Raw genomic sequence first — 43,440 nt, 5'->3', positions numbered from 1 at the left:
CATCGCATCCGCCACCCGAGTTTATGAACACGATATCCATAACGTCTGGCACCAAATCCCCGTTTACTCGGGGGCCAAATTCAACAGCCTGTTAGGCGCCTAGCGATCTGACCGTCCAATTTCTTGGGGTGCAGTTCAGGTCGTCAGCTGCGATTCGAAGTCCAAGGACCTCATGAGGCGTACCATTCAGGAACTGGGTGGGTCAACGTCGACGAGCACAACGACTTGCTTCTGAACTTCAGATGGCAATGAGCGCCGGTGAGGTGAGTCTTACGCCGCTCCGAGTCGATGTCCACGGTACCGAGTTCACAGGTGTCGTGTGTTTTAGCGATGCCGAAAGCCGGGGAACATAGTTCTGGGGGGTGAAACGAATGGTTGATGATCTCGGCTCGACTATGGATTGGCTTACTGAATACCGAGGATTCGAAATCCGTGTTGGCCTTGTGAACACGTCCGAAGATATGTTCGACGCCTGGTTTCAGATTGAAGGTCCGATGAAGCCGATTGGGGTCGCTGCGATTGGCAAGCGAGTGAAAGTTCACGGAGGACCGTTTACCCGACGCTGGGCGCATCTCATCGCGGAGCTTGCAGGCAGGGCAGCGGTGGATGTGATTCTGGGTGTGGATGAGTGATTTGTCGCCCCAACTCGCTTTCGCCGGTGCGGTATCGGCATTGCATTATCGGAATGCTTGTACTCCATGGGGACGAAGATGCGTCGGGATGTCATCGTTGGATGACCATCGCGTTTCGATCCTGGCAGAGCCCAAACACGATCCACAGAGACTGGCGAATGTCGCCGGGTATTCAGTTCGGCACAAGATAACTCGCACGGACGGGCGGCCAGTCAGAGAAGGCTTCGTGACAGTGCAGCCGCCGCCCCAATAGCACGCAGGATCTCATTCCGACTTATCGAAGATGCCGGCTTCGAGATCTTTCCTGAAATGCTGAACCCAATCGGTTTCATAGCCGATGGGGTATTCCCTTGTAACTTGTGTCGATAGTCTGGTTACCGTGACGTAGCCCTGCAAGCCGAAGTTCTCGTCACCTTTTGGGTCAGTCGTATCCGTTTCCAGGAGTTCGAAATCATCTGCTGCCAGACCGTTACGCTGCAAGTTCGCAAGAAAGTCCTGTTGTTCATCCAGTTCGATCAGTCGCATCGTCGGCCCCTCACTGTTCAAAAGGGGCGAGAACCGGAACTCTCTTTCAACGATTCCAGTTTCATCTCAGCCCTCTTACGTGTGTGTAGCCATGGGTGATGCCCACGGCCCGCTCGGCTTACCTCACGCCACATTGACTTCAATGCGGCTCGGTTGCGCGTATTCGGCTTTCGGGATGCGCAGCTTGAGCACGCCGTGGTTGAACTCGGCGACCACCTTTTCGGCATCCAGTTCCTTGGATAGCGTGAACACGCGCCGGTAACGGGGCAGGGACACCTCCGCGTAACTGGCTTCCATGCCCTCCGGCAGATCCAGGACGACTTCGCCCTTGATGGTCAGGATATCGCCTTGCACCTGCACGGCCAGCTTGTCCTTGGGCACACCCGGCAGATCGGCGTACAGGGTGATGCCTGCGGCGTCCTCGTACACATTCACCGGCGGCATCAGGGCCGCTTCAGTGCTGGCAGGGTCGGCTTGCTTGGTGACAGCAGTAGTTTCGCTCATGGCCGGATCCTCCTCGCTCACTGGATGCTGATTTGGCGCGGCTGCGCGGCTTCGAGGCGCTGGATGCTGATGTGCAGCACGCCGTCGCGGTACTTGGCCTCTACCGCATTGGGATTCACGTCGTTTGGCAGGCTCACCACACGGCGGAAGCGGCCGGCGAAGCGTTCATCGATATGCACGGAGGTTTGCTCGTCCTTGTCGGGGAGATCGGACTTGCGCTCGCCGACAATGGTCAGCACGCTCTTCACCAGCTGCACGTCGATGCTGGCCGGATCGACGCCAGGGGCAAAAGCGTAGATTTCCACCGAGTGGGGTGTGCCGCCTACATTCATGGCCGGAAAACTGACCCGACCGCGAATGCTGGGAGACAGCTCGAATGGCTGCTGCAACTCGCGCTGTAGGCGTTCCAGTTCTGAGAATACGTCACGGGGAAACAACGATCGATACATCATGTTTGCCTCCATTCGCTTGCGCGCGGGCGCCATATTCTGACGCCCCCGGTTGCAATGGTAAGGCTTCGCTTGGGGATTTCAAGCTCTTGATTTGACTGATATTCGGCATCACTCTTCCGAGGACAAGGGCAGCCCTCGAGACCGGAAAAGGGGAGCACGCATGGAGTTCCAGGACTACTACAAGACGCTGGGGGTGGCACGCGATGCCACGGCGGAGGACATCAAGAAAGCGTTCCGCAAGCTCGCGCGCAAGTTCCATCCGGACGTTTCCAAGGCGTCGGATGCCGAACTGCGCATGAGGCAGCTCAACGAGGCCTACGCCGTGCTCTCCGACCCGGAAAAGCGCGCCGCGTACGATCAATTGGAGCGGGGCTATCGGCCCGGCCAGGCGTTCCGTCCGCCGCCGGACTGGGGCACCGGCTTCGAGTTCTCCAGGCGGGGCTTCTCGCCCCAGGAAGAGGCCGATTTCAGCGACTTCTTCGCCGAGCTGTTTGGCCATGTAGGGGGCAGGCACCGCGGCTTCCATCCACACGGTGGCAGCTTCCAGTCACGTGGTGTGGACCACCACGCGAAGGTGCTGCTGGACCTGGGGGACGCCTTTACCGGCGCCACCCGTCAGCTTTCGCTGCGGGTGCCAAGCATGGACGCCCAGGGCGGAGTGCAATTGAGGAGCCGGACCCTCAGCGTGAAAATTCCCAAAGGCGTGCGCGAAGGTCAGCTCATCCGTCTGGCCGGGCAGGGGGCGCCAGGGATCGGCGGTGCGCCGGCGGGGGATCTTTTTCTGGAGGTGCATTTCAAACCGCACGACCAACTGAAAGTGAAGGGGCGAAATCTACACCTCACCCTGCCGGTGGCGCCATGGGAGGCGGCGCTGGGGGCGGTGGTGTCCATCGATTTACCTGGGGGCGAACTGAAGGTGCGAATTCCACCTGGCGCCCAGTGCGGCAGCGAGCTACGTGTGCGCGGCAAGGGCATTCCCGCTAATCCACCGGGCGATGTGCTGCTGGACATCCAGGTGGTGTTGCCGCCGGCAAACACCCCCAAAGCACGGGAGCTTTATGAAACCATGGCGCGGGAATTGACCTTTAATCCGCGCCCGGAAAGGAGAGGCTGACCCATGTCTGATGATGGCGTTCTCATCGCCTGTCTGATGGAAGATGCTTGGCTACGTTGCTGGCTTGCGCGAGCCAGGACGGCCAGCGCCGCAATCAGTCCGCGTGGTTCAGCGCCAGCCGCAGGATGTCGAAGTTGCGCAGCCGCTGGCCCGCGGGGGCGCTGACCTTGCGGTTGAACAGCAGCGGCACCTTCTGTTCGGACAGCCCGCCGTGCGAGCGCAGCGGGGCATCCAGGCCGCTCAGGTCATGGCGGGCCGGCGTGGTGCCGAGCACGGTCAGGCGTTCGCTGACCACCACCAGGTCGCCGATGCGGTCGGGCGGCAGTTCGAAGCGTTCGCTGGCGGCGCGCTTGTCCAGTACCAGCTCGATGCCGGGCAGTGCGGCGATGGCGCCATGCACGGCGCGCTGGTCGGTGCCGGCGGGCAGGTACACGGTCGCGTAGGAGCCCAGTGCGCCATGGTGGGCGACATAGGGATCGGTGATCGGCAGCAGCACGCGGGTGGCGTCGGTGCCGAAGCGCTCGTCCAGCACCTGCTGCAGGAACAGGATGTTGGCCTTGCCCAGCGAATCGGTCTTGGCATTCATGCCGTGGTCGGCGGTCACGCCGATGACCGCACCCAGCGCGTCCAGGCGCTGCAGGTAGCTGTCGATCATCGCGTAGAAGGCATTGGCCTGCGGCGTGCCCGGGGCATGCTTGTGCTGGATGTAGTCCGTGGTGGACAGGTACATCAGGTCGGGGCGGACGGTTTCGAGCAGTGCCACGCCGGCGGCGAATACAAACTCGGACAGGTCGGCGCTGTAGACCGAGGGCAGCGGCATGCCGACCTTGCGCAGCACGTCGTCGATGCCGTTTTCCTCGATGGTGGCCTGGTCGGCTTTCTCCGCCGAGAAGCAGATGCCCTTGAGGCCGTGGCCCAGCAGCGCGCGCAGCTTGTCCTTGGCGGTGACCACCGCCACCGAGGCCCCGGCCTGCGCTGCCGCGGCCAGCACGGTGGGCGCGCGCAGGTAGCGGGCATCGTTCATCAGCACTTCGGCGCCGGCTTCGGTGTCGTAGAAGAAGTTGCCGCAGATGCCGTGTACCGACGGCGGCACGCCGGTCACGATCGACAGGTTGTTGGGGTTGGTGAACGACGGCACCACGCAGTCGCCGGTCAGCACCGTTCCGCGTTTGGCCAGGCTGGCGAAGAAGGGGGTGGCGCCCGCCTGCACGGCAAGGTTGATGTACTCCTGCTCGCAGCCATCGATGCAGACGATGACGGTGGGGCGGGCGGGAAGCTGGTAGTGGTGGCCGTTGACCTGGATCTGGGTGCTCATGGCGTCTCTTGCGGAAGGATTGTGGATGGGATTTGCCTGAGACCCATGCTAAGTTAGGCGATAAACTCTCACAATCGAGTTTATTTTCCAGATCCTGTCAGGAAATCTCACAATGCCGCACAAGTTGCCCCCGCTCAACGCCTTGCGGATTTTCGAGGTTGCCGCCCGTGCCGGCAGCTATTCGGCGGCCGCGCGCGAGCTGCACCTGACCCATGGCGCCGTCAGCCGGCAGATCGAGATCCTGGAGCAATGGCTGGGGCAGCCGCTGTTTATCCGCCAGGGCCAGCGCATGGTGCCGACAGTCCACGCGCAGGCGTTCGCGCGCGAGATCAGCACGGCGTTCGACCAGATCAGCGCCGCTTCCGAGCGCTATGGCCGCATTGCCACGCGCAAGGTGGTGCGCGTCAATGCCCCGGCAACCTTTGCGATGCGCTGGCTGATTCCGCGGCTGGATGACTTCCGGCGTCTGCAGCCGGAAGTCGATGTGCGAGTGTCGACCGCCTTCAGCAATGAGGCCGGATTCAACGGCACCTTTGACGTGGCGATACGGCGCACCCTCGAACGTGGCGAACAGTTCGAGTCAGTGCCGATCTTTTCGGAGTACCAGACGGTGATCGCCAGTCCGGCGATGCTGGAGCAGGTGCCGTTGCAAGGTGTAGAGGACCTCGTGGAGGGCGTCTTCCTCTATACGGAGACACGGCCGGGCAGCTGGGAATCGTGGCTGCAGCAGGCGGGACATGCCTCGCTGCTGCCGGTGCGGACGCTGCGCTTCGACCATTTCTTTGTCACGCTGCAGGCGGTGGTGGACAGCCTTGGCTTTGCCATCGGCACCTTTCCGACACTGGAAACGGACCGCGCGGGCGGGCGCATTGCGACGCCGTTTGCCGCCATCCGCGCACCGGGCAATACCTATCATGCGCTGGTGCCGCGCGATGCCGACAAGCCGCTGCATCTGCGCGCGTTCCTGGAGTGGCTGCAGCAGCAGGGGGAGGCGGCCGTGGAGACCTGAAGCGGCGCGTGCCTGGGAAGTGAGGTGAGTGTGGCGCGCGGCCCGCGCGATGCGGGCCTGCGCTGACGGGCGTTCAGGCCCCGTCGAGGAACGCGCTGCGCTGGCCCAGGCGCGAGCCGAGCGCATCGGGGGCTAGGCTCATGCTGGCGGGGTCCACGGCCGAGGCGGGGCTGCTTGCCATGGTCGGGTCGGCGGCTGCCGGCGCCATGCCCGGCTGGGCCGCTTGTACGGGAGCCTGGGCATAGCTGCCGCCCGCTGCGGGCGCCACCTGGGCCGACGGCGCTGCCGACGGCATGGCTTGCACGGGCTGGGCGGATTGCACCGGCTGAGTGGATTGCATCGGCTGCATCGGCTGCGTCATTGGCATGGGCTGGCTCGGCTGCAGGGGCTGAGCCTGCTGGGCAAACAGCGGGTAGGACGCGATCATCGCGCCAGCCACGACCAGGGATTTCGCCAGATGTTGCTTCATTCGTGTACCTCCTAGAACGCCTACAGGCAAGGGAATAGTCACTGTAGCGCCGAGGCACCTGACATTCTGTTTGATTTTGCAACGGTCATTTACCAGCCTTGCCATCGACGTCAAGGCAGGTTAAATGCGCGCGCGGCCCCGGGCCTTGCGGCGCTGTCAACGCCGGGCCAGCCGCTTGAGCGCCGCCGCATCCAGCAACTCGATCTGCCGGTACTCACGGCGGATCAGGCCCGCGTCCTCCCACGCCTGCAGGTACTTGGCCACGGTCTGGCGCGAGCGGTTGACCATGTCGCCAAGGTCCTCCGCGCTGATGCGCACGACATGGTCGGTGCGGTCGGCCAGTTCCAGCAGGCGTGCTGCCATGCGCGCGTCGATGGGCGCCTGCGCCGCGCTTTGCGCGTGGTCGAACGCTACGCGCAGGCGCGCGCAGATCTGCTGCACGATCAGCTGCATGCCTTCCGGATGCGCGGCCAGGATGCGGTGGAAGTCGCGCTGGCTCAGCACCATCAGTTCCGTATTGCCGACGGCGAAGGCATCGTGCGTGCGCGGCTTGCCGTCCAGCAGCGAGATCTCGCCGAACCAGCGGCCACGCCCGATCACCGAGTACACCGACTCGCGCCCGCCCGTGCTGACGCGGCTCATGCGCACCCGGCCCGACAGCACCATGCAGAAGTAGGTGGGCGGATCGCCCCGCGCGAAGATCATCTCGCCGTCGCCAAAACGCAGGCGGCGTGCGGCGTTCGCCACGGCATCGAGCACGCCCGGCGGCGCATTGCGCAGCCAGCCGCTGGCCAGCACGCTGCGCGGCAGCGTGCGCACCGGTTCCACGGCTCTCGATCCACTCTTCACGTCACCCTTCACATCGCTCTCCTGCTGGAGCCGAGATTGTCCAATACTTAACAGACTTTGACGCGGTGCGCCCGGACAATGCATCGATTCAATGACTCACATGCCCCCGGGAGGTACGCATATGGCGCAAATCCAGCTCGTCGATTCAATCAGGGACCGCGTCTCCGACGCCGAATGGCAGATGCGCGTGGACCTGGCGGCCGCGTACCGCCTGGTCGCCCACTTCGGCTGGGACGACCTGATCTTCACCCATATCTCGGCACGCGTGCCCGATGCGCCGGACCAGTTCCTGATCAACCCATACGGGATGATGTTCGACGAGATCACGGCATCCAGCCTGGTCAAGGTCGACCACGAAGGGCAGCCCGTGCTGGAAACGCCGTATGACGTCAACCCGGCCGGCTTCATCATCCACAGCGCCGTGCATGAGGCGCGCCCCGAAGTGGGCTGCGTGATGCACACGCATACCTCGCGCGGCGTCGCCGTGTCCGCGCAACAGGCGGGCCTGCTGCCGATCTCGCAGCAATCGATGTTTGCCTTGACCGGGCTGGCGTACCACGACTATGAAGGCGTGGCGCTGCGCGAGGACGAGAAGGCGCGGCTGGTGGCCGACCTGGGCCGCTGCAAGCAGATGATCCTGCGCAACCATGGCCTGCTCACGTGCGGGCGCACGGTATCCGATGCTTTCCTGACCATGTACACGCTCGAGTCCGCCTGCCGCATCCAGATCCTGGCGCAAAGCGGCGGCACGCCGCTGACCATGGTGCCCGAAGCCGCCAGCGCCAACATGGGCCAGCAGGCACGCCAGGCCACCAAGGGCAAGGGCTCCGGCCTGGCCTGGCCGGGCCTGCTGCGCCGCCTCGACCGCATCAACCCTGACTACCGCAACTGACCATGGCCATCCTCGTTCACCTGCCGTCGTTCATGGCGGTCCCCATTACCGCCGCGCTGCGCGAAGCCGCGCCGGATATCATCGTGTGGAACGGCCGCGAGGCCGCCATCGCGGAAGAGGTCGAAGCCATCATCGCCTGGGGCCTGAAGCCCGGCGTGCTGCCGGCCTACCCGAAGCTGCGGCTGGTCTGCGCTGCCACCGCGGGCGTCGACAAGCTGCTGGCCGCGCCGGACCTGCCGCCTGGCATGCCGGTCACGCGCATCGTCGATCCCGGCCAGCAGACTGGCATCGCCCACTACGTGCTGGCGATGGCGCTGCGCCATACCCGCGCGCTCGGCGTGTACGCCGAACAGCAGCGCCGCGGCGAATGGAAGCGCCACCCGGGGCGCGATGTGTCGCGCTGCCGCGTAGGTGTGCTGGGGTTGGGCGAGATCGGCAGCGAGGTGGCGCGCATGTTTGCCGCCATCGGCTACCCGGTCAGCGGCTGGAGCCGCAGCGCCAAGCATCTGCCCGGCGTGACCGACTTCACCGGCGACGACGGGCTGGATGCCATGCTGGCGCAGAGCGACATCCTGGTCTGCACGCTGCCGCTGACGCCGCGCACCGAGGGCATGCTGAACCGCCAGACGCTGTCGCGGCTGCCCAAGGGGGCGTTCTTTATCAACGTCGGGCGTGGCGAGCACGTGGTCGAGCCCGACCTGGTCGCACTGATCGACGAAGGCCACCTTGCCGGCGCGGCGCTTGACGTGTTCGCCAAGGAGCCGCCCTCGGCGGACGATCCGGTCTGGAACCATCCCCGCATCGAGGCCACGCCGCATATCGCGGCCGACCCCTCGTACGAACTGGTGGCGCGGCAATGCATCGAGAACCTGCGGCGCGCGCGCGACGGGCGTGAACTGTTGAACCAGGTGGACCGGCAAGCGGGGTATTGAACGCCCTGTGGGCTTGGCCGGTAACCTGCGATGAGATGCGCTTGCCTTCCATGCCCAGGGCCTGGAAACCTGAGGTTTCCACTGGTGCGATCGGCAAGTCGGCGTACATTGCCTGCCACGCGGCCTAGACTGAAAGCAAACGGTCTGGACGCGAGGGCATCATGGCGTACGAGAGCATCCTGGTCCATCTCGACGGCAACCGGCAGGCCATGCAGCGCTTGCAGATTGCGGCACGCCTTGCCACTGCCAGCCAGTGTCCGCTGATCGGCCTGCTGGCCGGGCGGGTGCCAGACCCCAGCTGGTTCTATCGCATGAACAATGCCCAGCGCTGCCTGGCCGAAGACCAGGAGCGGCGCCGGCTGCAGCGCGAGAACATGCGCTGTGCCTTCGAGGCCGCCACGCGCGAGCTGGCGGTTGCCTGCGACTGGCGCACCGTCGAGCGCGATCCGGTGACACTGTCGCTGCGCGAGGCGCGCGAGGCCGGCCTGATCGTCTCCGGCCAGTACGACGCCGACAACGCTGAAGGCCCGGTGGCGCGGCAGCTACTGGAGGCGCTGCTGCTGGAGAGCGGCCGGCCGGCGCTGGTGGTGCCCTGTGCCGGCGCTTTCGCCACCGTGGGCACACGCGTGCTGGTGGCCTGGAACGGCAGCCGCGAGGCCGCGCGTGCCTTGCACGACGCACTGCCGCTGATGGCCGGCGCGCGGGCGCGGGTGCTGAGCGCCCATGCCGCCGCCAGGGAGCCGCGTGCCGATGCCACCCCTGTCAGCCACGCCGTGCACGTGCTGGAGCGGCAGGGTGTGGCAGTTGAGGTGGAGCACGGCCCGGGCGGTGGCGACCTGGCCATCGGTGAGCTGATCCTGTCGCGAGCTTCGGACTTTGGTGCCGACCTGATCGTGATGGGTGCCTACGGCCACGGCCGGTTGCGCGAGCTGGTGCTGGGCGGCGTGACCAGGGTGGTGCTGGAGTCGATGACGGTGCCGGTGTTGTTTTCGCACTGAAGCGCAGCGCCACGCTGCGCGGCATCAGGATTCCTGCGGCAAGCCGCGCCAGAGCAGCGACCCCTGGTGGTCTTCAGTCGACCGTGATGTGGTTGGCTTTGATCACCTTGCCCCATACGCCCACGTCGCCCCGCACGGTCTGCGCGAACTGCTCGGCGCTCCTGGCAGGCGCCATGCCCATGTTCAGCTGCAGGAAGCGCTCGCGCATCGGCGCGTCAGCCAGCAGGCGGGTCACTTCCGTATTGAGCCGCTGCACGATGGCAGCGCTGGTGCCGGCCGGCGCGAACAGGCCATACCAGCTGTCGGTATCGAACGGATAGCCCTGCTCGGTCATGGTGGGGATGTCCGGCGTGACCGGGCCGCGGCGCGTGCCGCTGATCGCCAGCGCGCGCAGCTTGCCGGCGCGGATCAGCGGCAGCGACGATGAGGTATCGACAAAGGCCACCTTGATCACGCCGCCCTGCATGTCGGTCAGGATCTGCGCCACGCCCTTGTACGGCACGTGGCGCAGCTTCATGCCGGTCTGCATCTTGAGGGCTTCCATGGTCAGGTGACCGCCCGAGCCGATGCCCCATGAGCCGTAGTCGTATGCATCCGGGCGCTTGAGCACGTGGGCGACGAACTCCTTGAGCGTGCGCGCCGGGAAGTCCGGTGTCACCACCAGGAAATTGCCGCCCGCGCCGATCTGCGCCACCGGCACGAGATCGCGCAGGCCGTCATAGGGCAGCTTGGGCTGCAGGATCTGGTTGATTACCACCGTGGCGGCATAGGTGAACAGCAGCGTGTAGCCGTCGGGGCTGGCCTTGGCCACGGTATCGTTGCCGATGATGCCGGTCGCCCCCGGCTTGTTGTCGACCACGATGGTCTGGCCCAGCGCCTTGCCGAGCGATTCGGCCAGCGTACGCGCGAACAGGTCGGTGCCGCCGCCGGGCGGGGCCGGCACCACCAGGCGGATGGGCCGGGCGGGCCAGGCGTTGCTGGCGCATAGCGGGCCGGCCGCCGCGCCAAGACCGAGTGCGGCAAGCCCGCGCAGCACGTCGCGCCGGCGCGCGTTGCCAGGCAGTTCCGTCGGAACCGGATTCATTGCAAATGCTCGTGGCATGGAGTCTCCCTAATGCATGCCGAAGTTGTCCGCCGCTTCGCTTTCCAGCGCGTCGGCGGCCGCGCCGTACAGGCTGCGCGACACATAGCTGCGGATCTGCGTGGCGCGCTGGCGCAGCCAGGCGGCCTTGAGCTGGCGGGCCTCGCGCACGGTGGGCGTTTCATCCGGTGCCAGCGCCAGCACGTCGATCACGTGCAGCGCCAGTTGCGTGTCGCCGCGCGCGGCCAGGGCCTGGGCGTGGCGGATCAGCGCGCCGTGGTCGGCCACGGCCGCGGCGATCTCGGCGGCCGCCTGTTGAGGCGGTGCGGGATGCAGCGTGGTGGCATTGCGGTCCCACCAGCCGTTCTCCGAGCGGTAGATGTCGCGCGCGATGTAGCTGGGGTCGCCATAGGTGGGACGCATCCAGGGCTGGTCGAACAGCTCCGCCGGCGGCTTCAGCGCGGCCAGCACCTGGCGTTCGTTGCAGCCGGCGTTCATCAGCCGCACCACCTCCGCGCGCAGCCAGCGCAGGGCCCTGGCGGTCTGGCACAGCACGCGCTGGCACTCGTCCTCGCCTTGCAGCGTCGCGCCGAACTCTCGCACCACGGTGCGCGGCTGCAGCCCGGCCAGACGTTCCAGCGTCTCGGCCCAGCGCACGGTGTCGCGCATGGTGCGGAAGGGGGTGCCGATGTTCGGGATCGAATCAATGACCGCGGGGCCGCCATACAGCAGGCGCCGGCCCGGCAGCCAGACCGCCACGGCGTCATCGGTCTCGGACGGCGCCCACAGGATTTCCGCGCGGCGCTCGCCCAGACCCAGCGTCAGGCCATCGGCGAAGGTCTCGGTGGGTTCGATGTGGACCAGCTTTCCCGCCAGCGCGCCGGCCGGCTGGCGGAACTGGATCTCCGCCATGCGCTCCTGCATGCGCTGGGTCTCGCGGTAGCGCGCCTGCCGCGCCAGCACGTTGACGTGGGCCAGTACGCGTGGCGCGGGCTCGCCGCGCGCCGCGGCGTGGTCCAGCCATTGCTGCAGGCCGGCGTTGTAGCCCATATGGCCGTGGCTGTAGCAGATGGCCAGCACCGGCAGCCCGGTCTGCGTGCGCAGCGCCTCGATCATGCCGCGCGTGACGCGCCCGCCGGGGCCGCTGTCGACCACCAGCAGGCCGTCGCCCACGTCGGCGACAAAGCTCTGCCCTTGTCCGTGCAGCAACCACACGCCATCGCCGGCGCTGTCGATCCCCGTGCCAGTGACCAGTGCCGCCGGCCGGTCCTCAATGTCCTGCATGCTTGCCTCCTCTGCGAACCAGGTCGCGTCCAGCGCAACTGTCACGCAAGAAGGTGCACCCCGGGGATTGGGGAAAATCCCGCCGGGATGCGGCGTACCGGCCGCAAACCAAGCGCCGGTGCGGCCCGGCGGGGGTTTTGGAATTTCAGGTGTAAACCGCTGGTTAGCACCGCGCGGGTGCAGGGAGTTCCCGGCCGGCGCGCGCTGCGGTAGCAGCTGCCTTCAGTCAAGTCGGCGCAGCGGACTGTCAGGCAGGTTGGACAGATAGTGGACTTCACGCCGCAGCAGGGTGGCGAACTGCGCCGCCACCGGCGTCATCGGCGAATCGGCGCGGTAGATCAGGCTGACGGTGTGGCTGGGCAGCTTGTCCTCGATGGGCAACGGCACCAGGCCATTGGCGGCCAGCCGGCCGGCCACCATCTGGCGCGGCAGCATGCACAGCAGGTGGCGGTCCTGCATCAGGTGCTCGATCATGCCGATGGTGTCGCAGCGCACCGCCACGCGCGGCAACGGCAGATCGCGTTCACGGAAGGCATCGAGGATGGCGGCGCCCGGGCCGTGCATGCGCTGGCCGGTCAGGATCCAGTCCGAGCCGATCAGCTCGCGCAGGCTGCGGGCGTTGCGCAGCGGATGCTCGCGGTGCGCCATCACGACCGAATCGTTGTTGTAGAGCGGCTCGCAGGTGAATTCGCGCTCGATGCCCTCGTTCGGGACCGGACTCACCGCCATGTCCATCACGCCCGAGCGCAGCTCGTCCAGGTGGGTGGGGTAGCCCCAGCTGTCAATGCACACCAGCACGTCTGGATGCTGGACGCGAAAGCGCTTGACCACGGGGGGCAGCACCACATGCGCCGGGCCGCGGGTGGTGCCGACGCGGACCACGCCGTTGCGCGCGCCCAGCATCTGCGCCATCTCCTCGGTGGCCTTGCGCGCCTCGGTGGCGATCAGGCGTGCGCGCCGCAGGAAGGCCTCGCCAAAACGCGACAGCACCACGCCGCGGGTGGTGCGGGTCAGCAGCGGCACATGCAACTCCTCTTCGAGCTGGCGGATGCTCTTGGTGAGTGCCGGCGCCGACACATCGCGCGCGCGCGCGCCGGCGCGGATGCTGCCGTGCTCGGCGACGGCAATGAAGTCCTGGACCTGGCTCAGACGCATGGATTGCCCCACTTAAACAACGGACTGGGCGCACAGCATAGCGGCAATCCGGCGGGTTCGGGATAACCCCAGGGTGCTAACCGGTGGTTTGCACAGACGCGGTTTTGGCATCTGCCGTTACGCGCCGTGCTATCGCATGATCGCTCCACATCGACGCAAACCGCCGGCCGCGCCGGCATCTTCGAGGAGTGGGATCGCATGGCGAACCGGCAAGACCTGCCGCTGGCAGGCATACGCGTGGCGGAGTTCGGGCAGTTCATCGCGGCGCCGGGCGCGGCCATGATGCTGGCCGACCTGGGCGCCGACGTGGTCAAGGTGGAGGCATTGCGCGGCGACAGCGCGCGGCGCTTTGACGGCACCAGCCCGCAGAGCCCGATGTACCTGGCCTACAACCGCGGCAAGCGCGGCATCGCGCTGGACCTGCGCACGTCCGGCGGGCTGGACGCCGCACGGCGGCTGGCGCTGGCCAGCGACGTGGTGCTGCACAACACCCGCGCCGGCGTGATGGAAGCGCTGGGGCTGGACGCCGCCACGCTGCGCGCGGCGCGTCCTGACCTGATCCACGCCTCCATCAGCGGCTTCGGCACGCGCGGCCCGTCGCGCACGCGCCCCGGGCTGGACATTGCCGCGCAGGCCGAGAGCGGCATGATGTCCGTCACCGGCGAAGCCGGCGGGCAGCCGCTGAAGGCCGGCTTCGCGCTGATCGACGCGGCCACCGCGCTGGCGACCGGCAACGCCATCCTGGCGGCGCTGTTCCGGCGCGAGCGCACCGGCGCCGGCGAGACTATCGAGACCTCGCTGCTGTCAGTCGGCGTACAGATGCAGGCCCAGCTGTGGGCCGAGTACCAGTGCTCCGGCGCGCTGCCGGTGCGCAGCGGCAACAGCCAGCCCAAGGCCGCGCCGGCCGCGGATGTGATCGCGGTGGCGGACGGGCATATCGTGCTGTCGGCCTATCTCGACGAACACTGGACGCGCCTGTGCGAGGCCATCGGCCATCCGGCGCTGGCGAACGACGCGCGCTTTGCCAGCAATGCGCTGCGGGTGCAGAACCGCCCGGCGCTGCTGGCCATCCTGCACGACGCCATGCGCCACCTGAGCGGCGATGCCGCCCGTGCGCTGCTGGAGCGCCACCAGGTGGTGGTGGGCGTGGTACGTGATTACCACCAGGTCAGTGCCAGCTCAGACGTACGCGCCAGCGGCATCCTGCGGCCCGTTGACGACGGCGAGGGCGGCCAACTGGATTTGCCGGGCCTGCCCTTCACCATGGCCAGCATGTCGGCAGGGGCGATGCCCGCGGTGCCGCGCCTTGGCCAGCATACGACCGAAGTGCTGGCCGAGCTTGGCTACAGCGCCGCGGAGATCGACACCATGGCCCGCGCCGGCGCGATCGGCGTGGAACAAGCCCAGCAGGAGCCGGCATGAACGCGCCCCAATCCCCCGTACTGCTGCAGCGCCATGCCGGCTGGGCCGAGGTGGTGCTGAACCGCCCGGCCCGTCGCAACGCCGTCGATATGTCGCTGGCACGCGCGCTGGGCGACGCCATCGAGACCCTGGCCGCCGACGACAGCGTACGCGCCGTGCTGCTGCGCGGCGCCGACGGCGCCTTCTGTTCCGGCCTGGACCTGCAGGCACTGCAGGCGGAGCCTGGCGGGCTGGCCGCGTTTGCGCCGGTCTGGGAGCGCGTCCACCTGAGCCTGCTGCATAGCCGCAAGGCATGGATCGTGGCGCTGGAGCGCCATGCCATCAACGGCGGCGCGGCGTTGGCGCTGGCCGGCGACCTGCTGGTGTGCGGCACCGGGGCCTTCCTGCAGATCGGCGAAATCCGCCTGGGCATGGCCGCGCCGCGCAATGCCGACTGGCTGGCGCTGCGCCATTCCGAGGCCGTGGCCGCGCGCCTGTGCCTGCTTGGCGACCGCGTGCCCGCGCCCGAGTTGCTGCGGCTGGGCATCGCCACCGAGTTGGTCGACGACACCCAGGTGCTGGACCGCGCGCGCGTCCTGGCTGCCACCATCGGCGGCTTTCCGGCCGAAGGCGTGGCCGCGATCAAGGGCGGCATGCGCGCCGCGACGATGCGCATGGCATCTGGTGCGCGCGACAAGAATTCCTGAGGACCGATATTTCCATGACAGATTCCATCACCACCGACGACGACGCGTCGCTGCAGGATTTCCGCCGCGAGGTGCGCGAGTTCGTCGCCCGGTCGCTGCCCCATGCCGTGCGCGAGAAAGTCCGCCTCGGACTGGAAGTCAGCAAGCAAGAGCTGGTCGACTGGCAGCACCGGCTGGCCGAACGCGGCTGGCTGGCGCCGCACTGGCCGCCTGAATGGCAGGGCTGCAACTGGAGCGCCGAGCGCCGTGCCGTATTCCAGGAAGAGCTGGTGCTGGCGCACGCGCCCGAGAGCGGCGGCATCACCTTCGAGATGATCGGCCCGATCCTGATCCGCTACGGCACGCCGGCGCAGCAGCAGTACTTCCTGCCGCGCATCCTGAGCCAGGAGCACTGGTGGTGCCAGGGCTATTCCGAACCGAACTCCGGCTCGGACCTGGCTTCGCTGAAGACACGTGCGGTGCGCAAGACGCGGCCCGACGGCACCGAGGTCTATGTGGTCAGCGGCAGCAAGATCTGGACGTCCTACGCGCAGTACGCGGACTGGATCTTCTGCCTGGTGCGCACCGATACCGAGGCGCGCGCGCAGCAGGGCATCAGCTTCCTGCTGATCGATATGCGCGGCCCCGGCGTCAGCGTGCGGCCGCTGGTGGGCATCCATGGCTGGCACCTGTTCAACCAGGTGTTCTTGGACGAGGTGGAAGTACCGGTGGAGAACCTCGTCGGCGAAGAGAACGCTGGCTGGACCATCGCCAAGTCGCTGCTCGAGCATGAGCGGCTGAACCTGGCGCGCGTGGCGGAGAACCGTCGCCGCCTGGCCAAGGTGCGCGCCATCGGCGAGGCGCTGGAGGAGGGCGGCCAGCCGCTGTCGCAGCGCCCGGGGTTTGCACGCCGGTTGCGCGCGCTGGAGGTGCGGCTCGAAGCGCTGGCGGCAACCGTGCTGCGTTTTCGCAAGTGGGCGCGCGCGGGGGAAACGCTGGGGCCGGAGACCGGCATGCTCAAGCTGCTGGGCAGCCGGCTGATCCAGGACATCGAGAACCTGGCGGTCGATGCGCTGGGGCCGGACACGCTGGCCTATGACCGCGCCGCGCACTTCGAGCCCGCCGTGCCGCAACCGGGCCAGTCAGCGTACGCCGCGGCGGCATCGGCGCGCCGCTTCGTCACCCGCGGCTACACCATCGCCGGCGGCTCCAGCGAGATCCAGCACGAGCTGCTGGCCAAGCAGGTGCTGGGCCTGTAGTGCCCCCAATCGTGCCCGCAACCCAGGACAAGGAACGGAACACATGAGCGATTCAACAGACGATCGCCGCATGCTGCAGGAAAGCGTGCGGCGCTATGTCGAGCGCGGCTACGGCTTCGAGCAGCGCCGCGCGGCGCTGGCCGAGCCCGACGGCTTCTCGCGCAAGCACTGGCAGGCGTTTGCCGAAATGGGCTGGCTGGCCGTGGGACTGCCCGAAGCCTGTGGCGGCCTGGGCGACAGCGCCGACCAGGCCCTGCTGGCCGAGGAACTGGGCCGCGCCCAGCCCGCCGAGCCCTGGCTGGCCAATGCCGCGCTGTGCGCGCCGCTGCTGGCCGCCTGCGGCGATCCCGCCCACGCTGCGATCGCGGCGGCGATGGCCGAGGGTGGCGCTATGCTGGCGCTGGCCGCATGGGAAACGCAGGGACGCTATGACGCCTTCGATATCAGCACCACCGCGCAACAGCATGAGCCGGGGCAATGGACGCTGGACGGCCGCAAGACCCTGGTGCTGGGCGGCGGCAGCGCCGCCGTGCTGCTGGTGCTGGCGCGTACCGGCGGCCAGCGCCGCGACCGCAGCGGCCTGACGCTGTTCGCGGTGCCGGCCGACACGCGCGGCATCAGCGTCGATGCGCTGCCGACCTACGACGGCCGCCAGACCGCCAGCGTGACGCTGCGCCGCGCGACCGTGCCGGACAGCGCGCGCATCGGCCCGGTGGACGGCGCCTGGCCGCTGGTGGAAGCCGCCATCGACCAGGCCACCGTGATGGCCTGCGCCGAAGCCGTGGGCACCATGTCGCGCGCGTTCGACCTGACCCGCGACTACCTGGTTACGCGCGAGCAATTCGGCCGTCCGCTGACGGCCAACCAGGTGATCCGGCACCGGCTGGTGGACCTCTATGTCAGCGTCGAACAGGCGCGCGCCATCACCGAGCTGGCGGCCAACGTCCTGCATGGCGATCCGGTGGCGCGCATGCGCGCGGTATCCCATGCCAAGGCCTTTGTCTCGGACGCCGGGCGCGCGCTCGGCGAAGACGTGGTGCAGCTGCACGGTGCGGTGGGCATGACCGACGAGATGGAAATCGGCCACTGCTACAAGCGCCTGGCCGCCCACGCCAACCTGTTCGGCGATGCCGACTGGCACTACGAACGGCTGGCGGCACTCGATCACGCGGCGCAGGCGCAAGCCTGAGCCGGTTCAGCCAGGGCGCCCGAGCCGCTGCCCGGTGCGCCCACCCATGACAGGCCGGCAACGTACCGGCATGCGCGGCCAATGCGCCGCAACGGAGACAGCAATATGAGCAGCCAGCACACTGGCGCCCGCAGGGCTTGTGCCACGCGCACAGCGGCCCTGGCCGCGGCGCTGGCCCTGGCGGGCGCCGCCAGCGCGCACCCCGAGGCCCCATACCCCAGCAAGCCCATCCGCATGGTGCTGCCCTCGGGCGCAGGCACCGTCACCGACCAGACTGCACGGCTGGTGGCCGAGCGCCTGACCGCCGCGCTCAAGCAGCCGGTGGTGGTCGACAACCGCCCCGGCGCCAACGGCATCATTGCCAACGAGACCGTGGCGCGCGCCGCGCCTGACGGCTACACGCTGCTGTTCACCTACGCCGCGACCATGACGGTGAACCCGTGGACCACGCCGTCGCTGCCCTATGACCCGATCAAGGACTTCACCCCCATCGCACGCCCCAGCCAGCCCGGCGGCAACCTGCTGGCGGTCAGCGCCAATGTGCCGGTGCACAACCTGCAGGAGCTGATTGCCTACGCCAAGGCCAGCAAGACGGAACTGGCGTACTGCTCATGGGGCGTGGGCTCGGGCGGCCACCTGGCCATGGAATACCTGAAGGCCAAGACCGGCATCCACCTGCGCCATATCCCCTACAAGACCGCCACCCAGTGCAGCAACGACCTGGCCGCGGGCCACGTCACCATCGGCATCACCGACGCCATCTCGTCGGTCCCGCACCTGAAGTCCGGCCGCATCCGGGGCATTGCGGTCTCCGGTCCGGAGCGCCTGCTGACTGCACCGGACGTGCCGACCATGTCGCAGCAGGGCGTGCCCTTCCAGCAAGCCAGCTGGGTCGCGATCTTCGGTCCCAAGGGCCTGCCCGCGCCGATCGTCAACCGGCTGAACGCCGAGGTGAACCGCATCCTGCAGACACCGGGCGACCGCGAGAAATTTGCCGCCATGAACCTGCAGCCGGCCGCGCCGTCAAGCCCGGCCGACCTGGGCAAGCTGGTCAGCGCCGACCTGGCCGCGTGGGGCGAGGTGGTGAAGGTGGCGGGGCTGCAGGCGAAGTAAGGCTGGACCACAACAACAAGAACGGGAGACAGGCAGCGTGAAGGCAAGACAGTGGATGGTGATGGGCGCGGCGCTGGCCGCGGGCAATGCCGTGGCCGGCACGATGCAGCTGTTCGGCGTGGTCGATGCATCGATCGAATACGCCAGGGGCTCGGAAAGCGTGGTGCGCATGCGCGAAGGCCAGCAGGCCGCGTCGCGCTGGGGCATCCGCGGCATTGAGGACCTGGGCGGTGGGCTCAAGGCCAATTTCCTGGTCGAGTCGGGCTTCAACATCGACAACGGCACGGAGTTCTTCGGCAACAACCGGCTGTTCGGGCGGCAGGCCTATCTGGGCATGTCGGGCAACTGGGGCGAGTTCCGGCTGGGGCGGCAATATACGCCGTCGTTCTATGCGCTGCTGCGGCTGGATCCGTTCCTGCTCAATGGCGCGGTGTCGCCGTTCAACCTGCTGAGCGCGACGGCCTCGCAAGGGACCGGGCATGTGGCCTACGGCGCCCGCTTCGACAACGCGGTGCAGTACTTCTCGCCCAAGTGGGGCGGCTTCTCCTTCGGCGCCGCGGTGGCGCCCGGCGAGGTGCCGGGGTCGGCTCGCTCAGGGCTGAACTTCGGCATGAATGCGACCTACGAGGCCGGCAACGTCTACGCGTTCTACGCCTACCAGGGGATGTATTCGGGCGCCAACGTGCCGGTGGAACCGACGCTGACTTCCAACCATTTCGTCGGCGGCTCCTATCGCTTCAAGCCGGTCGAGATCGGCCTGCTGTACAGCGCCGCCAGCAGCGACCGGCCCGAGACCCGCTCAGCACGCCACTATGGCGTGACCTTCAGTTGGACCGTGACGCAACGCGACACCTTCAAGGCCGCCGCACTCAAGCGCCAGATCCTGGGCGGCGGCCAGCGGCCGCTGGCGGTGACGCTGGGATGGGACCATGACCTGAGCAAGCGCACCACGGCCTATGTGCGGGCGGTGCTGGTGCATAACAGCCCCGGCGGCAGTGTGAGCAACAACAGCATCGTGATTGATCCGGGTAGTGGGGATGATGCGAAGTCGGTGAGCGTGGGGTTGCGGCATCGGTTCTAGGCAATTGCCGGCCCTTCTCAAGGAAATCCGTTCACCATGTGCTGACTCGTGACTGGCCAGGGCGCATCGGCGCCGCTATCACCCCCGGATATGACCCGGCGGATGGCCGCGAACAGCCAGTCTTCTGCAGCGGGCAAATCAGGTTTACCCCAATCCTTCGCGCTGTTTCGCTCAGGTTGTGCAGGAATCCGCGACGCCGTTCTGGCGTCTCGCACATTTCGTTTCAACTGAATCCGGCATTCCAATTATCCGAATGCTTGCCCTCCAGGCCGCCCTGTAGAGTTGCCTTGACCAGCGACGGCAGGCGGCGGCATGCAAGAACTTCCTGCGCTGGCAACGGAAGACTTGGTCGACGACGGAGGAACGAATGAAGAGAATCCAATTGCTGCTGGCGCTGATTGCTGGTGCTGCCATGCATTGCAGCCCGGTGCATGCGGCGATATCGGGGAACGTTGTGCGTATCGGCGTCATGACCGATCTCTCTGGCGTATATCTCGATTACGCCGGCAAGGGCTCTGTCGAGGCCGCCAGGATGGCTATCGAAGACTTTGGTGACGGACTTAAGGGAAGCAAGATCGAACTAGTTACCGCGGATCATCAGAACAAGGCCGACGTGGGGGCGGCAAAGGCGCGCGAATGGATAGACCGGGACGGCGTCGACGCTATCGTAGACCTTCCGAACTCTTCCGTGGCGCTAGCCGTGGCGAGAATCGCGTCGGAAAAGAAGCGCGTGGTACTGGTGACCGGCGGTGCCAACCTGCGTCACACCAATGAAGAGTGCTCGCCTTATGTGGTGCATTACGTCTATGACACTTTTGCGCTGGCCAACGTGGCGGGCAAGGCAATGGTCAGGCAGGGCCTCAAGAGCTGGTATTTCCTTACGGCGGACTACGCCTTCGGCCAGTCGCTGGAGAGCGCCACCTCGGACGTCATTCGCGCCGCGGGTGGATCGGTCAGCGGCAGCATCAAGCATCCTCTGAATGCATCCGAATTTTCGTCCTTCGTGTTGCAGGCGCAGGCGTCTAAAGCCAGCGTGGTGGCGCTGGCCAACGGTGGTGGGGACACCATCAATGCCATCAAGGCGGCGAACGATTTCGGCCTGACGAAGAACCAGACATTGGTTGGCCTGATCATGACGATCAGCGACGTGCACAGCCTGGGGCTGAAAGCTACGCAGAGGATGAAAATGACGGATGCATGGTACTGGGACATGAATCCGGAGACGCGGGAGTTCGGCAAGCGGTTCTTTGCTCGCATGAACCGCATGCCGAACATGGTGCATGCCGGCACATACTCGGCCGTGCTGCAGTACCTGAAGGCAGTCGCGGCCACGGGCAGCGACGATTCGGACGGCGTCATGTCTTATCTCAAGAGCCACAAGATCAACGACGTGTTTGCGAAGAATGGGTTCGTCCGTGCGGATGGGCGGATGATGCACGATATGTACCTGATGGAAGTAAAGGCGCCGGGGGAATCAAAAACCCCATGGGACTACCTGAAACTGGTCGCCACGGTGCCCGCCGACGAAGCGTTCCAACCGCTTTCGGCATCGCGGTGCGCGCTAGTCAAGCGCTGAGAAGGCAATAAACGGGGGCCAGTGGCACCCGCTATCCTGAGGGCACAGCGGGGCAGGTTCGGCGACGAGCCTGCCGCTGCCACGACTTCGCTGGCCGTGGCACCGTGACGTCCAGGATTTTCCGAGGGGACGCGGTGCGGATTTCTGCAGAGCGCGGCGCGAACGGGAGGCTCGGGACCATTCGCCGCTGACGAAACGTGGTTTCGGAAAAGCCGGTTTGCCTGGAGGCGCGATCGCTGGCATTGTTGGCAGCATGCCAGGCGCGTTGACGGCCCGGGCGACAACCGAAAGCGGTTCTCTGGAGATCAGCCACCATGCACGACAACCTGCCACAGCGCCTGCGCTCCCTTCTCTTCGTCCCCGCAGACAGCGACCGCAAGCTGGCTGCGTCGCTGAAGTCGGGGGCGGACGGGCTGGTGTTCGACCTCGAAGACGCCGTGCCGGAGCATGGCAAGGATGACGCAAGGCGCAAGCTGGGGTCATTCCTCGAGCAGCGCCGCGCGTCCATGGAGCCGGCCTTGCTGGTGCGCGTCAACGGGCTGGCGTCGGGCCATATCCTGCGCGATCTGGCGGCAGTCATTCCCCATCGGCCAAACGCGATCGTGCTGCCCAAGTGCAGAAGCGTCGACGATGTGCATCGGCTCTGTGACTTTCTGGCAGCCTTCGAGTGCGCGCTATTGCCCGATAACTGGGAGGTCGCCATTATCGCCATGGCGACGGAGTCGTCCGAAGGCGTTTTCGGCCTGTCGTCCTATCGCAATGCGCCAATGCGGCTGCGGGCGCTGATGTGGGGCGTTGACGATCTTGCCGCCGATCTGGGCGCCTTCTCGTCGCATATCGGCAAGGAACTGACCGCGCCGTTTTCCGTGGCACGCACGATGTGCCTGATGGCGGCGGCGCAGGCCGGCATCGATGCCATTGACGCGGTCACCACCAGCCTGACGGATCCCGCGCAAATCGGACAGGAAGCCGCGCAGGCGAAGCGCGACGGCTTTACCGCAAAGGCTGCCGCGCATCCTTCACATATCGACGCCATCAACCAGGCCTTCATGCCGCAGGAGGAAGAGGTGCGCTGGGCCCGGCACGTCGTCGACGCCTTCTCCAAGGTGGGTGCCTCGGGCGTGGCAAGACTGGGCAACGCCATGATCGACCGGCCCCACTTGCGGCTGGCACACCGGATCCTGTGCCACGTGGACGGAGAGGACTGATTCAGCGCTCGTGCGGGGCGTGCCGCCGCAGCTAAGACGTACGATGCGCCGCACGGTATTGCTGGGGCGTACACAGGGTTGCTGCCTTGAACTGCCGCGAGAACGCGCTGTGATCCGCATAGCCGCATTCGGCGGCAATGTCGGTGATGCTGGCATCCGTCGTCTCCAGCAGGCGGCAGGCGCGGTCCAGCCGCATGCGCATCATGATCTGCTTCGGCGTCAGCCCGAACACCTCGCGGCAAAGCCGCTCCAGGGTATCCAGTGACAACTGCACTTCGCGGGCAATCTCGCTGATGCGCAGGTTCGGTTGCGCTGGCTCTTCCAGGCGCTTGAGGAACTGCAGCAGGCGCTTGTAGCTGGCGTGCTTTTCGTCCGGGCGGGGCAGGATGCGCGAGATGCCCAGCAGGCCGGCGATCTGGCCCTCCGCATCCCTGACCGGAAACTTCGAGCTCAGGCACCATTGCCGGTGCCCATCGGCCGAGAAAAACAGGCGCAGCACATCGGTGATCGGCTCGCCGCTGCGGATGACGCTCAGGTCCTGCATCATCGTGCTCGAGCCGGTGACCTCGAACAGCTCGTCTGCCGTCTTGCCGATGACGTCTTCCTTGCTGACCAGGGCGCTGCGCTCGACCAGGGTGGCATTCACCATCAGGTAGCGCGCCTCCTTGTCCTTGACGTAGAAAAGGACGTTGGGAAGCCGGTCGAATACCTGCTCCATCAGCGCCAGATCCAGTACCAGGTCGATCCCGTGCAATAGGTTCTTGGTGTCGAGCATGATTGTCGTAGGGGGCGGCTGCGGCGTGGGTAGCGCGATGTTATCACGCGGTTCCTGCCATTCGTTACCCGCTTGGGCCAGCGGCGGCCAGCCATTCCCGTTGTGCAGTAATCCGCTGCTTTGGGCAGGCCGCCATGCAAGACGCGCGGCGCCACGCACGACAAAATCCCTGGCAACGCATCCGGCGTCGCAGCGTGGCTGCTGCGCGAGATGTGCACGATTCCGATGCACGGACGGCAACGCCCGCCGCGTCGGGACTACTGGTTGAACGCGGAGAACCCCAACGTGAACGTCATCCCCTTTCAGAGCGAACCTTTCGATACTTACACCACCGAAGCATCGCTCAATGCCATGCGCAGCGCGCTCGACAAGGTCCGTGCGCAACTCGGCAAGACCTACCCGCTGATCATTGATGGCAAGAAGATCGAGACGGCGGCGAAGCTCACCTCGACCAATCCTTCGCGGCCCGGCGAAGTTGTCGGCCACACCAGCAAGGCGGGCGTCGACCACGCCGAGCAGGCGATCCAGGCTGCCTGGACTGCCTTCGAGGGGTGGAAGCGCTGGACCCAGGAAGACCGCTCGCGGCTGTGCCTGAAGGCCGCGCAGATCATGCGTGGGCGCAAACAAGAGCTGGAAGCGTGGCTGGTCCACGAGATCGGCAAGAACTACGTCGAGGCCAGCGCTGAAGTTGCCGAGATGATCGATTTCACCGAGTACTATGCCCGGCAGGCCCTGCGTTTTGTCGACGGTGTCGGCCACCTCAACGCCTATCCCGGGGAAGAAAACAAGAGCTTCTACATCCCGCTGGGCGTCGGCGTGACCATCGCGCCGTGGAACTTCCCCATGGCGCTGATGACCGGGATGCTGATGGGCGCCATCGTGGTCGGTAATACCGTGGTCTGCAAGCCGGCCGAAGACACCATCGTGTCGCTGTCCAAGGTCTTCGAGATCTTCGAGGAAGCCGGCTTCCCGCCGGGCGTCATCAACTACCTGCCCGGCATCGGCAGCGAGATCGGCGCCTACCTGGTCGACCATCCCAAGACCCGCTTCATCAACTTCACCGGCAGCCTGAAGACCGGCATCGCGATCCACGAGTCGGCGGCCAGGCTGCGCGACGGGCAGAAGTGGATCAAGCGTGTGTTCCTGGAACTCGGCGGCAAGGATGCCATCCTGGTGGACGAGACCGCGGACCTGGATGCGGCCGCCCTGGGAGTGATCCAGAGCGCGTTCGGCTACTCCGGCCAGAAGTGCTCGGCATGCTCGCGCCTGATTGTGGTCGATTCGGTTTACGACGCGCTGGTGGAGAAGGTCGTCGCCCGTGCCAAGGAGCTGCGTGTGGGCGCTGCCGACACCAACCCGGACTTGGGGCCGGTGTGCAATGCGGCACAAGCCGACAAGGTTGCCGAGTACATCGAGATCGGCAAGGGCGAAGGCAAGCTGCTGACCGGCGGCAAGCGGCTGGAGGGGGACGGTTACTTCTTCGCGCCGACGATCTTCGGCGATGTCGCGCAGGATGCCCGCATCTTCCAGGAGGAAGTCTTCGGGCCGTTCGTGGCGGTGACCCGCGTGGCGAACTTCGAAGAGGGCTTGAAGGCGGTCAACAACACCGTCTACGGCCTGACCGGCGCGCTCTATTCGCGCGACCGGAGCCGGATCGAACAGGCTCGCCGCGAGTTCCATGTCGGGAACCTGTACTTCAATCGCAAGTGCACCGGCGCGCTGGCAGGTGTGCAGCCGTTCGGCGGCTTCAATCTGAGCGGTACGGACACGAAGACGGGCGGTCCTGACTACCTGCTGCAGTTTCTGCAGATGAAGGCGGTGGCAGAGCGATTCTGATAGCCCGCGTCACGGCAGCGAAAGGTGCGCCCATGGGTGCACCCTTTTTGTTTGTGGCTGCAAGGATCGTCCGGCGTTCGAACCGATACCGCGCCATCGGCGCACAGGGGTTGTGCCGTCCGATCCACGATTGTGCGTATTAGGTGAATACCCCTAAGCGGAAACCCCTCACCTATGCAGCTCTGCTGCAGATCGTTATGCAAAAAGCCGCAAATCTTGCTCTGCCTCGATGCAAGCGGCGGCGCGCGATAGCCAGCAGAATTTCGCTCAACCAAGGTCGTTGTCGCACCACGGCCTTGGCACATCGGGACTGGCGATCTGCAGCGAAGCGGGCGCCTGGGCAGGATCCACGCAATGCGCACACCGTTGCCTGCGATGCGCAAGTGAACATACCAAGTGAGGGACGAGATGAGCAAGAAACTGCTGTCGGTTAGCGTTTGCGCGGCCGGACTGATGTTGGGGGTGAGCCATTCGGCCTGGGCCGATTTGCTGATTGGGGTTGCCGGGCCGATGACTGGCCCGTATGCGTCGGGTGGGGAGCAGATGCGCACTGGCGCCGAGCAGGCAATTGCAGATATCAATGCCAAGGGGGGTGTGCTGGGACAGAAGCTGAAGCTGGTGGTTGGCGACGACGTGTGCGACCCGAAGCAGGCGGTGTCCGTGGCCAACACGCTGGTCAACAAGGGCGTGGTGTTCGTGGACGGCCACTATTGTTCGAGCTCGACCATTCCCGCATCGGAGGTCTACCACGATGCCGGCATCCCGATGGCGACCATCTCGACCAGCCCGAAGGTCACCGAGCGCGGCCTGGCCAACATCGTGCGCGTGACCGGCCGGGATGACCAGCAGGGCAATGTTGCCGCGTCCTATCTCGCCAGGAATTTCAACGGCAGGAAGATCGCGGTGGTCGATGACAAGAGCGCCTATGGCAAGGGCCTGGCGGACGAGGTGGCGAAGTCCCTCGCCGACCAGAAGGCCAGGGTATCGCTGCGCGAGTCGATCACCGCTGGCGAGAAGGACTACAACGTGCTGGTGAGCAAGCTGAAGGCTGCCGGCATCGAAGTGCTGGCCTATGGCGGGTACTACACCGAACTTGGCCTGATCCTGCGCCAGGCGGCACAAGCCGGGCTCAAGCTCGCCGTCATGGGCGGCGACACGCTGACCAACACGGAACTGCTGTCCGCCGCGGGCCCCGCGGCGAACGGCGTGATGTTCACCTTCGGCCCGGATCCGCGCAAGAATGCCGAGGCCAAGGACGTGGTGGAGCGCTTCCGCAAGGCGAAGATCGAGCCCGATGGCTACACGCTGTATTCGTACGCGACGATCCAGGTATTCGCGCAGGCGGCCGAACGGGCGCGCAGCGTGAAGCCAGAGGCGGTGCAGAAGGCGCTGCGCAACGGCACCTACTCGACGGTGGTCGGGCCCATCAGCTTCGACAGCAAGGGTGACCTCACCAAGCCCGGCTACGTGGTCTACCGTTGGAGCGGGAACCAATACGGCTACGCAAACTGACGCAGTGGTGGCAGTGCCTCGCACGGCGTGGCACTGCCACCGTGCATGGGATTGCAGCGCGCTGAGGTGCGCTGCACGGGTTGCGATAGCGGTTGTTGGAGCCTTTCATGTATCTCGCATTACAGCAGTTCATCAATGGTGCGACCCTGGGTGCCGTCTATGGTCTCATCGCCATCGGCTATACCATGGTGTACGGCATCATCGGCATGATCAACTTTGCGCACGGCGAAGTGTTCATGATCAGCGCCTTCATCGCCATTTCAGGATTCACCCTCATGACTGCGCTTGGCGTGACTTCGGTACCGCTCACGCTGGTCGTGGTGTTGTTCCTTACCATCCTGTTCACGTCCGCCTATGGCTGGGCGGTAGAGCGGGTGGCGTACCGCCCGCTGCGTGGCGCGTCGCGCCTCGCGCCGCTGATCTCGGCGATCGGCGTTTCGATCTTCCTGCAGAACTTCGTCCAGCTAAGCCAGGGCGCACGCGTCAAGGCGCTGGCGCCGGTGATTACCGGCGGCATCGAAGTGGCGGGCACCGGCGAATCCGCGGTCTACCTGTCCTACGTGCAGATCCTGATCGTAGCGACGACGTTCCTGCTGATGGGCGGTTTCACATGGCTGATCACGCGCACCGCCTTTGGCCGGCAACAGCGGGCCTGTGAGCAGGACCGGACCATGACCGGCTTCCTCGGCATCAACGTCGCCCGCACGATCTCGCTGACTTTCATGCTGGGCGCGGGGTTGGCGGCCATCTCAGGGACCATGGTGACGCTGTACTACGGGGTTGTCGATTTCAGCATTGGCTTCCTGGTCGGTGTGAAGGCGTTTACCGCGGCGGTCCTCGGTGGCATCGGATCGCTCCCGGGGGCAATGCTGGGCGGGCTCCTGATCGGCCTGATCGAGTCGTTCTGGGGCAGCTATTTTTCGGCGGAGTACAAGGACGTTGCCACCTTTGCCATCCTGATCCTGGTGCTGGTGGTGCGGCCTTGCGGACTGCTCGGCCGGCCGGAGGTGGAGAAAGTCTGATGAGCACACTTCATGTTTTCGGATTCCGCGGCATGCGCGCGCGGCTGGGGGATGCGGTACGCGTGGCCCTGATCGGCATCGTGCTGGGTATCCCGCTGATCGGCATCACGACGGTGGACGCGGGTGGCAAGCTGCAACTCCAGACCCGCTGGGACGCGCTGGCCATTGCCGTGGGCGTCGTGTTTGCCGCACGCGTGCTGCAAATGCTGGCCATTGACCGCCTGCGCTTGCACAAGGCCATGAAGACGCCTGCATTGCCGCGCCTTCGCGAACCATTGGCGCTCACCAGGGCGGTCGGCTGGGTCGCGCTCGGGGTCGCCGTGGCGTTGCCGATCGTCTTCTCGGGCAACCGGTATCTGGTCGATATTGCGACCACAGTGCTGATCTACGTGATGCTGGGCTGGGGGCTCAATGTCGTGGTGGGCCTCGCCGGCCTGCTCGATCTTGGCTACGTGGCGTTCTACGCCATTGGCGCCTACAGCTATGCGCTGCTGTCGATCGGCTTCGGGCTCTCGTTCTGGGCGTGCCTGCCGCTGGCCGGGCTGTTCGCCGCGATCTTCGGGATCCTGCTGGGCTACCCCACGCTGCGGCTGCGCGGCGACTACCTGGCGATCGTGACGCTGGGCTTTGGCGAGATCATCCGGCTGGTGCTGCTCAACTGGACCGATCTCACCGGCGGCCCCAACGGCATGTCTTCCATTCCGAGGCCGACCTTCTTCGGCTTGCCGTTCAGCAGGTCGGCGGATACACCGACCTTCTCCAGCGTATTCGGGCTTGAGTATTCCAACGATCATCGGTTGATCTTCCTGTACTACGTGATCTTTGCGCTGGCCCTGCTGACCAACGTGCTGGTCCTTCGCCTGCGCCGTCTGCCGGTGGGCCGGGCCTGGGAGGCGATGCGGGAAGACGAAATTGCCTGCAAGGCGCTGGGCATCAACGTCACCAACGTCAAGCTGTCGGCGTTCGCGCTGGGGGCGATGCTGGGCGGGTTCGCTGGCGTATTCTTCGCCGCGCGCCAGGGCTTCATTTCGCCGGAAAGCTTCACTTTCAGCGAAAGCGCAACCGTGCTCGCCATCGTCGTCCTGGGCGGCATGGGCAGCCAGCTGGGCGTTGTGCTGGCCGCGCTGGTTCTGGTGCTCCTGCCGGAGCTTGGCCGCGACTTTGCCGAATATCGGATGCTGTTGTTTGGGGCAGCCATGGTCCTGATCATGGTCTGGCGGCCGGGCGGCCTGATGTCCGTCAGGGAGCCGACGCTGACGCTCAAGCAATACCTGCGCAAGCGGGCGGGCACGGACCGTGCCATTCCGGTAAGCGGTGCACCTGTAGTGGAGAACGGCCGATGACAAGAACACTAGTCACTGTAGACGGACTGGAGATGCGCTTTGGTGGCATCAAGGCCATCGAAGGCTTGTCGCTGACGGTCGGGGAGGGCCAGATCACCTCGGTGATCGGGCCGAATGGCGCCGGCAAGACGACACTGTTCAATTGCCTGACCGGTTTCTACAAGCCCACTGCCGGCTCAATCCGGATGATGCATCCCCGGCACGGAGACCTGCACCTGGAATCCTTGCCGAGCCACGAGGTGACGCGCAAGGCCGGCGTGGTGCGAACTTTCCAGAACATCCGCCTGTTTCCGAAGATGACGGTGATGGAGAACCTGGTGGTGGCCCAGCACAACGCACTGCAGAAGGCGTCCCGCTTCAGCCTGGCGGGGCTGTTCGGCCTGCCGGGTTACCGGCGCGCGCAGGAAGAGGCGATGGAGAAGGCCTACCGCAGCCTTCAGGCGCTGAAGCTGGAGGACTGCGCGGATACGGCCGCGGGCGGGTTGCCCTATGGCTTGCAGCGCAAGGTGGAGATTGCGCGCGCGATGTGCGTGGACCCGGTGCTGCTTTGTCTCGACGAACCGGCGGCGGGCCTGAACCCGCGCGAGTCGGCGGAACTCAATGCGCTGCTGACGCGCCTGGCGCGCGAGACTGGCCTGAGCCTCCTGCTGATCGAGCACGATATGAGCGTGGTCATGAACGTGTCCGACCATATCCACGTGCTGTCCTTTGGCAAGAAGATTGCTGAAGGCTCGCCGGAGCAGGTACAGAACGATCCCAATGTGGTGGCCGCGTATCTGGGTGAACCGGAGAGCGACGCGGAGATGCTGACCGAGACGGAGGCCGCGGCATGATTCTGCAGATTGAAGATGTACATGCCCACTACGGGCACGTCCACGCGCTGAGGGGCGTATCGCTCTCTGTCCGCGAGGGCGAGACGGTAACGCTGATTGGTGCCAACGGCGCGGGAAAATCCACGCTGATGACCAGTATCCTGGGCGCACCGCGGATTTCCCGCGGCCGCATACTGTTCCAGGGCGCTTCGCTCCAGGGCCTCGGTGTGCATGAGATTTCCCGGCGCGGCATTGCGATCTCCCCGGAAGGGAGGCGCGTCTTCCCTCGCATGACCGTGACCGAGAACCTGCTGATGGGCGCGACGTTCGCCGATCCCGCGACTCGGGGTACCGACATGCAGCGCATGTTCGACATGTTCCCGATCCTGTCAGAGCGCAGCCAGCAGCTCGCCGGTACCTTGTCGGGCGGCGAGCAACAGATGCTGGCGATCGCGCGCGCACTGATGAGCCATCCCCGGCTGCTGCTGATGGACGAGCCCTCACTGGGTCTTGCGCCGATCTATATCCGGAAGGTCTTCGAGATCATCGAGATGCTCAACCGGGACCATGGCATGACGATCCTGTTGGTCGAGCAGAACGCCAACCAGGCACTGCGCGTGGCACACCGCGCCTATGTGCTTCAGCAGGGCAGCATCGTCATGAGCGGTACCGGGCGCGAGCTGCTGCAGAGCCCGGAAGTCCGCGCGGCATACCTCGAAGGCGGAAAGCCCCGCAACGATCCCGCTGTGGCGGCCGTTGCCTGATCCACCGATTCAACTCTCTTTTCCCACCATGAACCAGCGAACTGCCACGGTCGTCATCATCGGCGGCGCCATCATCGGAAGCTTTACCGCCTTCTTCCTGCGCAAGGAGGGCTTTGCGGGACCCATCAAGGTGATCGAGCGCGATCCCACTTATCAGTATTGTTCGACCGCACTGTCGGCTTCGTCCATCCGCACGCAGTTTGGCTGTCCCTTCAACATCGGCATGAGCCTCTTCGGCGCCGGCATGTTCCGTGACATCAGGCAGTGGTTTGGCGATGATGCGGACATTGGCTTCGACGAGCGCGGCTACCTGCTGCTCGGCACCAAGGAGGGCGCCGATGCCATGCGGGCGACGGCGCAATCGCAGATCGAAGCCGGCGCAACCATCGATGTCATGACGCCCGCACAGGCAAAGGCTCGCTATCCGTGGCTCAACGTTGACGATATCGGCATCGCGACATATGGCGCCGCCAACGAAGGTTGGTTCGATGCCTGGGCGCTGCTCCAGCTCGTGCGGCGCGAAGCAAAGAAGCTTGGCGTTGAGTACGTCACGGCGGAAGCCAGCGGCATCGAATCGCGCAATGGCAGGGTCACGGGCGTCAGGCTTGCCGATGACAGTGTCATCCCTTGCGACTGGTGTGTGAATGCTGCCGGCCCTGCAGGCGGGAAGGTGGCGAGCTGGCTGGATATCGCGCTGCCGGTCGAGCCGCGCAAGCGCACCGTTTTCCATATCAAGGCACCGGTTCCAACCGAGGGGTTCCCCATGCTGTTCGACAACTCCGGCATATGGATCCGTCCTGAGGGCGATGGTCTCATTGCCGGCATTGCTCCGGAAGCGCACAGGGATCCTCGTGCAGAGGGCGACTTCGAACCGGATCACTACCTGTTCGAGGACATCGTGTGGCCGTACCTGGCGCACCGCGTTCCGGCGATGGAGAGCACGCGGTTACTGCGCGCCTGGGCAGGCCATTACGAGATGAACCTGCTGGACCACAACGGGGTGGTCGGCGCGCATGACGAGATCGGGAACTTCCTGCTGGCGACGGGTTTTTCCGGTCACGGGGTCATGCACGCGCCGGCCACGGGCAGGGCGGTGGCGGAGTGGATCGTCCACGGGCAGTATCGGACCATCGACGTGTCGCCGCTGGGATACCAACGTATTCGCAAGCAGGAGCCGCTGCTGGAGTCGGTGGTGTACTGAGTCGTGACTTGCTGATTCGGCCCTTGAGGTGAATGGCCTCAAGGGCCGTTTCTCTTTTTTTTCGTGGCCGGTGCGGTTTGCGATCGTGAAAGCCATCGGGCCCGGCAACGCTGGAGCGTTTGCCGGGCCCGATGGAGCAGGTAAGACTGGACGGGCGCTAGGCCTTGCTTGCCCGGATCTCCAGCGTCACGCCGGCGCCTTTGTCCGCCGTGTCGAAGTAGGTGAAACCACTGCGGTTTGGCAAGCGCCCACGCATCCTGATCGCCAGCCCCAGAGCCGATGCCTCGGCTTCCGCCTGGTCGCAGTCCGGTACGGTGAAGCCGAGATGGAACACGCCTTCGCCACGCGTGTCCAGGAATTCCCGCTGTGGCGTACTTCCGGCCGGCGGCGCGCACAACTGAAGCTGGACGTTGCCGAGGCTCGCGTAGCGGTAGTGCAGCCTGACGAAGGCATCGGCATCGGGCACGTCGAGCTCGCCCCGGAATGCCTCAAGCGAGGGAAATGGGTGCCAGGGGCCGACGCCAATGGACTCGTAGTAGGCGACGGACTTTTCCATATCGCGTACAACGACGCAGACATGATGCAGGGTCTGGAACAGATCGGTTTTCGTCATGACGGTATTCGAATCTCCGCTGGTCGCTCAGTTGCTCTCTTGCTGGGCGTACGCCTGCGCCGAGTCCTCGAAGCTCTGGCCGGCGCGCGGATTCCATTGCACGCCCGAGCGCGCCGCCACGCCGGGCTTCAGGCGCTGGGTTTCGTCGTAGTCGCTCCAGGGATGGAAGAACAGCGGCTCGGTGTCGTCGAGAGACTTCAGCCGGGCGGCGTAGGCTTCCAGGTAGGCGTCACGGTCTTCATCCGTGACCCGTGCCGGCATCCAGGCCGCGAAGGGCGGCAACACCGTGAAGCCGGTGTAGCCGAGGATGCCGTTGTGGATAGGCCAAAGCACGTGGTGCAGGTCGCCATCGATGCCATTCGGCTCATACAGCGTCGAGGCCGTTCCCGTGGTGAGGCAGATCATGGCGCGCTTGCCCTTGAAGTGCCCCGACTCGTACTTGCGGCCGGTGGAATATGCGAAGCCGCGGCTGAACACGCGGTCGACCCAGCCCTTCAGCATGGCCGGCATCGAGAACCACCACACCGGGAAATGAAACAGCACCAGGTCTGCCGCCTTGACCTTCTCCTGCTCGGTGTGCACGTCGGCGCTGTGGGTGCGGTGGGCAAACGCATGTTCCTGTTCGCGCGACAGGTCCAGGTAGTCCGCGTCGGCGCGCGCTTGCGGGAAGTCCGCTTCGCCAAGCGTGGGCGACCAGCCCATCTGGTACAGGTCGCTGACGGTGACCTGGTGGCCCAGCTCTGTCAGCGTCTGCACGGCGGTGTCCTTCAGCGCGGCGCTGAACGAGTTCGGTTCGGGGTGTGCGAAAACAATCAGAACGTTCATATCGGTGTCGTCCAAGGAGTGCTCGATGCTGGCGGATTCTCCGCGCAAAGGCCATCCCTGTCTTGCACGCATCAGGGCCGGAACGTGCGGATTTTGGCATAGGCATCGAGGCCTGCATGGCGACAGATAGATCAGGTATCGGAATAGTTAATCATTCAATTAAATCACTTTCGCGACGTTCTTCCTTGTTCCATGATTCGCTCAGAGCGGCCGATGGCCGACGATGAACCTGGCGGCGCGAAGGCGCTGCCACCTGGAGCGAGAAGACGATGTCGGCGAACTGGCCACGCGAGATTTACCAAGAGTTGAAGGCGGCGAACGTCCGCCAGGTCTGCTACGTCCCGGACGCCGGGCACAGCGAACTGATCCGGCTGTGCGAAGCCGATCCCGAGATCAGCACGGTGTCGCTGACCACGGAGGAAGAAGGCGTGGCCATGGTCGGCGGCGCCTGGCTGGGCGGCGAGCGCGCCGTGCTGCTGATGCAGTCCAGTGGCGTGGGCAACTGCATCAACATGCTGTCGCTGCAGCACGAATGCCGCATGCCGTTCTTCGCCATCGTGACGATGCGCGGCGAGTGGAGCGAGTTCAATCCCTGGCAGGTGGCGATGGGCAAGTCCACGCAGGAGGCGCTGGAGTCGGCCGGCACGTACGTGTACCGCGCCGACGAAGCCGAGGAGGTGGCGAAGACGGTGGGCGCCACGGCCCGCTTTGCCTACCAGACCGGCCGGCTGGCGGCGGTGCTGATCGCCCAGCGTGTGATCGGTGCCAAGAACTTCAATAAGTGAGACTGAGATGAGTGAAGCGCAAAAGGCTGTTCTGAATCGCCGCACGGCGATTGCCCGGATCCTGAAGCACCGGGGCGATGCCCTGGTGGTGACGAGCCTGGGCAACCCCACCTACGACGTGGCCTCGACCGGCGACTGCGCCGGCAACTTCTACCTGTGGGGCGCAATGGGTGGCTCGGTGATGGTGGGCCTGGGCATCGCGCGGGCGCAACCGGAGCGTCGCGTGGTGGTGGTTACCGGCGACGGCGAGATGATGATGGGGATCGGCTCGCTGGCCACGGCCGCGGTGGACAAGCCGCGGAACCTGGCGGTGATCGTGATCGACAACGAGCACTATGCGGAGACCGGGATGCAGCCGGCGCACGCCGGGCGCGGTGTCGACATCACGGGTGTGGCCAGGGCGGTGGGCTTTGACAACGCGCGCACGGTGCGCACGGAGCAGGAACTGGCGGTGCTGGCCGAGGAACTGTTCAGCACCGAAGGCCTGCTGCTGGCCACGGTGAAGGTGACCACCGAGCCGGTGCCCGCTGTGCTGCCCCCGCGCGACGGCCCCTTCCTGCGCAGCCGCTTCCGCGAAGCGCTGCTCGGCAGCGACGCCCACAAGTAAGCCCACTCGATCCCCCTTCCTGCAAGGGGAAAGCGACAGGACCGACATGCAAGCTTACAACCATTACATCGGTGGCGAGTGGGTGAAGCCCACTGGCAACGGCTACGTCGACAGCAAGAACCCGTTCGACGGCCAGCCTTGGGCGCAGATCGCGCGGGGCACAGCGGAGGATGCGGACGCGGCCGTCGACGCCGCCCACGCTGCGTTCCGCAATCCCGCATGGGCTGGCCTGACGCCGACGCAGCGAGGCAAGCTGCTGGCCCGGGTGGCCGACCTGATCGAGCGCGACGCGCAGCACCTGGCCGAACTCGAGACCCGCGACAATGGCAAGCTGTTCGCGGAGATGCACGCCCAGACCCGCTACATCCCGGAGTGGTTCCGCTACTTCGGCGGGCTGGCCGACAAGATCCAGGGCGCGGTGATCCCGCTGGACAAGAAGGGCTACTTCAACTTCACCCGGCGCGAGCCGCTGGGCGTCATTGTCGCCATCACGCCGTGGAACTCGCCGCTGCTGTTGCTGACGTGGAAGCTCGCACCGCTGCTCGCCGCCGGCAATACGGTGGTGATCAAGCCTTCAGAGCACACCTCGGTGTCGACGCTGGCGTTGGCGCGGCTGTTCGGCGAAGCGGGCTTTCCGCCGGGCGTGGTCAATGTGGTCACCGGTTTCGGGGCTGAAGTCGGCCAGCGCCTGGTGACCCATCCCAAGGTCAGCAAGATTGCGTTCACCGGATCGGACGCGAACGGCAAGCTGATCTACCAGACCGCCGCGGCCAGCCTGAAGAAGGTATCGCTGGAACTTGGCGGCAAGAGCCCGAACATCGTGTTCGAGGACGCCGACTTCGACCAGGCCATCAACGGCGTGCTGTCCGGGATCTTCGCCGCCAGCGGCCAGACCTGCATCGCCGGCTCGCGCCTGCTGGTGCAGCGCTCGATCTACAAGCGCTTCCTCGAGCGCCTGGTGGAGCGCGCGACCACCGCCCGGCTCGGCAATCCGATGCAGCCGGATACCCAGGTCGGTCCGGTAACGACGGAAGTACAACTGGCCAAGGTGCTCGACTACATCGAGATCGGCAAGGCCGAAGGCGCCGTACCGCTGTGCGGCGGCAAGCGCGCAAGCGGCAGCGGCATCGACGACGGCTGGTTTGTCGAGCCGACCATCTTTGCCGATGTCGACAACAGCATGCGGATCGCGCAGGAAGAAATCTTCGGCCCGGTGCTGTCAGCGATTCCGTTCGATACGCAGGATGACGCCATCCGCATCGCGAACGACAGCATCTACGGCCTCGGTGCCGGCGTCTGGACCCAGAACATCCAGCGTGCGTTCGCGCTGTCGGAAGCGATCGAATCCGGCATGGTCTGGGTCAATACCTATCGCGCGGTCAGCTTCATGTCGCCGTTCGGCGGCTACAAGCAGAGCGGCATCGGCCGGGAAAGCGGCATCGAGGCCATCGACGAATACCTGCAGACCAAGAGCGTATGGATTGCCGCCGGCGCGACGGTGGACAACCCGTTCATCATCCGCTGACGCGGGAAATGGCCGGGCGCGGGGCGTGGTGCTCCGCGTCCCGCCCCATCAGTAAGCTGCCGGGTGTTGCATAGCGAAAAAAATCCCTCGACACCGGTCGAGGGAACCCAAAGTCGGCAGGAGACAGCAGGCGAATGTCCTAGCTGGCAGCGTCCGGAAGGATCGCGCCGATGCGCGGCGCTGCTTCCAGTTGCCAGACTTCCCTGAAGAAGGCATGGATCTCCTCGGCGCTGGCGGAGGCGGAGAAGTCGGCCAGGCGCGCGAACTTGTCCTGGATCTCCTCCCTTGACAGCGTGTTGCCCGGATCGCCCTTGGGCTCGTCGACACGCCCGGAGAAAGACTTGCCGTCTTCCGTGGTCACGCTGACCTTGCCGATCCAGCGGCGGGGGTAGGCACTATCCACTTCCTCATCGAGTTGCATCGAGACCTTGTCGCGGAACGCGACCACCGCGGCATCCTGGAAGTGCGACTCGAAGTCACGGACGCTGGCACTGCCGCGTTCGGCAACCAGCCCGAGTACCGTGCCCATCGAGAACTTCGCCTGGTGCACGGTGACCGGGTTCACCACGGGTCCCAGCACATCGATCGCGCCCTGGTGGACGTGAGTCACCACCTCGCGGATATTGGCCGGCTGAATCTGGTTGTCTGCCATCACCCGCGCCAGCGCATCCGCCGCGGGGTGCGTGTGACGGCACGAGGCATGGTATTTGAAGGACGTCTCGGCCACGGTCCAGCGTGAGCCGAGGCCGTCGACCAGCTTCGCGGCATCGGCATCGGTGGACATGCCGGCAGCCATGCCGCGCGGCCCTTCCAGGATACGCTTTGCGCCCTGGAAGCCGTCCCTGGCAAGGAAGGCGGACATCATGCCGTCGGCGGCTGCCTTGGCCGTATGGAGTTGCTTGGAATCGGCGGCGTCGGCGAGGAATTCCCACAGGCCCGCTGCCTGCGTACCGGCCGAGCCGAAGGCGTCCAGCATCTGCGCCGGCGTCAGCCCCAGCAGGCGCCCGGCCGCCGCGGCGGCTGCAAGTGTGCCGGCAGTGCCGGTGGTATGGAACACGCGATAGTGCGAGCGCCCGAGGAACTCGCCGACGCGGATCCCGACTTCGTAGCCCACGATGGCGGCCGTGATGAAGTCCTTGCCGCTGGCGCCCGCTTCCTGTGCGACCGCAAGCACAGCAGGAAAGACCACGGCCGCCGGATGGAAGACCGAGCCGTTGTGCACGTCATCCTGCTCGGCGTAGTGGGAGCTGGCGCCATTGATGAAGGTGGCAAAGTAGGGCGTGGTGCGCTCGCGCGAGATCAGGACCTCGCAGGGGCCCGATGCCGGCGCCATCCGTCGCGCAAAGGCGGCCAGCGCTTCGACCGGCCTGCCGCCTTTGCCTGCCAGCGCGGAGCCGACCCAGTCGGCGTACAGGTTCTTGGCGCGCTCGACGACTTCAGCCGGGATGTCCTCATACTGCAGCGTCGCTGCAAAACGCGCCAGCACGGCGCTTTGTGTTTCACTCATCTGTCTTCCTCTTGCTTGTTGTGAGGCGGATTGATATGCCGCCGGCTTCAGACCAGCACCACCTCGCCGTGGACGGTCTCTGCAGCGGCCAGTCTGGTGCAGATCGCAATCGCCTCGGCCGCTGCGCCGACCTGCTCCAGGCTGGGCGATGACGGGGCAATGCGCAGCGTGCGGTCATCGGGGTCGATCCCGCCAGGAAAGGGCGCGCCGGCATCGGTAAGGATCACGCCGGCGTTGCGGCAAAGGTCGACAACCCGGCGTGCGGTGCCGGGTACCACATCCAGCGTGATGAAGTAGCCGCCGGCGGGCTCGGTCCACGACACCTGCGCGAGCCCGCCCAGGTATTGCCTGAAGGTCTCGGTCACGCGCGCGAAGCGCGGCGCGAGGATCGCGCGATGCTGGCGCATCAAGGCCTTCAGCCCTGCCTCGTCCCGGAGAAACCGCACATGGCGGAGCTGGTTGAGCTTGTCCGGCCCGACGCTGCGGAACGCTGCATGCCTGAGATACCACGCGATGTTCTGGCTCGAGCTGCCCAGCAGGGCGAGGCCGGCGCCGGCAAAGGTGATCTTGGAGGTCGAGGCAAAGACCAGCGCACGGTTGGCATGGCCATGCGTCACGCAGAGCTCCGCGAGGTTGGCAATCTCCGTTTCCTGGTCGCCCAGGTGGTGCAGCGCGTAGGCGTTGTCCCAGAAGATGCGGAAATCCGGCGCGGCCGTTGGCATCGCAGCCAGCGCCCGGACGACCTCGTCGGCGTACACGGTGCCGGTCGGGTTGCTGTACTTCGGCACACACCAGATGCCGCGGATCGACCGGTCCTGCGTCACCAGCGTACGCACGACTTCCATATCGGGACCGTCGTCGCGCAGCGGCACCGGGATCATCCGGATGCCAAAGGCCTCGCACAGCTTGAAATGCCGGTCATAGCCCGGCACGGGGCACAGGAAGGCGATGCCTCCCGCCACGTTCTGCCACGGGCCGTCACCATCGGGCACGCCATTGCGGCACGCATACGCCAGGCAGTCATGCATCAGCGCCAGGCTGGAGTTGCCTTCCACCACGGTGTTCTCCGGCGGCACGCCCAGTACGCCGGCGAACAGCCTGCGCGCTTCCGGGATGCCCTGCTGGCCCATGTAGTTGCGGCAATCCGTACCTTCCTCGGTGCGGAAGTCGCCGGGGCCGGGCAGTGCCAGCAGTGCTTCTGACAGCGCAAGCTGTTCGGCGGATGGCACGCCCCGTGCCAGGTTGAGCTTCAGCTGTCTGTCGTGCAGTGCGCGGTATTCAAGCAGGCAGGTTTCAAGGCCAGGCACACCGTTCGCCGCCTTCAACTCTTCATCAATTTTGCGTGGCCAGTTCGCTGGCATCGTCGTCTCGCTCCGGGCGGCAGCGCTCTCGCGCGGCCAGGTTCATCCTCAGCCTTCGGCCGTTCTGAACCCATCATGGGCGCTTGAATGGCTTCGCGAAAGCGATTTATTTGGATGGTTTTCCATTCCCATGTGAGATGGTTTTCGTGCGCAGGGAGGCCACCCGCCAGGGCAGGCGGCATGCGGCTTTCCGGGGCACGGGAACTAGCCTAGCGATGCAGGCGCGCGCATCCGGGAGAAGTCGCAGCACTCGCGCGCCAGCTCCGCCACCGCGAGGCCAAGGGCGGCCTGTTCGGGATAGATGGCGCAATAGCGAACGGCGGGGGCGGGCGGGTGGGTCTCTACGATCTGCAGGCGGCCCTGCGCGACTTCATTGGTGAAGAACTCGCGTGGCAGGCAACTGACGCCGATGCCGGCTTCGATCAGGCCGGCCAGCGTGATGATGCTGCGGCTGCCGCCGAGCCGGGTCGGCTCGACGCCAACCTGCTCGAACAGCCGCGCGCACAGCGCGGTGATGATCGAGGTCCGGTCCTGTTCGATGACCGGCAAGGTCGCGAGCTGCTGCAGCGGAACCACTTCTCCGCGATTGAACGTTCCGGGCGGGCTGAACCAGGCGAATTCGACCAGATCAAGATTGACCCTGGCTGCCGAGCGCGTGACAAAGGCTTCGGGCAGGATGGCCACGTCGAGCTGCCCGTCGATGATCTTGTCGCGCAGCACCGCGGAGTGGTCGATATGCGGTTGCAGGGTCAGTTGTGGATAGACCGCCCTGACCTTGCGCACCAGCGCAGGAAACCACGACATGGCGACCAGCTCCGTGACCCCGACGTGCACGACGCGCGGGATATTGCGTGTCGATGCCTGGATCTCCTCGAGGTGCGCCACGCTTTCCAGCAGGTCGGCGCAGAGCAGCATCATCTCGTGGCCCCTGGCAGTGAGCGTGGCCTTGCGCCCGGCCTGTTCGAACAGCGGCGAGGCGGACAGCCGCTCCACTTCCTGCAAGCGCTTGGTGGCGGCGGACTGGGTCACGTGCAGCTTGTCGGCGGCACGTTGCACCGTGCCGAGCTTTGCTACCCAGTAGAACGCCTCGATCTGCTTAATCGTCAGCATCGCGCAAGGCTCCGTGCATGGCGGCTTCCATGCTTTGCTCGTAAGGCCGCTCGAAGTCACAGGTCTGTTGAGCCAGCGCGGCGATGGTGCGATGGAAGGGCGTGGCCGAGTCGGCACGCAGTAACGCCACATAGCGGATGGGCGGCAGGACGGGGGTGGCTTGGACTTCGCGCAGCAAGCCCTTGTTCACCAGCCCGCGCGACACGACCACCGGCAGGTAGACCACGCCGAGCCCGGACACGGCAATACCGCCCAGCGCGGCAATGCTGTTGCTCAGCAAAGTGTTCCTCGGTGTCAGGCCGTTCCTGGCAAACCAGTTTCGCATCAGCACGCCGGCGCCGGATTGCGGCCCCTGCATCAGCAGCGGGTACTTGCTGAGCTCTGCTACTTTCATGCGGGTATGGGGCAGGTCGAGGGTCGGGCTGCAGAACCAGGAGTTCCTGACTTCCCCCAGCCGGGTGCGCAACAGTCCGGTCAGGTCGAATGCGTTCGGCACGACGATCAGGTCAAGCTGGCCGGTACGCAGGCGGCCATGCAGCGGGACACTGTGCTCGACTTCCAGTTCGACCACGACCTGGGGGAACTGCGAGCGGATCGCATCTACGAACGAGGGCAGCCAGGTGAGTGCGGTCAGCTCGGTAACGCCGAGCCGCAACTTGCGTACCAGTGCATCCTTGCGCACGAACTGGTCGAGCAGGACGTTGCGTTTCTTCAGCACGTCGCGCGCACGGGCAAGGACCTCGGCCCCCTCCAGCGTCAGCCTGGCCGTGCGGCCCGAACGGTCGAACAGCGGGTAGCCGAAACTGGTCTCAAACTCCTTGATATGCCGGGACACCGCCGACTGGGCGATGTCCAGCTTCTCGGCGGCGGCGTCGAACGATCCCATCTCGCTGATGGCGACGAATGCCTCCAATTGCTTGAATGTGGTCACCTGCCGCTCCGCGTCATGCTGATCGTCTGATCAGTTTATGGAATGGGACTGGAGCTGATTCTATCTCAAATAGTTGGCGCATTGGCGCCCCCCAGGTGCGTAGGAGACCGCGCCAAAACGGGGGCAAACTGCTGAACCTGCGCTGAGCGGGCTAGCGTTGAGTCCAGGCCGCAACGCAGCAGCAGTCATTAGCGTTCTTTACCAGTTCTGGGCCATGGCGATATGGGCTCGTAAGCGTCCAAAGGACATGACGACGAGACCATGTACTCATACAGCCCCCGGACGCAGACGCAGTGAGCTGACGACAGCATCCCACAAATCAAGCGCTTCTTCGTCGCTGGAAAATGACTCATTGTTAGTCAGATAGGCGCTTTCGCCAACCTGGAGCGACACGTTTAGATTGGGCTCGGCAAGGGAATCGGCCTTGCCCGGCGCCTCCCACTTGAAGCCGTAGGTCCGTTTGCCTTCTTGCGTGCCTGCCACTAGGATCTCGTCCGCCTGAATCGGTCCGACCGGCCGTTGGTGGTTTCGGAGCTGAGCAACGCCGGCTACGGTGCCGAGCAACGCCGAGAGAACGCCACCCGCTCTATCCCGCAAGCCTGGTTCCACATTGCGTTGCGTGTAGGAAGTGATGGTGAACGACACATCGGGCTTGCCGGACAATTGAATGACCATGCGCCAGCTTTCGAGGTTCAGATCCTTATCTACTAGAACTGCGTCATCGACGACAAAGCCGATGCCAACAGGCATTTCGCGCGGCGGGATCTGGCGCCACTCGAGCGACAATTCTTCGCGGACAGAAAGTGCTGACATTTTGCGGTCCGTTGACACGTCCCCTGAATACTTCAGCGTTCGTGATCCCGCGCGAAAGTAGGTGTCGAAATGATAGTAATCGATGCTGAGGTCAAGCCATGAGATTAGTGTCACCGATCCGTTTGCATGCGCTATCCGCTCAATAAACAAGCTGCCCCGCGTGGGGTGTTTCGCGATTCGGAGTTCCTGTTCCCTTCGGGCAACTAAGTTCTCGAAATTTTGCCGCGTGCCCACCTCGGGCAGTGGCACGATCCTTACCTTGTTGTAGGTATAACTTTCGATAGTCCGTGCATCTCCCGGCAGGTCGACCAGATGCCTGCCAATGGCCCGTGTTCGCCATCCTTCATTCATGCCGACTTCCCCTGAGCAATTCATCACGCCGCTGGTGGGGCGACGGAAATATCTCTTGGCGAAGGAAGCGCATGGCGTCGCCCACTGAAGGTGCGCGTGGCTTGGCAAATGAACGACCTGACGTCAGCAATGCAACTGAGGCAGAGGCTAACATCCAAAGCATATGCCGGCGAGGGAATGTACTCATACGGCACCCGGACGCAGACGCAGTGATCCGACGACAGAATCCCACAATTCCAACGCCTCTTCGTCGCTGGCAAAAGACTCTCTATTAGTCAGATTGAATCGCCCCGGGTTTAGTGGAGGCTCCAATTCTTGAGAGAATGGAGCCCATGAGCAAGCAAACCAAGTTTTCCCCCGAGGTCCGAGAGCGGGCCGTACGTCTGGTGCAGGAGCAGCGCAGTGAGCATCCGTCCCTGTGGGCGGCGGTCGAATCCATCGCACCGATGATTGGATGCACAAGCCAGACGCTGTTGGGGTGGGTCAAGCAAGAGCAAGTCGAGAGCGGCGAGCGCGATGGCGTGACCACGTCGGAGCGTGAACGCCTCAAGGCGTTGGAGCGCGAGGTGAAGGAGTTGCGCCGTGCCAACGAGATCCTGAAGCTGGCGAGCGCATTTTTCGCCCAGGCGGAGCTCGACCGCCGTTTGAAGTCCTGAAGGCCTTTGTCGATCAGCATCGCGACGCCTTCGGGGTCGAGCCGATCTGCAAGGTCTTGCAGATTGCCCCGTCGGGCTACCGGCGCCATGCTGCGCAGCTTCGCGATCCGTCGCGGCGCTCTGCGCGAGCCAAACGCGATGAGTGGCTTCGGCCCGAGATCAAGCGAGTCTGGCAGGCCAACATGCAGGTCTACGGGGCCGACAAGGTTTGGAAGCAGATGAACCGGCAAGGCATTGCCGTGGCACGCTGTACGGTCGAGAGGCTGATGAAGCAGCAGAGTTTGCGCGGCGTGATTCGCGGCAAGCGGGTTCGCACGACGACTCCAGATGCGAGAGCGGCGCGCCCGCCGGACCTGGTCAACCGTCA

General features: G+C 65.4%; 42 protein-coding genes, 1 pseudogene and 1 other annotated feature. Of the genes and pseudogenes, 25 read left to right on the top strand and 18 right to left on the bottom strand.

Annotation, left to right across the window (positions count from 1 at the left end):
• The first annotated feature begins 371 nt into the window (after window positions 1–371).
• Window positions 372–632 carry a hypothetical protein gene (locus tag ACW4E8_RS38270; protein ID WP_456809226.1) on the top strand — a complete coding sequence of 87 codons (261 nt, stop codon included), beginning with the start codon at window positions 372–374 and terminating at the stop codon, window positions 630–632.
• 264 nt (window positions 633–896) lie between these two features.
• Here ACW4E8_RS38270 and ACW4E8_RS38265 read toward each other — a convergent pair whose 3' ends face one another.
• The 3 genes from ACW4E8_RS38265 to ACW4E8_RS38255 all read right to left on the bottom strand — a co-directional run bounded on the left by ACW4E8_RS38265 (window position 897) and on the right by ACW4E8_RS38255 (window position 2,113).
• Entirely contained in the window at window positions 897–1,157 is a 261-nt protein-coding gene (locus tag ACW4E8_RS38265) for a transcriptional regulator (RefSeq protein ID WP_114131638.1), read from the bottom strand.
• A gap of 123 nt (window positions 1,158–1,280) precedes the next feature.
• Window positions 1,281–1,661: an Hsp20/alpha crystallin family protein gene (locus ACW4E8_RS38260; protein WP_456809225.1), complete on the bottom strand. Its 381-nt coding sequence runs from the start codon at window positions 1,659–1,661 to the stop codon at window positions 1,281–1,283.
• Window positions 1,662–1,678: 17 nt separating this feature from the next.
• Window positions 1,679–2,113, bottom strand: coding sequence for an Hsp20 family protein (locus tag ACW4E8_RS38255; protein ID WP_439668974.1), 435 nt, complete (start codon window positions 2,111–2,113; stop codon window positions 1,679–1,681).
• A 160-nt stretch (window positions 2,114–2,273) separates the two neighbouring features.
• On the opposite strand from ACW4E8_RS38255, the gene ACW4E8_RS38250 reads away from it, so the two are divergent.
• Window positions 2,274–3,227, top strand: a complete 954-nt coding sequence (locus ACW4E8_RS38250) for a DnaJ C-terminal domain-containing protein (protein WP_456809224.1) — start codon at window positions 2,274–2,276, stop codon at window positions 3,225–3,227.
• 94 nt (window positions 3,228–3,321) lie between these two features.
• Here ACW4E8_RS38250 and phnA read toward each other — a convergent pair whose 3' ends face one another.
• On the bottom strand, window positions 3,322–4,542 hold the full coding sequence (gene phnA / locus ACW4E8_RS38245; protein ID WP_456809223.1) for a phosphonoacetate hydrolase: 1,221 nt from the start codon (window positions 4,540–4,542) through the stop codon (window positions 3,322–3,324).
• A gap of 112 nt (window positions 4,543–4,654) precedes the next feature.
• Here phnA and ACW4E8_RS38240 point away from each other — a divergent pair, with 112 nt between their 5' ends.
• Window positions 4,655–5,551, top strand: a complete 897-nt coding sequence (locus tag ACW4E8_RS38240) for a LysR substrate-binding domain-containing protein (RefSeq protein WP_456809222.1) — start codon at window positions 4,655–4,657, stop codon at window positions 5,549–5,551.
• Window positions 5,552–5,624: 73 nt separating this feature from the next.
• On the opposite strand, the gene ACW4E8_RS38235 is transcribed toward ACW4E8_RS38240, so the two are convergent.
• Together ACW4E8_RS38235 and ACW4E8_RS38230 are read right to left on the bottom strand one after the other, a co-directional pair.
• Window positions 5,625–6,020 carry a hypothetical protein gene (locus ACW4E8_RS38235; RefSeq protein WP_018311749.1) on the bottom strand — a complete coding sequence of 132 codons (396 nt, stop codon included), beginning with the start codon at window positions 6,018–6,020 and terminating at the stop codon, window positions 5,625–5,627.
• Window positions 6,021–6,176: 156 nt separating this feature from the next.
• Window positions 6,177–6,881, bottom strand: coding sequence for a Crp/Fnr family transcriptional regulator (locus ACW4E8_RS38230; RefSeq protein WP_456809221.1), 705 nt, complete (start codon window positions 6,879–6,881; stop codon window positions 6,177–6,179).
• Window positions 6,882–6,990: 109 nt separating this feature from the next.
• Between ACW4E8_RS38230 and ACW4E8_RS38225 the strand changes: the two genes are divergently transcribed.
• The 3 genes from ACW4E8_RS38225 to ACW4E8_RS38215 all read left to right on the top strand — a co-directional run bounded on the left by ACW4E8_RS38225 (window position 6,991) and on the right by ACW4E8_RS38215 (window position 9,691).
• Window positions 6,991–7,761, top strand: a complete 771-nt coding sequence (locus tag ACW4E8_RS38225; protein WP_456809220.1) for a class II aldolase/adducin family protein — start codon at window positions 6,991–6,993, stop codon at window positions 7,759–7,761.
• A 2-nt stretch (window positions 7,762–7,763) separates the two neighbouring features.
• On the top strand, window positions 7,764–8,693 hold the full coding sequence (locus tag ACW4E8_RS38220) for a 2-hydroxyacid dehydrogenase (protein WP_456809219.1): 930 nt from the start codon (window positions 7,764–7,766) through the stop codon (window positions 8,691–8,693).
• A 161-nt stretch (window positions 8,694–8,854) separates the two neighbouring features.
• Window positions 8,855–9,691, top strand: a complete 837-nt coding sequence (locus ACW4E8_RS38215; protein ID WP_456809218.1) for a universal stress protein — start codon at window positions 8,855–8,857, stop codon at window positions 9,689–9,691.
• Window positions 9,692–9,764: 73 nt separating this feature from the next.
• Here ACW4E8_RS38215 and ACW4E8_RS38210 read toward each other — a convergent pair whose 3' ends face one another.
• From ACW4E8_RS38210 to ACW4E8_RS38200, 3 genes are all read right to left on the bottom strand, one after another.
• The gene (locus tag ACW4E8_RS38210; protein WP_456809217.1) at window positions 9,765–10,775 is read right to left on the bottom strand and encodes a Bug family tripartite tricarboxylate transporter substrate binding protein; all 1,011 of its coding nucleotides are present in this window, start codon (window positions 10,773–10,775) and stop codon (window positions 9,765–9,767) included.
• A gap of 27 nt (window positions 10,776–10,802) precedes the next feature.
• Window positions 10,803–12,056, bottom strand: a complete 1,254-nt coding sequence (locus tag ACW4E8_RS38205; protein WP_456809216.1) for an alkyl sulfatase dimerization domain-containing protein — start codon at window positions 12,054–12,056, stop codon at window positions 10,803–10,805.
• Window positions 12,057–12,278: 222 nt separating this feature from the next.
• Window positions 12,279–13,211 (bottom strand): LysR family transcriptional regulator, encoded by a 933-nt coding sequence (locus ACW4E8_RS38200; RefSeq protein ID WP_456809215.1) that lies wholly within the window; start codon window positions 13,209–13,211, stop codon window positions 12,279–12,281.
• A gap of 198 nt (window positions 13,212–13,409) precedes the next feature.
• On the opposite strand from ACW4E8_RS38200, the gene ACW4E8_RS38195 reads away from it, so the two are divergent.
• The 8 genes from ACW4E8_RS38195 to ACW4E8_RS38160 all read left to right on the top strand — a co-directional run bounded on the left by ACW4E8_RS38195 (window position 13,410) and on the right by ACW4E8_RS38160 (window position 22,724).
• Window positions 13,410–14,633 (top strand): CaiB/BaiF CoA transferase family protein, encoded by a 1,224-nt coding sequence (locus ACW4E8_RS38195; RefSeq protein ID WP_456809214.1) that lies wholly within the window; start codon window positions 13,410–13,412, stop codon window positions 14,631–14,633.
• A complete protein-coding gene (locus ACW4E8_RS38190; RefSeq protein WP_456809213.1) occupies window positions 14,630–15,319 on the top strand; it encodes an enoyl-CoA hydratase/isomerase family protein in 690 nt (229 codons plus the stop codon). Before ACW4E8_RS38195 ends, ACW4E8_RS38190 begins: the two co-directional genes overlap by 4 nt.
• 14 nt (window positions 15,320–15,333) lie before the next feature.
• Window positions 15,334–16,557, top strand: a complete 1,224-nt coding sequence (locus tag ACW4E8_RS38185; RefSeq protein WP_456809212.1) for an acyl-CoA dehydrogenase family protein — start codon at window positions 15,334–15,336, stop codon at window positions 16,555–16,557.
• Between the two features lie 43 nt (window positions 16,558–16,600).
• Window positions 16,601–17,746 carry an acyl-CoA dehydrogenase family protein gene (locus ACW4E8_RS38180; protein ID WP_456809211.1) on the top strand — a complete coding sequence of 382 codons (1,146 nt, stop codon included), beginning with the start codon at window positions 16,601–16,603 and terminating at the stop codon, window positions 17,744–17,746.
• 105 nt (window positions 17,747–17,851) lie between these two features.
• Entirely contained in the window at window positions 17,852–18,859 is a 1,008-nt protein-coding gene (locus ACW4E8_RS38175; protein WP_456809210.1) for a Bug family tripartite tricarboxylate transporter substrate binding protein, read from the top strand.
• A 55-nt stretch (window positions 18,860–18,914) separates the two neighbouring features.
• Window positions 18,915–19,940 carry a porin gene (locus ACW4E8_RS38170; RefSeq protein ID WP_456809228.1) on the top strand — a complete coding sequence of 342 codons (1,026 nt, stop codon included), beginning with the start codon at window positions 18,915–18,917 and terminating at the stop codon, window positions 19,938–19,940.
• A gap of 367 nt (window positions 19,941–20,307) precedes the next feature.
• Entirely contained in the window at window positions 20,308–21,516 is a 1,209-nt protein-coding gene (locus tag ACW4E8_RS38165; RefSeq protein ID WP_456809209.1) for an ABC transporter substrate-binding protein, read from the top strand.
• A gap of 314 nt (window positions 21,517–21,830) precedes the next feature.
• A complete protein-coding gene (locus ACW4E8_RS38160; protein ID WP_456809208.1) occupies window positions 21,831–22,724 on the top strand; it encodes an HpcH/HpaI aldolase/citrate lyase family protein in 894 nt (297 codons plus the stop codon).
• 31 nt (window positions 22,725–22,755) lie between these two features.
• Here ACW4E8_RS38160 and ACW4E8_RS38155 read toward each other — a convergent pair whose 3' ends face one another.
• A complete protein-coding gene (locus tag ACW4E8_RS38155; RefSeq protein WP_456809207.1) occupies window positions 22,756–23,658 on the bottom strand; it encodes a helix-turn-helix domain-containing protein in 903 nt (300 codons plus the stop codon).
• Window positions 23,659–23,784: 126 nt separating this feature from the next.
• On the opposite strand from ACW4E8_RS38155, the gene pruA reads away from it, so the two are divergent.
• From pruA to ACW4E8_RS38120, 7 genes are all read left to right on the top strand, one after another.
• Window positions 23,785–25,335, top strand: a complete 1,551-nt coding sequence (gene pruA / locus ACW4E8_RS38150; protein ID WP_456809206.1) for an L-glutamate gamma-semialdehyde dehydrogenase — start codon at window positions 23,785–23,787, stop codon at window positions 25,333–25,335.
• Between the two features lie 408 nt (window positions 25,336–25,743).
• On the top strand, window positions 25,744–26,847 hold the full coding sequence (locus ACW4E8_RS38145) for a branched-chain amino acid ABC transporter substrate-binding protein (RefSeq protein WP_456809205.1): 1,104 nt from the start codon (window positions 25,744–25,746) through the stop codon (window positions 26,845–26,847).
• Between the two features lie 95 nt (window positions 26,848–26,942).
• Entirely contained in the window at window positions 26,943–27,869 is a 927-nt protein-coding gene (locus ACW4E8_RS38140) for a branched-chain amino acid ABC transporter permease (protein ID WP_456809204.1), read from the top strand.
• A complete protein-coding gene (livM, locus tag ACW4E8_RS38135; RefSeq protein WP_456809203.1) occupies window positions 27,869–29,212 on the top strand; it encodes a high-affinity branched-chain amino acid ABC transporter permease LivM in 1,344 nt (447 codons plus the stop codon). The genes ACW4E8_RS38140 and livM overlap by 1 nt, the downstream gene beginning before the upstream one ends.
• Window positions 29,209–30,045: an ABC transporter ATP-binding protein gene (locus ACW4E8_RS38130; protein WP_456809202.1), complete on the top strand. Its 837-nt coding sequence runs from the start codon at window positions 29,209–29,211 to the stop codon at window positions 30,043–30,045. Before livM ends, ACW4E8_RS38130 begins: the two co-directional genes overlap by 4 nt.
• Window positions 30,045–30,788, top strand: a complete 744-nt coding sequence (locus ACW4E8_RS38125) for an ABC transporter ATP-binding protein (RefSeq protein WP_456809227.1) — start codon at window positions 30,045–30,047, stop codon at window positions 30,786–30,788. The genes ACW4E8_RS38130 and ACW4E8_RS38125 overlap by 1 nt, the downstream gene beginning before the upstream one ends.
• The gene (locus ACW4E8_RS38120; RefSeq protein WP_456809201.1) at window positions 30,781–31,989 is read left to right on the top strand and encodes an NAD(P)/FAD-dependent oxidoreductase; all 1,209 of its coding nucleotides are present in this window, start codon (window positions 30,781–30,783) and stop codon (window positions 31,987–31,989) included. The genes ACW4E8_RS38125 and ACW4E8_RS38120 overlap by 8 nt, the downstream gene beginning before the upstream one ends.
• A 157-nt stretch (window positions 31,990–32,146) precedes the next feature.
• On the opposite strand, the gene ACW4E8_RS38115 is transcribed toward ACW4E8_RS38120, so the two are convergent.
• Window positions 32,147–32,602: a VOC family protein gene (locus tag ACW4E8_RS38115; RefSeq protein WP_456809200.1), complete on the bottom strand. Its 456-nt coding sequence runs from the start codon at window positions 32,600–32,602 to the stop codon at window positions 32,147–32,149.
• A gap of 27 nt (window positions 32,603–32,629) precedes the next feature.
• Window positions 32,630–33,427, bottom strand: coding sequence for an NAD(P)H-dependent oxidoreductase (locus tag ACW4E8_RS38110; RefSeq protein WP_456809199.1), 798 nt, complete (start codon window positions 33,425–33,427; stop codon window positions 32,630–32,632).
• Between the two features lie 269 nt (window positions 33,428–33,696).
• On the opposite strand from ACW4E8_RS38110, the gene ACW4E8_RS38105 reads away from it, so the two are divergent.
• Genes ACW4E8_RS38105 through ACW4E8_RS38095 form a run of 3 tightly spaced genes read left to right on the top strand, consistent with a single transcriptional unit; the run spans window position 33,697 to window position 36,344 of the window.
• Window positions 33,697–34,212, top strand: coding sequence for a thiamine pyrophosphate-binding protein (locus tag ACW4E8_RS38105; RefSeq protein WP_400316284.1), 516 nt, complete (start codon window positions 33,697–33,699; stop codon window positions 34,210–34,212).
• A 7-nt stretch (window positions 34,213–34,219) separates the two neighbouring features.
• Complete coding sequence (locus tag ACW4E8_RS38100) at window positions 34,220–34,819, top strand: thiamine pyrophosphate-dependent enzyme (RefSeq protein WP_456809198.1); 600 nt, start codon at window positions 34,220–34,222, stop codon at window positions 34,817–34,819.
• A 46-nt stretch (window positions 34,820–34,865) separates the two neighbouring features.
• On the top strand, window positions 34,866–36,344 hold the full coding sequence (locus ACW4E8_RS38095) for an aldehyde dehydrogenase (protein WP_456809197.1): 1,479 nt from the start codon (window positions 34,866–34,868) through the stop codon (window positions 36,342–36,344).
• Between the two features lie 139 nt (window positions 36,345–36,483).
• Here ACW4E8_RS38095 and ACW4E8_RS38090 read toward each other — a convergent pair whose 3' ends face one another.
• The 6 genes from ACW4E8_RS38090 to ACW4E8_RS38065 all read right to left on the bottom strand — a co-directional run bounded on the left by ACW4E8_RS38090 (window position 36,484) and on the right by ACW4E8_RS38065 (window position 42,861).
• Entirely contained in the window at window positions 36,484–37,851 is a 1,368-nt protein-coding gene (locus ACW4E8_RS38090; protein ID WP_456809196.1) for an MmgE/PrpD family protein, read from the bottom strand.
• Window positions 37,852–37,898: 47 nt separating this feature from the next.
• On the bottom strand, window positions 37,899–39,158 hold the full coding sequence (locus ACW4E8_RS38085) for an aminotransferase class I/II-fold pyridoxal phosphate-dependent enzyme (protein ID WP_456809195.1): 1,260 nt from the start codon (window positions 39,156–39,158) through the stop codon (window positions 37,899–37,901).
• Between the two features lie 258 nt (window positions 39,159–39,416).
• Window positions 39,417–40,322 (bottom strand): LysR family transcriptional regulator, encoded by a 906-nt coding sequence (locus tag ACW4E8_RS38080; protein WP_456809194.1) that lies wholly within the window; start codon window positions 40,320–40,322, stop codon window positions 39,417–39,419.
• Entirely contained in the window at window positions 40,309–41,253 is a 945-nt protein-coding gene (locus ACW4E8_RS38075) for a LysR family transcriptional regulator (RefSeq protein ID WP_456809193.1), read from the bottom strand. The genes ACW4E8_RS38080 and ACW4E8_RS38075 overlap by 14 nt, the downstream gene beginning before the upstream one ends.
• Window positions 41,254–41,520: 267 nt before the next feature.
• Window positions 41,521–42,417, bottom strand: a complete 897-nt coding sequence (locus tag ACW4E8_RS38070) for a T6SS immunity protein Tli4 family protein (protein WP_456809192.1) — start codon at window positions 42,415–42,417, stop codon at window positions 41,521–41,523.
• A gap of 183 nt (window positions 42,418–42,600) precedes the next feature.
• Window positions 42,601–42,861 carry a T6SS immunity protein Tli4 family protein gene (locus ACW4E8_RS38065; protein WP_456809191.1) on the bottom strand — a complete coding sequence of 87 codons (261 nt, stop codon included), beginning with the start codon at window positions 42,859–42,861 and terminating at the stop codon, window positions 42,601–42,603.
• Here ACW4E8_RS38065 and ACW4E8_RS38060 point away from each other — a divergent pair.
• Window positions 42,750–43,440, top strand: a pseudogene (locus ACW4E8_RS38060) (IS3 family transposase); the annotation flags it as partial. The gene ACW4E8_RS38065 and the pseudogene ACW4E8_RS38060 overlap by 112 nt on opposite strands.
• Window positions 43,028–43,144: a sequence feature (AL1L pseudoknot), on the top strand. Its footprint overlaps the pseudogene before it by 117 nt.

Source organism: Cupriavidus sp. CP313 (assembly GCF_054072015.1).
This window is presented reverse-complemented; position numbering and strand designations above follow the sequence as displayed.

Bases quoted from the DNA above. Each gene is read 5' to 3' on its own strand.
- ACW4E8_RS38270 (WP_456809226.1), top strand. From the start codon at position 372: ATGGTTGATGATCTCGGCTCGACTATGGATTGGCTTACTGAATACCGA.
- ACW4E8_RS38265 (WP_114131638.1), bottom strand. From the start codon at position 1,157: ATGCGACTGATCGAACTGGATGAACAACAGGACTTTCTTGCGAACTTG.
- ACW4E8_RS38260 (WP_456809225.1), bottom strand. From the start codon at position 1,661: ATGAGCGAAACTACTGCTGTCACCAAGCAAGCCGACCCTGCCAGCACT.
- ACW4E8_RS38255 (WP_439668974.1), bottom strand. From the start codon at position 2,113: ATGATGTATCGATCGTTGTTTCCCCGTGACGTATTCTCAGAACTGGAA.
- ACW4E8_RS38250 (WP_456809224.1), top strand. From the start codon at position 2,274: ATGGAGTTCCAGGACTACTACAAGACGCTGGGGGTGGCACGCGATGCC.
- phnA (WP_456809223.1), bottom strand. From the start codon at position 4,542: ATGAGCACCCAGATCCAGGTCAACGGCCACCACTACCAGCTTCCCGCC.
- ACW4E8_RS38240 (WP_456809222.1), top strand. From the start codon at position 4,655: ATGCCGCACAAGTTGCCCCCGCTCAACGCCTTGCGGATTTTCGAGGTT.
- ACW4E8_RS38235 (WP_018311749.1), bottom strand. From the start codon at position 6,020: ATGAAGCAACATCTGGCGAAATCCCTGGTCGTGGCTGGCGCGATGATC.
- ACW4E8_RS38225 (WP_456809220.1), top strand. From the start codon at position 6,991: ATGGCGCAAATCCAGCTCGTCGATTCAATCAGGGACCGCGTCTCCGAC.
- ACW4E8_RS38220 (WP_456809219.1), top strand. From the start codon at position 7,764: ATGGCCATCCTCGTTCACCTGCCGTCGTTCATGGCGGTCCCCATTACC.
- ACW4E8_RS38215 (WP_456809218.1), top strand. From the start codon at position 8,855: ATGGCGTACGAGAGCATCCTGGTCCATCTCGACGGCAACCGGCAGGCC.
- ACW4E8_RS38210 (WP_456809217.1), bottom strand. From the start codon at position 10,775: ATGAATCCGGTTCCGACGGAACTGCCTGGCAACGCGCGCCGGCGCGAC.
- ACW4E8_RS38205 (WP_456809216.1), bottom strand. From the start codon at position 12,056: ATGCAGGACATTGAGGACCGGCCGGCGGCACTGGTCACTGGCACGGGG.
- ACW4E8_RS38200 (WP_456809215.1), bottom strand. From the start codon at position 13,211: ATGCGTCTGAGCCAGGTCCAGGACTTCATTGCCGTCGCCGAGCACGGC.
- ACW4E8_RS38195 (WP_456809214.1), top strand. From the start codon at position 13,410: ATGGCGAACCGGCAAGACCTGCCGCTGGCAGGCATACGCGTGGCGGAG.
- ACW4E8_RS38190 (WP_456809213.1), top strand. From the start codon at position 14,630: ATGAACGCGCCCCAATCCCCCGTACTGCTGCAGCGCCATGCCGGCTGG.
- ACW4E8_RS38185 (WP_456809212.1), top strand. From the start codon at position 15,334: ATGACAGATTCCATCACCACCGACGACGACGCGTCGCTGCAGGATTTC.
- ACW4E8_RS38180 (WP_456809211.1), top strand. From the start codon at position 16,601: ATGAGCGATTCAACAGACGATCGCCGCATGCTGCAGGAAAGCGTGCGG.
- ACW4E8_RS38175 (WP_456809210.1), top strand. From the start codon at position 17,852: ATGAGCAGCCAGCACACTGGCGCCCGCAGGGCTTGTGCCACGCGCACA.
- ACW4E8_RS38170 (WP_456809228.1), top strand. From the start codon at position 18,915: ATGGTGATGGGCGCGGCGCTGGCCGCGGGCAATGCCGTGGCCGGCACG.
- ACW4E8_RS38165 (WP_456809209.1), top strand. From the start codon at position 20,308: ATGAAGAGAATCCAATTGCTGCTGGCGCTGATTGCTGGTGCTGCCATG.
- ACW4E8_RS38160 (WP_456809208.1), top strand. From the start codon at position 21,831: ATGCACGACAACCTGCCACAGCGCCTGCGCTCCCTTCTCTTCGTCCCC.
- ACW4E8_RS38145 (WP_456809205.1), top strand. From the start codon at position 25,744: ATGAGCAAGAAACTGCTGTCGGTTAGCGTTTGCGCGGCCGGACTGATG.
- livM (WP_456809203.1), top strand. From the start codon at position 27,869: ATGAGCACACTTCATGTTTTCGGATTCCGCGGCATGCGCGCGCGGCTG.
- ACW4E8_RS38130 (WP_456809202.1), top strand. From the start codon at position 29,209: ATGACAAGAACACTAGTCACTGTAGACGGACTGGAGATGCGCTTTGGT.
- ACW4E8_RS38115 (WP_456809200.1), bottom strand. From the start codon at position 32,602: ATGACGAAAACCGATCTGTTCCAGACCCTGCATCATGTCTGCGTCGTT.
- ACW4E8_RS38110 (WP_456809199.1), bottom strand. From the start codon at position 33,427: ATGAACGTTCTGATTGTTTTCGCACACCCCGAACCGAACTCGTTCAGC.
- ACW4E8_RS38105 (WP_400316284.1), top strand. From the start codon at position 33,697: ATGTCGGCGAACTGGCCACGCGAGATTTACCAAGAGTTGAAGGCGGCG.
- ACW4E8_RS38100 (WP_456809198.1), top strand. From the start codon at position 34,220: ATGAGTGAAGCGCAAAAGGCTGTTCTGAATCGCCGCACGGCGATTGCC.
- ACW4E8_RS38095 (WP_456809197.1), top strand. From the start codon at position 34,866: ATGCAAGCTTACAACCATTACATCGGTGGCGAGTGGGTGAAGCCCACT.
- ACW4E8_RS38090 (WP_456809196.1), bottom strand. From the start codon at position 37,851: ATGAGTGAAACACAAAGCGCCGTGCTGGCGCGTTTTGCAGCGACGCTG.
- ACW4E8_RS38080 (WP_456809194.1), bottom strand. From the start codon at position 40,322: ATGCTGACGATTAAGCAGATCGAGGCGTTCTACTGGGTAGCAAAGCTC.
- ACW4E8_RS38070 (WP_456809192.1), bottom strand. From the start codon at position 42,417: ATGAATGAAGGATGGCGAACACGGGCCATTGGCAGGCATCTGGTCGAC.